This is a genomic window from Methanosarcina vacuolata Z-761, from assembly GCF_000969905.1.
In the GTDB taxonomy this organism is placed as follows: Archaea; Halobacteriota; Methanosarcinia; order Methanosarcinales; family Methanosarcinaceae; genus Methanosarcina; species Methanosarcina vacuolata.
Map to the genome: position 1 here is coordinate 1,268,771 of NZ_CP009520.1, position 57,671 is coordinate 1,326,441.

Annotated in this window: 47 protein-coding genes and 4 pseudogenes (2 of these 51 running past the window's edge); 28 read left to right on the top strand and 23 right to left on the bottom strand. The window is 39.7% G+C overall.

Features of this window, described 5'->3' with window-relative positions:
* Window positions 1–1,877, bottom strand: partial view of an S-layer protein domain-containing protein gene (locus MSVAZ_RS05435; protein ID WP_048119021.1) — the 5' portion only. The gene continues 727 nt to the left of window position 1, outside the view; 1,877 of the gene's 2,604 nt are visible here — the first part of the coding sequence; its start codon is at window positions 1,875–1,877; its stop codon lies off the left edge, out of view.
* A gap of 752 nt (window positions 1,878–2,629) precedes the next feature.
* Here MSVAZ_RS05435 and cca point away from each other — a divergent pair.
* Window positions 2,630–3,994 carry a CCA tRNA nucleotidyltransferase gene (gene cca / locus MSVAZ_RS05440; RefSeq protein WP_048119023.1) on the top strand — a complete coding sequence of 455 codons (1,365 nt, stop codon included), beginning with the start codon at window positions 2,630–2,632 and terminating at the stop codon, window positions 3,992–3,994.
* Window positions 3,995–4,742: 748 nt separating this feature from the next.
* On the opposite strand, the gene MSVAZ_RS05445 is transcribed toward cca, so the two are convergent.
* Window positions 4,743–5,525: a COG4705 family protein gene (locus MSVAZ_RS05445; protein WP_048119025.1), complete on the bottom strand. Its 783-nt coding sequence runs from the start codon at window positions 5,523–5,525 to the stop codon at window positions 4,743–4,745.
* Between the two features lie 801 nt (window positions 5,526–6,326).
* Between MSVAZ_RS05445 and MSVAZ_RS05450 the strand changes: the two genes are divergently transcribed.
* The 6 genes from MSVAZ_RS05450 to MSVAZ_RS05480 all read left to right on the top strand — a co-directional run bounded on the left by MSVAZ_RS05450 (window position 6,327) and on the right by MSVAZ_RS05480 (window position 14,078).
* A complete protein-coding gene (locus tag MSVAZ_RS05450; protein ID WP_048119027.1) occupies window positions 6,327–6,596 on the top strand; it encodes a hypothetical protein in 270 nt (89 codons plus the stop codon).
* A gap of 7 nt (window positions 6,597–6,603) precedes the next feature.
* Complete coding sequence (locus tag MSVAZ_RS05455) at window positions 6,604–7,128, top strand: winged helix-turn-helix transcriptional regulator (protein ID WP_048119029.1); 525 nt, start codon at window positions 6,604–6,606, stop codon at window positions 7,126–7,128.
* A 1,026-nt stretch (window positions 7,129–8,154) separates the two neighbouring features.
* Window positions 8,155–10,200, top strand: coding sequence for an S-layer protein domain-containing protein (locus MSVAZ_RS05465; protein WP_048119035.1), 2,046 nt, complete (start codon window positions 8,155–8,157; stop codon window positions 10,198–10,200).
* Window positions 10,201–10,963: 763 nt separating this feature from the next.
* The gene (locus MSVAZ_RS05470; protein ID WP_229397167.1) at window positions 10,964–11,767 is read left to right on the top strand and encodes a phosphatase PAP2 family protein; all 804 of its coding nucleotides are present in this window, start codon (window positions 10,964–10,966) and stop codon (window positions 11,765–11,767) included.
* The gene (locus tag MSVAZ_RS05475; protein WP_048119042.1) at window positions 11,739–12,881 is read left to right on the top strand and encodes a UDP-N-acetylglucosamine--N-acetylmuramyl-(pentapeptide) pyrophosphoryl-undecaprenol N-acetylglucosamine transferase; all 1,143 of its coding nucleotides are present in this window, start codon (window positions 11,739–11,741) and stop codon (window positions 12,879–12,881) included. The genes MSVAZ_RS05470 and MSVAZ_RS05475 overlap by 29 nt, the downstream gene beginning before the upstream one ends.
* 150 nt (window positions 12,882–13,031) lie before the next feature.
* Window positions 13,032–14,078: a lysylphosphatidylglycerol synthase transmembrane domain-containing protein gene (locus tag MSVAZ_RS05480; protein ID WP_048119045.1), complete on the top strand. Its 1,047-nt coding sequence runs from the start codon at window positions 13,032–13,034 to the stop codon at window positions 14,076–14,078.
* 357 nt (window positions 14,079–14,435) lie between these two features.
* Here the strand turns inward: MSVAZ_RS05480 and MSVAZ_RS05485 are convergent, their stop codons facing one another.
* The 11 genes and pseudogenes from MSVAZ_RS05485 to tsaA form a co-directional block, all read right to left on the bottom strand.
* Complete coding sequence (locus MSVAZ_RS05485) at window positions 14,436–15,734, bottom strand: right-handed parallel beta-helix repeat-containing protein (RefSeq protein WP_052727892.1); 1,299 nt, start codon at window positions 15,732–15,734, stop codon at window positions 14,436–14,438.
* Between the two features lie 411 nt (window positions 15,735–16,145).
* Window positions 16,146–16,286 (bottom strand): annotated as a pseudogene (locus MSVAZ_RS21085) (IS110 family transposase); the annotation flags it as partial.
* Between the two features lie 119 nt (window positions 16,287–16,405).
* Window positions 16,406–16,756, bottom strand: coding sequence for a cupin domain-containing protein (locus MSVAZ_RS05495; RefSeq protein WP_048119052.1), 351 nt, complete (start codon window positions 16,754–16,756; stop codon window positions 16,406–16,408).
* An 11-nt stretch (window positions 16,757–16,767) separates the two neighbouring features.
* Window positions 16,768–17,514: a class I SAM-dependent methyltransferase gene (locus MSVAZ_RS19290; RefSeq protein ID WP_198146805.1), complete on the bottom strand. Its 747-nt coding sequence runs from the start codon at window positions 17,512–17,514 to the stop codon at window positions 16,768–16,770.
* 229 nt (window positions 17,515–17,743) lie between these two features.
* Entirely contained in the window at window positions 17,744–18,238 is a 495-nt protein-coding gene (locus tag MSVAZ_RS05505) for a GNAT family N-acetyltransferase (RefSeq protein ID WP_052727893.1), read from the bottom strand.
* Between the two features lie 170 nt (window positions 18,239–18,408).
* The gene (locus MSVAZ_RS05510; protein WP_048119055.1) at window positions 18,409–19,134 is read right to left on the bottom strand and encodes a class I SAM-dependent methyltransferase; all 726 of its coding nucleotides are present in this window, start codon (window positions 19,132–19,134) and stop codon (window positions 18,409–18,411) included.
* A gap of 288 nt (window positions 19,135–19,422) precedes the next feature.
* Window positions 19,423–20,202 carry a PhzF family phenazine biosynthesis protein gene (locus MSVAZ_RS05515; RefSeq protein ID WP_048119059.1) on the bottom strand — a complete coding sequence of 260 codons (780 nt, stop codon included), beginning with the start codon at window positions 20,200–20,202 and terminating at the stop codon, window positions 19,423–19,425.
* Window positions 20,203–20,328: 126 nt separating this feature from the next.
* A complete protein-coding gene (locus MSVAZ_RS05520; protein ID WP_048119061.1) occupies window positions 20,329–21,009 on the bottom strand; it encodes a pyruvate kinase alpha/beta domain-containing protein in 681 nt (226 codons plus the stop codon).
* 233 nt (window positions 21,010–21,242) lie between these two features.
* Entirely contained in the window at window positions 21,243–21,764 is a 522-nt protein-coding gene (locus MSVAZ_RS05525; RefSeq protein WP_232316225.1) for an SAM-dependent methyltransferase, read from the bottom strand.
* A 361-nt stretch (window positions 21,765–22,125) separates the two neighbouring features.
* Window positions 22,126–22,665 carry a GyrI-like domain-containing protein gene (locus tag MSVAZ_RS05530; protein ID WP_048119065.1) on the bottom strand — a complete coding sequence of 180 codons (540 nt, stop codon included), beginning with the start codon at window positions 22,663–22,665 and terminating at the stop codon, window positions 22,126–22,128.
* Between the two features lie 88 nt (window positions 22,666–22,753).
* Window positions 22,754–23,719, bottom strand: coding sequence for a tRNA (N6-threonylcarbamoyladenosine(37)-N6)-methyltransferase TrmO (tsaA, locus tag MSVAZ_RS18735; RefSeq protein ID WP_052727894.1), 966 nt, complete (start codon window positions 23,717–23,719; stop codon window positions 22,754–22,756).
* Window positions 23,720–24,021: 302 nt separating this feature from the next.
* Between tsaA and MSVAZ_RS05545 the strand changes: the two genes are divergently transcribed.
* A complete protein-coding gene (locus MSVAZ_RS05545) occupies window positions 24,022–24,405 on the top strand; it encodes an ArsR/SmtB family transcription factor (RefSeq protein ID WP_048119068.1) in 384 nt (127 codons plus the stop codon).
* A gap of 240 nt (window positions 24,406–24,645) precedes the next feature.
* Window positions 24,646–25,841: pseudogene (locus MSVAZ_RS05550) on the top strand (IS1634 family transposase); the annotation flags it as partial.
* Between the two features lie 254 nt (window positions 25,842–26,095).
* Here MSVAZ_RS05550 and MSVAZ_RS05555 read toward each other — a convergent pair.
* From MSVAZ_RS05555 to MSVAZ_RS05565, 3 genes are all read right to left on the bottom strand, one after another.
* A complete protein-coding gene (locus tag MSVAZ_RS05555; RefSeq protein ID WP_048119071.1) occupies window positions 26,096–26,350 on the bottom strand; it encodes a PRC-barrel domain-containing protein in 255 nt (84 codons plus the stop codon).
* A gap of 209 nt (window positions 26,351–26,559) precedes the next feature.
* On the bottom strand, window positions 26,560–28,887 hold the full coding sequence (locus MSVAZ_RS05560; RefSeq protein ID WP_048119073.1) for a CDC48 family AAA ATPase: 2,328 nt from the start codon (window positions 28,885–28,887) through the stop codon (window positions 26,560–26,562).
* Window positions 28,862–29,104, bottom strand: coding sequence for a hypothetical protein (locus MSVAZ_RS05565; protein WP_048119075.1), 243 nt, complete (start codon window positions 29,102–29,104; stop codon window positions 28,862–28,864). The genes MSVAZ_RS05560 and MSVAZ_RS05565 overlap by 26 nt, the downstream gene beginning before the upstream one ends.
* Before the next feature lie 505 nt (window positions 29,105–29,609).
* Here MSVAZ_RS05565 and MSVAZ_RS05570 point away from each other — a divergent pair.
* Window positions 29,610–30,377 carry an NAD+ synthase gene (locus tag MSVAZ_RS05570; RefSeq protein ID WP_048123733.1) on the top strand — a complete coding sequence of 256 codons (768 nt, stop codon included), beginning with the start codon at window positions 29,610–29,612 and terminating at the stop codon, window positions 30,375–30,377.
* Between the two features lie 218 nt (window positions 30,378–30,595).
* Here the strand turns inward: MSVAZ_RS05570 and MSVAZ_RS05575 are convergent, their stop codons facing one another.
* Window positions 30,596–31,882 (bottom strand): tRNA(Ile)(2)-agmatinylcytidine synthase, encoded by a 1,287-nt coding sequence (locus MSVAZ_RS05575; RefSeq protein ID WP_048119077.1) that lies wholly within the window; start codon window positions 31,880–31,882, stop codon window positions 30,596–30,598.
* Between the two features lie 150 nt (window positions 31,883–32,032).
* Between MSVAZ_RS05575 and MSVAZ_RS05580 the strand changes: the two genes are divergently transcribed.
* The 7 genes from MSVAZ_RS05580 (at window position 32,033) to MSVAZ_RS05610 (ending at window position 42,520) form a co-directional block, all read left to right on the top strand.
* Window positions 32,033–33,016, top strand: a complete 984-nt coding sequence (locus MSVAZ_RS05580) for a transcriptional regulator (protein ID WP_048119079.1) — start codon at window positions 32,033–32,035, stop codon at window positions 33,014–33,016.
* A 200-nt stretch (window positions 33,017–33,216) separates the two neighbouring features.
* The gene (purN, locus tag MSVAZ_RS05585; protein WP_048119081.1) at window positions 33,217–33,825 is read left to right on the top strand and encodes a phosphoribosylglycinamide formyltransferase; all 609 of its coding nucleotides are present in this window, start codon (window positions 33,217–33,219) and stop codon (window positions 33,823–33,825) included.
* A gap of 411 nt (window positions 33,826–34,236) precedes the next feature.
* The gene (glyA, locus tag MSVAZ_RS05590; protein ID WP_048119084.1) at window positions 34,237–35,475 is read left to right on the top strand and encodes a bifunctional serine hydroxymethyltransferase/L-allo-threonine aldolase; all 1,239 of its coding nucleotides are present in this window, start codon (window positions 34,237–34,239) and stop codon (window positions 35,473–35,475) included.
* A gap of 24 nt (window positions 35,476–35,499) precedes the next feature.
* A complete protein-coding gene (locus MSVAZ_RS05595) occupies window positions 35,500–36,363 on the top strand; it encodes a bifunctional methylenetetrahydrofolate dehydrogenase/methenyltetrahydrofolate cyclohydrolase (protein WP_048119085.1) in 864 nt (287 codons plus the stop codon).
* Window positions 36,364–36,790: 427 nt separating this feature from the next.
* Window positions 36,791–37,429, top strand: coding sequence for a MarC family protein (locus tag MSVAZ_RS05600; protein WP_048119088.1), 639 nt, complete (start codon window positions 36,791–36,793; stop codon window positions 37,427–37,429).
* A 346-nt stretch (window positions 37,430–37,775) separates the two neighbouring features.
* Window positions 37,776–40,532 (top strand): type II/IV secretion system ATPase subunit, encoded by a 2,757-nt coding sequence (locus MSVAZ_RS05605; RefSeq protein WP_048119090.1) that lies wholly within the window; start codon window positions 37,776–37,778, stop codon window positions 40,530–40,532.
* Window positions 40,533–40,579: 47 nt separating this feature from the next.
* Window positions 40,580–42,520 carry a hypothetical protein gene (locus tag MSVAZ_RS05610; RefSeq protein ID WP_048119093.1) on the top strand — a complete coding sequence of 647 codons (1,941 nt, stop codon included), beginning with the start codon at window positions 40,580–40,582 and terminating at the stop codon, window positions 42,518–42,520.
* Between the two features lie 149 nt (window positions 42,521–42,669).
* On the opposite strand, the gene MSVAZ_RS05615 is transcribed toward MSVAZ_RS05610, so the two are convergent.
* Entirely contained in the window at window positions 42,670–43,296 is a 627-nt protein-coding gene (locus MSVAZ_RS05615) for a cytidylate kinase-like family protein (protein WP_048119095.1), read from the bottom strand.
* A gap of 343 nt (window positions 43,297–43,639) precedes the next feature.
* On the opposite strand from MSVAZ_RS05615, the gene MSVAZ_RS05620 reads away from it, so the two are divergent.
* Window positions 43,640–44,566 (top strand): DUF2971 domain-containing protein, encoded by a 927-nt coding sequence (locus MSVAZ_RS05620; protein ID WP_048119097.1) that lies wholly within the window; start codon window positions 43,640–43,642, stop codon window positions 44,564–44,566.
* A gap of 511 nt (window positions 44,567–45,077) precedes the next feature.
* Here MSVAZ_RS05620 and MSVAZ_RS05625 read toward each other — a convergent pair.
* From MSVAZ_RS05625 to MSVAZ_RS21500, 4 genes and pseudogenes are all read right to left on the bottom strand, one after another.
* Window positions 45,078–45,734, bottom strand: coding sequence for a hypothetical protein (locus MSVAZ_RS05625; RefSeq protein ID WP_048119099.1), 657 nt, complete (start codon window positions 45,732–45,734; stop codon window positions 45,078–45,080).
* Between the two features lie 79 nt (window positions 45,735–45,813).
* Window positions 45,814–46,289: pseudogene (locus tag MSVAZ_RS21925) on the bottom strand (IS701 family transposase); the annotation flags it as partial.
* A 112-nt stretch (window positions 46,290–46,401) separates the two neighbouring features.
* Window positions 46,402–46,590: pseudogene (gene nadA / locus MSVAZ_RS19295) on the bottom strand (quinolinate synthase NadA); the annotation flags it as partial.
* 141 nt (window positions 46,591–46,731) lie between these two features.
* Complete coding sequence (locus tag MSVAZ_RS21500) at window positions 46,732–46,863, bottom strand: hypothetical protein (protein WP_255351967.1); 132 nt, start codon at window positions 46,861–46,863, stop codon at window positions 46,732–46,734.
* 275 nt (window positions 46,864–47,138) lie between these two features.
* Here MSVAZ_RS21500 and MSVAZ_RS05630 point away from each other — a divergent pair, with 275 nt between their 5' ends.
* The 5 genes from MSVAZ_RS05630 (at window position 47,139) to MSVAZ_RS05650 (ending at window position 51,910) form a co-directional block, all read left to right on the top strand.
* Window positions 47,139–47,519 (top strand): transcriptional regulator, encoded by a 381-nt coding sequence (locus MSVAZ_RS05630; protein WP_048119100.1) that lies wholly within the window; start codon window positions 47,139–47,141, stop codon window positions 47,517–47,519.
* A 512-nt stretch (window positions 47,520–48,031) separates the two neighbouring features.
* Window positions 48,032–48,958, top strand: coding sequence for a cysteine synthase A (gene cysK / locus MSVAZ_RS05635; protein ID WP_048119102.1), 927 nt, complete (start codon window positions 48,032–48,034; stop codon window positions 48,956–48,958).
* 145 nt (window positions 48,959–49,103) lie between these two features.
* Window positions 49,104–50,048 carry a serine O-acetyltransferase gene (cysE, locus tag MSVAZ_RS05640; RefSeq protein ID WP_048119104.1) on the top strand — a complete coding sequence of 315 codons (945 nt, stop codon included), beginning with the start codon at window positions 49,104–49,106 and terminating at the stop codon, window positions 50,046–50,048.
* A gap of 260 nt (window positions 50,049–50,308) precedes the next feature.
* Entirely contained in the window at window positions 50,309–50,725 is a 417-nt protein-coding gene (locus tag MSVAZ_RS05645; RefSeq protein WP_232316226.1) for an SET domain-containing protein, read from the top strand.
* Window positions 50,726–51,103: 378 nt separating this feature from the next.
* The gene (locus tag MSVAZ_RS05650; RefSeq protein WP_048119110.1) at window positions 51,104–51,910 is read left to right on the top strand and encodes a hypothetical protein; all 807 of its coding nucleotides are present in this window, start codon (window positions 51,104–51,106) and stop codon (window positions 51,908–51,910) included.
* A gap of 157 nt (window positions 51,911–52,067) precedes the next feature.
* Here MSVAZ_RS05650 and MSVAZ_RS05655 read toward each other — a convergent pair whose 3' ends face one another.
* Window positions 52,068–52,526 (bottom strand): pyridoxamine 5'-phosphate oxidase family protein, encoded by a 459-nt coding sequence (locus MSVAZ_RS05655; protein WP_048119112.1) that lies wholly within the window; start codon window positions 52,524–52,526, stop codon window positions 52,068–52,070.
* Window positions 52,527–52,776: 250 nt separating this feature from the next.
* Here MSVAZ_RS05655 and MSVAZ_RS05660 point away from each other — a divergent pair, with 250 nt between their 5' ends.
* The 5 genes from MSVAZ_RS05660 to MSVAZ_RS05680 form a co-directional block, all read left to right on the top strand.
* Complete coding sequence (locus tag MSVAZ_RS05660) at window positions 52,777–53,265, top strand: MarR family winged helix-turn-helix transcriptional regulator (protein ID WP_048119114.1); 489 nt, start codon at window positions 52,777–52,779, stop codon at window positions 53,263–53,265.
* A gap of 28 nt (window positions 53,266–53,293) precedes the next feature.
* Entirely contained in the window at window positions 53,294–54,700 is a 1,407-nt protein-coding gene (locus MSVAZ_RS05665) for an MATE family efflux transporter (protein ID WP_048123734.1), read from the top strand.
* A 473-nt stretch (window positions 54,701–55,173) separates the two neighbouring features.
* On the top strand, window positions 55,174–56,133 hold the full coding sequence (locus tag MSVAZ_RS05670; protein ID WP_048119117.1) for an ABC transporter ATP-binding protein: 960 nt from the start codon (window positions 55,174–55,176) through the stop codon (window positions 56,131–56,133).
* A gap of 9 nt (window positions 56,134–56,142) precedes the next feature.
* Window positions 56,143–57,480, top strand: a complete 1,338-nt coding sequence (locus tag MSVAZ_RS05675; protein WP_048119119.1) for a COG1361 S-layer family protein — start codon at window positions 56,143–56,145, stop codon at window positions 57,478–57,480.
* A 143-nt stretch (window positions 57,481–57,623) separates the two neighbouring features.
* Window positions 57,624–57,671 carry the 5' portion of a hypothetical protein gene (locus MSVAZ_RS05680; protein ID WP_048119121.1) on the top strand. Its footprint extends 204 nt past the window's final position, so 48 of the gene's 252 nt are visible here — the first part of the coding sequence; its start codon is at window positions 57,624–57,626; its stop codon lies beyond the right edge, outside the window.

A 57,671-nucleotide genomic window follows, 5' to 3' on the forward strand; every position in this document is an offset into this window, starting at 1 on the left:
GTGCCTATGCTTTTGTTTCCAACAGACACTTCAGCACCAACGACTGAAACATTTCTCGCAGTTACCAGGATTTCAGTCTGCTTACCAACTACAAGTGCGTCGGGCATTTCGATATCCAGTTGATCTCCTGCTGCAGTCTCGGTTTCGACAAAGGGATAAAAGCGCAGGACTGAAGAATCGGCAACCTTGAATTTGACATTGCCCATCAGGTCTACAACCTCATCCTTTGAAAGGGAGATTGAATCCTCGTTTTTCATTGTGATGCCTGAGTCGGAAATCGAAGTTATTTTCATTTCACCGAAAGAATCTCCCCCAGAGATTTCCAGGTAATCATCCGAAATCTGGTAAATTCCCTCCACAAACACGGCATCTGTTTCTGTGGAACGGAAGACCGTACTTACATGGACCGCAATCATCGGAACATTTTCAGCCCCTCCTATATCGGTTTCATAAATATAGTCCCCACCCTGGGAAACTATTCCAGAGTCAAGGAGTTTTCCATTTTTGTAAAGCTCGAAGAGTACGTTTTTCCCATTAACATCGACCTCGGTTGCCTTAAGGGAGTAGCCGTTCTCCAGGGCTAAAGAAGAACCAGTGAACAGGGATTTTTTGTCATTGTCATCAATCAAAACTTTTGCAAGGACACTGTCAGAAAGTACACTTATGCCCTTCGAATTTCCAAGAGTGTTTTCAGGATATCCTGCAAAATATTTCTCTGCCATAAATCCGACAACTTCATAACTTCCCCAGCCCTCATGTTCAAATTTGACATTTTCAGGCTTTGTAGAATAGACGAGGGCTTCATCATCAATTGTCCTGCCATCAAGCTTTTCAATGACAAGGCTTTCAGTGGAAATATTTTCGTCGATGTTATAATAGAAACCTTCGAAGTTAAAAGGCGTCCAGACCATGGTATCAAACTTATCATCGTGTACCGTTCCCCTTAATTCGTAGGTTCCGGGTTCGGATGTTTCAACTATTGGAGCAAAACGAAGTTCATTGGCATCAGCCACAACAAAACTCAGTTTACCCATGATGTCAATAGTGTCGCCCTTGCTAAGCGAGATAGCGTCGCTGTTGCTCATTTTTATGCCTGAACTTGAGGTGGAACTTACCTCCATTTCCCCAAAATCATCACCATTCTGAACTTTCACGTACTGGTCCGATATCTGGAAAATTCCGTTCACGAAAACCGCATTTGTCTCTCTGCCGCTAAATATCTGGGAAAAATGGACTGCAATTATGGGCACATCTTCGGTATCCCCGAGGTCGGCTTTGTATACATAGTCGCTATTAGAGGACAGGAAAGCTTCGTCAACTATATTGCCGTCCTTTTCAAGCTGTACCCAGACGCTATTTCCATTAATATCAACCTCAACCATATTCAGGGAGTATCCTTCGTCAAGAACAAGAGAAGAGCCCGTGTACAGGGATTTCCTATCATCGGAGTCTATCAGGACTTTTGAAAGCTGCCCGTCCGAGATAACGCTAATCTCTTTATCTGCAAAACTTGAGTTTGCGGTGTACCCTGCAAAGTAGCGCTCTGCCATAAACCCTATAACATCATAAGAACCCCAATTTCCATATTCAAAATCGGTCTTTATGGGTACTGTTTCATACTGCAGATTTTTCTTTCCAATTGTCCGGCTGCCCTTACTGAGTTGGACTGTCAGATTCTCGGAACCTTCTCCAGTATCCAGGTCATAATAAAAGCCCGAGTAAGTCTGAGGAGTCCATGTGTAGGTAAGGCTCTCATTTGCCTTTTCATCCCAGATACGGTTGCCTGTTGCATCTGAAGCCTGGGCAGCTGCACTTAGGCACAAAAGCCCAAATGCCAGAAATAAACATAAAATCTTGATGTAGCTTTTAATCCCCATATTAAACCTCCTCTATGCTGTATTAACCGGGAGCGTAACTTTCAGACATCCGAAATAATAAATCGGAAAAAGTTTCCTGAACATCCGGAATACACCCTGAACAGAATACCCCCATCTATCTGAGTTATATCAACTATATTTAACTATATGTATTTTCTAATATCACAGGCATCAAATAAAAAATTTTTGGGCATAATCTAAAGTATTTTTCAAAAATCGGAAATAAAAATATTGAATATAGCAAAATAAGGAATTGAATACCTTGAAATCCGTAAAGCTATTTTTTATTGATTTTACACCAGAATAAATGTCAGGCAGCGCCTTTCAGGAAGACAATTAGGTACATTCCGAAAATATCTTTTACAACTGGTTTTACTCAGAGCCAGTTTTTATTCCGAACCGTATTTATTCAGAACCAATTTTTATTCTGAACCATATTTATTCAGAACCATATTTATTCAGAAGTGACTTTTCATTAGAACCATATTTATTCAAAAGTGACTTTTCATTAGAACCAGATTTATCTAGAAGCGACTAGTTAATTATATTTAAATAAAAATATGAAAGTACATCCAGAAACTCCTTTTCCTCGAGAGTCGACTTGCTATACGCAAATTATAAGTTTAAAGAAGCGATTTCTGACACTTATAAGCAGAAATCAGCGTAATAGGATTTATTAAGATCCATTATAAGATTCATTAAGACTCATTCTGCAAAGTAAGACCGAGTAAATATATGGAGCCGTCTCTGGCATGGAAATGTGTACAGGTATTCCCGAAGAATTAAAATTTGCAGTCCTTGAAAGAATAAAACCCACTGAACCTGAAAGAGAAAAACTTTTTACGATACAGGAAGAGCTCGCCTCGAAGGTAAAAATGGCAGCAGAAAAACTTGGCGTATCAGGCGTGCTTGTAAAAATGGTGGGCTCTGCTGCTCGAGGCACCTGGCTTTCAGGCACTCATGATATTGATGTTTTTATAAGCTTTCCTGAAGAAACTTCCAGAAAGGAACTGGAAACTCTGGGTATGGCAGTTGCAAGAGAGGTGGCAAGACACGCCGAGCATGCCGAAGATCGCCATGCTGAGCATCCCTACCTTAATATTACATACAAAGGCTTTGATGTAGACCTTGTCCCCTGCTTCAGGGTTGCCTCGGCTTCCCAAATCAAATCTGCAGTTGACAGAACGCCTTTTCATAATGATTTTGTCAAACCCCGCATAAAAGGACATGAAGACGAAGTCCTGCTGTTGAAGCAGTTTATGCGTGGGGGCGGAGTCTATGGCTCGGAACTCAAGACCCAGGGCTTTTCAGGCTATCTGACCGAACTTCTGGTAATCCATTACGGCTCTTTCAAAGACACCGTCTGTGCAGCCTGTTCCTGGAAGCCAGGCGAAAAAATTGATATAATGCAACATGGGGAAATCAAGCACGAAGAACCTCTTGTAGTGGTCGACCCGACCGATCCCAGGAGGAACGTGGCAGCAGCCCTTTCTCTAGACAAATTCTGCATGTTTATAGACCATTGCAGGGAATTCCTGAAAAGCCCAGAGCTCAGTTTCTTTTTTTCACCCTCTCTCCTACCTCTTGAGGACCGTGAAATCCTGGAAAAGCTTGAAAACCGAAAAAGCTCACAGCTTGCAGTCGTTTTCAAAACTCCAGACGTTGTAGAGGATGTCCTCTTTCCGCAGCTCTATAAAATGGAACAGGCAGTTAGCGCCCTTCTAAAAGAATATGATTTTGCAGTGATAAAAACCGGCGTCTGGTCAGGCAAAACCGAGACCGCAGTTGTTCTGGAACTTATCTCAAGTACCCTCCCCAACGTGAAAAAGCACGTCGGTCCCCCTGTCTGGGTAAAAGTACACGCTGAGAAGTTCAAGGAAAAATATCAAGCAGCAGACGATGTTTTTGGAGGCTATATCGAAAACGGGAAATACGTCTTTGAAATCCGGCGCAAGTACCCAACGGCAAGAGAACTTCTCGAAGACCGGCTTATGAGCTGCTCCCTTGGAAAACAGGTGCATCAAAGCGTAAATGAGGGTTTTGAAATTCTTGAGAATGCCGAGATTTGTAGATTAAAAGATTCAAACTTTAGAATTTTTTTGAGTGGTTGGATGTAAAAAAATTGTCATAGAGTTTGCTTTACCATGCTTTTTTTGGATTGCATTTGCTCTGAATATACGTAATAATCCCCTGAAGCAGTGAAACAAAAATTATTCCAAGTATTGTAAAGCTGAAGTTATCCTTTACAACTGGCAAGTTCCCGAAAAAGTATCCTCCTAATAAGAATGACATTACCCATGCGATTCTACCGATGATATTGTAGCTAATGAATTTCTGTAGCTAATGAATTTCTGTAGCTAATGAATTTCTGTAGCTAATGAATTTCTGTAGCTAATGAATTTCTGTAGCTAATGAATTTCTGTAGCTAATGAATTTCTGTAGCTAATGAATTTCTGTAGCTAATGAATTTCTGTAGCTAATGAATGTCGAATAAGGCATCGTTTCAATCCCTGCTACAAACCGTATATTTTCACGACTTTCTACTCTATCTCTTAATAAATGACCTATTTGATAATTTATAGTGTCTTCTACAACGGCTGCAAAACATAGAACAACTAATATAGTAAATAAATTGAATGAACCACTGGCAGCCAGAGCTCCAGTTGCAAAGACAAGAGAATCACCCGTAAGAAAGGAGTTATTACCAGACCGTTCTCACAAAAGATAATCGAAAACAACAGTAAATACGTTAATAGACCGCATTCATTTGTATTGCACTTAAATGTGTGTCAAGATTCATGAATCGGCCTACAAAATAGTTTAAATTCTCCATTGGAACACTTTCACAATATATTTGTTGAGAGGTTAATCATAGCATTTTTGCAGGCTAGCTCTTCGTTCAGATAAAACGATTAAAGACAAAATACAAATAAGCAACACTGCTGATGCTGAGTAGCGGCTCAACGCCAATCCTCCGGAACTTATCGGTTTATCCAAAAAGTCACCAACTACTGCCCCGAGCGGTCGCGTAAGAATAAATGCTGCCCAGAAAAGTGCAGTGGAAGATATTTTGGTCCAGAAGTATGCCGCCGCAACAAGTAATAACAGGGTGCCAAATACTATCGCAGCGCCGGAATAGCCCAGGCCCATTGTATCAGCAGTCCAATCACCAAGAGCCGTACCTAAGGTTTGAGAGAACATGATCGTTCCCCAATAGAACATTTCTGTTTTCGGAGAATTAACGGTATCTACAGAAACAGATCCCATGGTGCGCTTCCAGATGAACAGTGATCCCAGGAGAAGCACTAAAAGCAGGGTGGACCCGCCCGCATATCCGATTCCCAAAGACCGAGTACAAAAATCAGCCAATGTCGTGCCTAATGTTGTCGTGGCGATGATGGTTATCCAATAGGTGTACGGGTTGAGCTTCTTTTCGCGGATCTGTGTGATAACAGTGGCGACAAAAAACAAAGTAAAAATCATCGTGCCAGCAAGATAACCCAGATTCATGGACATGGTAACGGTGTCCCCACCAGTCTCACCAAGCGTGGTGGCAAATATCTTGATGATCCAGAACATAAGCGTTATTTCTGGGACCTTGCGAACTATTTCGCTTGTATTGAATTTATCGGATTGAATGTTCGCCATAATATTCTCCTTGTATATTAGAATTCACTACTTTGGAGAAATAATTATAAATATATTGATTCTGGTACAGTATTCGAATATCCGTACAGTACTCGAAGTATCAGAAAATCAAATTGCGTGCGGCCACCCCACCCTAAACAGGCTGTCCGATGATCAATTTCAGAACAAAAATATGTGAAAAAAAGGTAAATAAAGTCTTTAAATCAAAAAAGAATGAATTTGAGTATTACTTTCAGTAATTGTCGGATAGCCCGTAAAGGACGGGGTATTCGTGACTCTCTGCACTCCCGATGTGATAAACTTGCTATCAATAAAACTTCATTTGAAGTTTTTATTTTCTTGTAAGCATTATTAGTAACATAGCATAGATTTCAAATACTTCATTGTGGTATGATAAACCATTTTGGCTAGATATGACTTTCCGCAGATGGCTTAAAAAGAATAACATTCTTTCTGTTATCATTTTTGAGAAGTTATTATAAAATTTACAATAATTATCCCAACCTGAGACCAGGAAAAATGGATGCTGGAAGTTTTCAATAAGATAGAAGGTCAAAAACTTTGGAAAATTTCCAAAATATATGTTTGAGTAACTAGAGTGGTTTTCAGAAAAACGATAGCAGAAAAAGTTATGGTAATAGATGGTATATCTATGAAAGGTTAACTATATATCAAATATTAATAAAATTCCCCCAAAATCATTTACAAACTTATTTTTTATGGAGTGTATATCAAAAAAGTCTCAAAAGTTGACTTTTCAATCTTTGATCTATGTAATATTGACGGAGGCAACTGAAGTCTATGATGACTGAACCCGATCAAATAATCCAACTTGTATCAAGTTTATTAGCGTTAATTCTTTTTGTTATCTCCCATCTTGCATATCGTCGAGAACGTAGAAAGAAACTTTTTATTTTATCTTTAGCATTTTTTTTCTATTCCGTAATGAACTTCCTGGACGCAGCAGATATTTTTTTCCCTCAAGCAGGTGAATACCCCGAAATTTGGGGAAGTTTACTAAATTTCGTAGTGCTTGCATTGTTTTTTCTTTCCATGATAACAAAAGAGTAAGGTAAAAATGGAATTCGAACTAGAGACTAGAAGAAGAATTTACGAACAAATTAAAAAATCTCCTGGTATTCACTTCCGGGAACTTGAGCGGAGGCTGCAGATGGTAGTTGGCAACCTGCAGTACCACCTTCAGTATATGGAAAAGAAAAATCTGATAAGGGCTTCGAATGATGGAGATTATGTACGTTATTTCGTAAAAGACAGGAGCTTAAGCGAAACCGAGAGAAAAATAATGTCTTTCTTAAGAAGATCCGGTTGCAGACACATCCTTATTCAGCTTCTCAATAATCCGGATATGAATAACAAAGAACTCTCTCAGGCCGTTGGTCTCTCTCCTTCAACTATTTCCTGGAACCTGAACAAACTTGTAGAAGCCGGAATAATTGAAAGAGAAAAAACCGGCAGGATAAGTAAATTCACAGTCATTGACCCTCTCGCGATTGCAGAACTCCTTATATGCTACAAAGAAAGTTTTCTCGATACTCTGGTTGATGGTTTTATTGAAATGTGGGAATTCAAAAACTCTAAATAATTTGATTGTTCGTCGTTTGATTGATATTATTCCAGTATACTCGAAATACAGCTTCTAGCTATTCTTTCTGTTAAACGTGATACTTTTTTAAGAAACTTATAATCTGACATTTAAACTGAATCGTGAGCCATGTTGCAGGTAACGTAAGGAAAGCGTCAATAAGGTATTGCTGGGTGATCAAAGTTTTGAGTTAGTCTCGTTATCTGGGCTCTACTTCACTGTTTTTAAACTCTATTGAGACCTCCTGATCAGTTAATGAGATATCGTGGTCAGTTAATGAGACCTCCTGATCAGTTAATGAGACCTCCTGATCAGTTAATGAGACCTCCTGGTTAGCTAACGTGGATGGATCTATACACCAGATTCAAAATACGTTTCCAGAGAATATTGAATTACAAACTCAAATTTCATAAAGAAGTCAGCTGAAATTTAAGTTCTTAAAAATCAGCCGGATCAAAAAGGACAGAAACTCTTACGTTTACTGAACAAAAGTTGAAAATATTTATGGTGGCGGGAAACATGGAAGAAACTTGGAAAACCCGCCACATTCTCCTATGGAAGAAGGTTCCGCCACATTCTTCTAGGGAGGAAGGTTTGAAATATTTTGTAGTGTTGATCCCGATTATTCACCACAATAACCTTCAGTTTTCAGTCTTCATTAGACATAATAACGATTCTGGTACATTATTCGAAGATTAGTACAATTGTCGAACATTAGTACAATCTTCGAATAATCAAATTTTTATGTAGTCGACGAGTTCAATCTCAAAATTGCGTAGGAGCATATCGAAAATATGCCATGTTTCCAGATAATGCATAAATTCCGGACCAAAAAAGATTTATAAGACTCGATTTTATAAAACGCTGTAAACCAATTTTCGGGATGAGGAGAAACGAAACAATCTTCGACAATAGACGTGATATGTAGCTCTAATTGGTGAAGAGTGGTAAACCCCCTTAAATTATTGATCCCGATAATTCTTCTTACATATAATAGATCTTAACAAATATGGAGGAAACAACAAAATGAAGAGATTTGTAGCCAGTGCACTGGCAGCTCTCATGCTTCTGACTGTATTTGCATCCGCCGCAATGGCTGATGATAATACAACCTCAGCAGCGAGTACAGTTGAGATCCGCGGCCCTGTGTACAATGGCTCAAGTTTAACCGATATCCTTGCAAATAATGCATATGGTAACGGTACAATTACAATGGATGCTAACAAATTTGCAGCATTCTATTACGACATTGACAACAACGTGACAACCGAGTCTCTTACCATTAAGAACGTTGCTGGCACTTCTGGCAGGACTATCGGAGATAACGGTTTAGTATACAAGACAACAATCGGAAACGCCGAATACGAGAATAAAGATGTCGACTGGGGCAACTACAGTGTGATTGGCTTCTTTGCAGACAAATATATCCCACTGAAGTCCAACGCTGCTGACAAGCTTGCCAAACTCGTACTCGACAGTGACGACAAGTATACTCTCAAGACCGGAGACTCCCTTGACCTCGGTGACGGGTACTCTCTCCAGGCCAAGCAGGTCGATGTTGACGGAAATAAAGTCTGGCTTGAATTCGACAAAGACGGAGCATACGTCGATGACGAGATAGTCTCAACTGACTCTGGCGATCATACCTGGACTTGCAAAGTTGACGACGTTCAGGGCGAAGACGATGTTCCTGTCCTGAAGGTACATGTCAACCAGGTCTTCCAGGGCGCAGTCGACAGCATTGCACAGATTGATGCTATCTGGCTCATTGACTACGCAAACGCAATAAAGATCAACTCTGACGATGAATTCGGCAAACTCAACGATGTTTCCATCAACGGCCCAACCATTACCATCAGCAATGATGATACGTTCAGCCTGACTAAAGACTCTGATCAGGAAATCGGGCAAGGGTTATACTTCAAGGTTGCTGACTCCAATGATCTCAGGTTCTATGCCTACAAGCAGCAAACAACTTCTGGAACCTATGATGTAAGAGGAACCGTTGTTTCCGGCACACAGTCTTACACCTGGACTTCAGACAACTTTGCTGGATTCTTCTACGACCTGAAGAAGAACGTTGGAACCGAAACTCTGAGTGTTTCTGGCGTTAACGGAAGAACTATTCCTAAAAACGGCCTCAACTACAGCACCACTGTAAGCAAGGTTGATTATAATGCCGATGATGTATTCAACGGAACGTACCCAGTTCTCGGCTTCTTTGCGCAGAAGTATGTCCCACTGAAATCCACCGACGCCAGCAAGCTTGCCAAACTCGTTCTTGACAGTGACGACAAGTACACTCTCAAGACCGGCGAAACACTCGACCTCGGCGATGGGTACTCTCTCCAGGCCAAGCAGGTAGATGTTGACGGAAACAAAGTCTGGCTCGAGCTCGACAAAGACGGAGAATACGTCGATGACGAGATTGTCTCAACTGACTCCGGTGATCATATCTGGACTTGTGAAGTTGACGACGTTCAGGGAGAAGACAATGTTCCTGTCTTGAAGGTACATGTCAACCAGGTATTCCAGGGCGCAGTCGACAGCATTGCACAGATCGATGGCCTCTGGCTCATTGACTACGCAAACGCAATAAAGATCAACACTGACGACGAATTCGGCAAACTCAACGATGTTTCCATCAACGGTCCAACCATTACCATCAGCAATGATGATACATTCAGTCTGACTAAAGACTCTAACCAGGAAATCGGAGAGGGAATGTACTTCAAGGTCGCCGACTCCAATGTACTCAGATACTACCCATATGTTGAGGAGACCATTGGTAACGGAACGGCTACAACCACTCTGGGTAACACAACCAGCATCGATAACACAACAGTTACCGATAACATGAGTGTTACTTCAACTCCAGTTGTGAACAGCACTGAAGAAACTCAAGATGTAAACGCGAGCACTCCTACAAACATGGAGACTCCAACAACTCCAGATACATCAGCTGCTGCAAACAACACCACTGAAACACAGAACAAATCTCCTGGCTTTGGGGTTATCCCAGCAGTCTTCGGACTTCTGTTAGTCTTCTACATCGTCAGGAAGAACAGGTAAATTCTCTGAGTGAAGGATTTTCTTAATCCTTCTTTTTTTTAATTTTTTTACTAAAATCCCAATTAATTGTTGTGTATCTAAATTCCGCATTTTTAGGCGATAAATGTCTCCTGATATCGGTATCTGCGCTTAAATTTAAGCATATACCCATGCCGCAAAATTCTAAAATCGTGATCAATTAACCTCACAGAGTTTCATTACTCACATGTGCGCTTAATATTTGGGAACCAGGATTGTATCCTGAAATAATTTCGCAGATTTAAAACGTTTGAAAGTCCAATACACGATACAACAGTAGGCGCCGCAAAAGGTTAAACACTGGTAAATTCTATTCCATTCTGGTACTGTGGAATGATCGTGTAAAAGAAACAGGTTCGAAGTTGAAGTAAAATAGTGGGTCGCCTGCATACAATATACAACTGTAATAAAGAAACTAAAAAACAAAATCGTTTTGGGATAAAACGGGAATTGACAGAGAAGTGAATAAATTACTCATAAAAATAAATCGTACTGGCCAACATGACAGAGAAGTGAATAAATTACTCATAGAAATAAGCCGTACTGGCCAACAAATACAATCATATTAAAAAAGATGAAAGTGTAGCTTTTTTCTCCACAATTAATATATAGTTGTTTTATTCTATGTAAAAAACCTAATGAACCGAATAACAGTGAGAGATATTTCATAATTATCTGTTTTTAGATTAATGTATTCAAACATTGAGGCGCACATTAAATGACATTCTTAAATCACTTAGACTTTATGATAATGCTGTCTCTTATATTTTCAGTACCTGCAGGCTATTATATTTTTGTGCCGGAACCTCTTCGGCCCAAATATTATTATAGAAACCTTGGGTCGTCTGGAATTTCAGATATTCTACCTTATGTAGCTTCGGCGACACTCATCTTTATACTTATGGATTCACAAAGAGAAATTTCAAACTTCCTGGGTCTCAGTCCCTCTCTTAATTATGATAGATATATGTTGATGCTGGAAGGTACTAAAGTGAGTATTTTCCAGAGCCTGGCCAATCCAACACTGACATACTTTTGCGGAGCAGTTTATCTGGTCGGATTTCCGTTCCTTCTAATCTTTACATTTATATTATTCCTGTTTAGCCAGGATGATGAGACTCTTAAAGAATATGTAATTTCTTTCACGCTTATATATTTGATAGCTTACGTTTTTTACATATTTTTCCCAGTAGATGTGACAGGGCATGTGTTGCCAGGAATGGTTCCTTTGCTATATCAATTGAATCCGGCCATCCTGGGGATAGTAACTATCTGTAGTCCCGGTCTTAACAATTGCTTCCCAAGCCTGCATGCTGCACTCTCGGTAATGGCAACGATGTTTATACTTTTCAAGACCGATCTCAGGCGTTACAAGGTTTTTGCGGTAGTAACAACCATTTTCATCCTTTTTTCAATACTGTATCTTGGCATACACTGGATCACGGATATGATTGGCGGAATTCTACTCGCTTTTATTTCTTATTTCTTAGCTATTCGAGTTTTTAAAAAGAGGTTCAAGGATGAAAGTACTCATTTTTATATGCGGTGAAGGGTTAGGTCATACCAGCCGCTGTATCGCATTGGGCCGGGAGTTGTTAGCTGCAGGCCATGAAGTTTACTTAGGAGCATATGGTTATTCAAAGGAGTTTATCGAGAGAAAAGGATACAAGGCCGTTGAAATACCCCCGGAAATAAAACTTGTAGGTGAGTCCGGTTCTCTGAACCTGAAAAGATCAATTATATCCACCCTGAAAAACGGGAGTGTTTTTGCCATTTTCAAGGTCCTGAGCTTATTAAAAGAAAAGAAACCTGATATTGTGGTTTCAGATAGTTATTTTACAGGAGTAGTTGCCTCTAAAGTCAGCGGAATTCCTGTTTACCTCATAGTTAATCAGTCAAACATGGAAACTTTCTTTAAAAATGGGGGCATTGCCCTAAGAACTCTGGGCGGAATAATTAAACAGTTTTATAGCTACATTTTCAGAAGAGTTGACAGGATAGTAATTCCGGATTTCCCAATGCCTTATACCGTATGCCGGCTAAATCTTGCTTTTGAAGAAAAGGTTTCCAAAAATCTGTTTTTCAGTGGCCCTCTGATCCTTGAAAAATTTAGCGATGTGAAAGCTGAAGTCTTGCAAAAACCCCATGTATTATCTTTAATCGGGGGATTTGGATATCGAGAGCCCATATTCAGAAAGGTTATCGAAGTTGCAAAACTTGACAAAAGCATAAATTACACTCTCCTTTCGGGACCGAGCCTGAATCCTGATGTTTTCTCAAACCTTCCAGAAAATGTTACAATTAAGCGTTTTATTAATGATCAGTTCCCTTATCTCAAGGCTTCTGATCTTGTGATTGCCCCGGGAGGACATAGCACTATAATGGAAGCTCTTACTTTCGGGGTTCCAGTACTTTCGTTTCCGGATATGAACCATAGTGAGCAGGAAAGTAATGCTGCTGTGATTGGCCTTGAAGGTTATGGCAAATGTTTGGATTACAGCGCATCTCCAGAAGAGATCCTTCGGTCGATAAAAGAGCTTTTAAAAGATGAAAAGATCCACCAGAAGGTTGAAATTATGAAACAACTATCTAAAGAACTCGATCCTACTGCAACGTTCAAAGAACTCCTTGAATCAAACAGTAAGATAAGTCAAAAAGTATAATTAGGGTGTTGTAGTGGACTATTGCAGTTGAATAATAGACTATTGCAGTTGAATAATAGACTATTGCAGTTGAATAATGGACTGTTGCAGTTGAATAGTGGACTATTGCAGTTGAATAATTCTGAATAAGGTCTAATGGATTGTGTTTTCATGAAAAATCACACAAAGTGGATAACAAGCTCAATTTTGATCAGTATAATTTCAATAGTGTTTGTTCTCATCTTTACTCTTGATAAGACAACAATTGAAGTTGTCAGGGAGATCAAGCCCGGATATGTAATAGCTGCGCTTGTTATCCACCTGTTTTCTTTTTTTATCTGGGGACTGCGCATAAAATCAATGGCATCTGCACTGGGGCATGAAATAGATCTTAAAACTTCTATAGAAATGGTAATTTCCGGTACTTTTGTTGCAGCGCTTACGCCTTCTTCAATAGGTGGAGAACCTTTGAGAATTCATCTCCTGAAACAGAGAAATATGCCGGTTGGACAGGCTACTGCAGTTATTCTGGGAGAACGTGTACTGGACGCTCTATTGATCCTGTTAGCTGTGCCTTTTTCGCTGTATTTTCTCCGTGGTGTACTGTCAGATCCCAGAACGGATACTGTGATTATACTAGGAGAAGTCCTTTCAATAATTGTCTTTGCCCTCATGATATATGCAACCATGAAACCTCGCTTTATTAAGCTCGTAATAAATTGCCTTATGAAATGGATTGGACGTTTTAGTGGTAAGAAAATAGGAGACAAACTGCAGAAATTATCAGGATCGATTGACAGGGAAATTGACGAATTTCATTCAAGCATAAATGTCTTTCTAACAGAAGGGCGTAAAGGCCTGTATTATGGGCTGATATTCACAGTCATATACTGGATAGTGGAGTTTTCCTCGCTCCCGGTAACTCTTATGGGCCTTAATCAGGCTCCTTCAGTCCTCATTTCTTTCGCAGTACAGGTTCTGCTCATGATTATCATAGTCATGCCTTTGACCCCAGGTGCAAGTGGTGTGGCAGAACTTGCTGCAATTTCCCTCTTTTCAATCTTTGTGCCAGCAAGTATTCTTGGAATTACAGTGGCAGCATGGAGAGCTTTTACATTTTATACGAATATTATTGCCGGAGGATTTGTGAGTTTTAAGTTGCTTAAAGACACGGATCTGGTGAAAAAGTACTTAAACCAATCCCAAAGTGAAACTTAATGTTTTATCCCAAAATTGTTTCGCGGTTTTAATTTCTTTTATTGCAGTTATATATCGAGCCGATCCCAAAACTCAAAATTGCTTCTCTGAATATTGTATTCTGGATTATCAATAGAGCTTATGATTCTGAAAAATAATCCTGAAACACTTACTGATGTGGAAATAATATTGGTTTTGGGACGAGCTCATCTTGTACAAATGACTCACCATTTTATTCAACTTCGAATTTGGTTCATTTTACATGATCATTCTATAGTATCAAAATGGAATTGGAATTAACTCAAGTTTAATTTTTTGAGTCGCCTGCTGTTGTATTGTATATTAACTTTCAAGTAGTCTTGAATCTGCGAAATCATTTCAGGATACAACGAAGAATTTACAATACAATATACTATATATTATTGCCATTAGTCGTAACCTGATGGTTGTAGTAAGTGGAATAGAGCCTAATTCCATTGGTTTTACAGCCTTGCATGTCCACGTTGAGCCCGTCCAGGTCCAGCCTGAAGAAGTCTGATGAGTTTCAGGATCTCTAAAATCGGCATTAGAACTACTTGTTTGATACACATCCCCGTTTTCATTATTGTAAAAAGAATTGTTAGTTACAGAAAGGTTTGCTCCTGCAAGATCAGCAATCGCATATCCTGTTCCCGTCTGAGAAATTGCAGCATGTTGAATTGTATTTGTAAAAACATTATCTTTTATTACTGTACCTTGCCCTCCATCTTGATTTCTAAAGGCGTTATTTTTCACCCCATCAAAAACATTGTCATAAATCTGAGTGCCCTTGAACCCATCATTGACTATGCCTCCTGTAGATGGAATATTATAACTCTGTCCTGTTTCATAGAATAAATTGTGATGGATCAGAATCTCTTGAGTGTTTGAGACTCCTGCATCATAGGCAACTAACCAGACACCTTTTCCCCATGTTCTATTAAGGACATTATTATAGATCTCCACGTTACCTACAGTGCCGTTGGAATCTTCTATCTGGATGCCAGGATCACCCCCGCCAGCATCCAATTGTGCATCTATAACATTATCATGGAATCTGACATTTGCAGAGTTCCAGATCCTGAGACCACTGTTTGTTCTTGTAGTTATTCGATTATTGAAGCATTCAATATACTGGCTCTCAATTCCAAAGAAGCCTTCATGTCCGAGTCTGTAAACAAGATTATTATAAAATTCAATATTTTTACTTCTTTTAATTCTCAGGCCATCTCCCAGACCATCGTGAAAAGTGCAGTTATAAACCTGTACATTATCACAATCGATCATATAGATGCAGTTATAATACCCTGCACCATGCGGAGTTTCGGAATTTCCGTTACTGTTCGCATTAATTTCTAAATTTTGAATTGTGATATTTTGAACACCATTTCCTGAGATTAATGGTTTCCATGCAGGCCATCCGGCGTTGTCTGGAATTGTGATTACAGTTCCGGGTTCACCTTCTAAAATAGTGTTAGATTGAAGAATTATTGAGTCTGTCAAAACATAAGTTCCAGCAGGAAGGTGAATTATACCTCCCTGCTGAAGCTCCTGGTTAATATCATTTTGGTTTGCTGCTCCAGCTATTCCAGGTGACAGTAACATAAATAGGATGGTAAATGAAATGATAGATAGAATAATAGCGGAAAATATTTTCATTTTTTAGGTCCTTAAGATATGCTGTGAGATGAGTAGACAAACCAACGATGTAATCCAACAACGAATTATCAACGAATTATCAACGAATTATAGTAGTGTTTAAGCAATTTAGTTATGGATCATTATAATTAAGAACGGGACTACAGATGAAGTATTGGCTATGTATTGATGTATCATAACTAAGTTGCCATGATAGTAGCTGCAAATTCTTGTAAATTCTTTAAACGATTCCATTATGTTGATTGACAATTCCATTATGTTGATTGATAATTCCATTATGTTGATTGACAAATTCATTATGATATTGATTAACAAAAAACTTGTCCCTAAACTCAAAATAGCGTCTCTTAATTTCCAAATTCCAAATGATCAATCATTGGTTGTGCATGTTATTCGAAGAATATCATGTGCGTTTTGGGAAAGACTTGCTATAATCTGGTCAACGCTCTTACCTGAAGAGATTCCTGATAAGATCATTAACCATTCTTGCCAATTATATCTTTCAGCATAAAGATTAAACATTTCAGGAGCGAGTATAGCATGAGCTTTATTACAACGGGAGCGCAGAGGGTCACGAATATAAGAGACAATAAAGACTTTTTTTGCTAATAGACTGTCTTGCAGCACTATAATGAACGCAGCTATCAAGAACCCTGAGTTTTACAAATTCCTTATTCTTCAGCTCCCATAATCCGTTTCCCCCCAAACGCATGAATAGTTCTCGTTCCTGCAATACATTTTCCCCATTGTTCTGTCCCCTTAGGAATGAATAACTCATCCCCGGGATTAAGAACAAACTCCTCACCATTCAATATTGCCGTATACTGGCCGCTAACACAAACCATGTACTCATCAAATTCATGTGCATGTTTCTTAGAAACCCTGGCCGAATAGCAGGTCCAGAATGCCATCTGGCTGCCGTCTGAACCTTCGTAAAAATAGCCGTCGATGTCCTCAGTATTTTGCTCTTTACTGCTGATATGGTTACTTTTACTTTTCATAAAGTCTGGAAAATCTTGCATATCTGGAACCTTCAGTCCTTAAATGGCTTTTTAAACCACAAAAATGTCTCTCCATGGTTATACTCAAGTTCAACCTGTTTATTATAGTCATTTCTTAAATCGGCAAGGCCGCGTTCATAGTCACTGTCATTGATTAAATGGAACATAGAATATCCTTTATTTTCTACTAATATTAAAAAATTATGAGAGATTGCCTGCTTGTGATTTACATCTGTAATCTCTTTCTTCAAAAATACAAAACCATTGTTAATGGCACTTTCTATTATTTCAGGAATATCCGGGTATCTCTTTTTTTCCACTTCTACGGTTGTTGGGAAGTATTTTACCCAGAACCTTGATTCTATTTGTTTATGGGATTCGGTAACAATACAGAGAGAGCCGCTCTGTTTAAGTACTCTATTCAACTCTTTAAACATTATTCTAATTTCCGGTACATGATGTATTACATCAGTCATATATATAAAATCGAAAAAGTTGTCCCTAAATGGTATTTTTTCATGGTTGCCTTTTTCGAAAATGACATCCGTATTTTTGTCAATGGCTTTTTGTCTCATCTCGTCAGCAGGTTCAACACCATACACATTAGCATTTGTTATCCGCTTCAGAGCACAGGTGAAGTTGCCAGTTCCACAACCAAAATCAAGTATGTTCGTTCCTTCAGAAAAAGACAGATTTTCCAAAAATCGGTTTACTGTGTCTATGTTCTCTTTTCTTGTTAAATCGTATTTTTTTGCCAGTTCATTATAATCAATTCCCACAAATCATCCCTTCCAGTAGTAAATGAGACGACCCCAAAATTCAAAATTATTTTCTTTTGATCTTGCGGTTTGAATGGTCAATTAAGAATGGTCAATTAAGAATGGTCAACTAAGAATGGTCAATTAAGAATGGTCAATTAATACAGCATAGATATGGAAGTCTTAAATCACGTCTAATTTACACTTTCTTGAATATTCATAGAACTATAACTAACACAGCCAATGATGATTATTTCATATGTTTCTCCAGGATATAAGTTCCGTTATATTTGTCTCTGGGATTTTTAATTTTTACAACCTTAAATCCACATTTATTTACGTAAAAATTATGGTTTCTTCTGGAAAAACCTGGCGTATCTGTGTACCATTTTACAGTATCAGGATATTTCGATTCGATGAATTTCCAAATTATCAACCCTAATCCTTTATCCTGGAATTCAGGATCAAGAAAAATATTCCCTAAGAAGTTTACATTATTTTCCTTTATCCAGACTATTACAGCGCCTATTGGTTTGCCTTCTTTAGAAACCTTATATGCTTGAGACGCGGGGTTCAGAGCATATTCGCGTAGAAAATCTCCGTTATCATAGCCATCAGGGCCTCCAGTTGGTTGATTTAAATGCCTTTGAGTATCCTCATCAAATGCTCTTTTCATTATGGGTGTAAGGATATCAACATCCTCTTCCGTAAACCTTTCAAATTGAAGACCACCATATACTTCCACTCAATTTCCCTTCTTGTAAATAAATAAAATTCACATTTTTTTTCACTGATTTCATTATAATCTATAATGCTTGGCCCTTCTTAAATTACTATTAAGGGGCACGTATTTGGTTTGCTGTGCCGATATATCTTACACCTCGGACGTCATTATACGAATTCGGATGTGTTTTCTTAAACCGTTTTTGCCATAATTACTACAAATGAGGGAATTCTACAATGATACTCTTTTTCCGGGCACAATTCTATTAATTCTCTTGGAGGAACCGGTTCTCTAAGTGAACTCACGTACATTCCTGCTTTTTCAATTGCTTCTATGTACCTTGATAACGGTCTATGATAATGCAATGTTTTGCCCCAGAAATTTAATTCTTCGACCCTTTCCTCTAAATAATTTCCAATTTTTTTGTATGTTTTTATGTTATTTTCGTTTTCCTCCCAGTCACTTAAAAAGAAGCATGGATGTGTTATTGAGAAAATAAAAGTCCCAGGTTTTTTTAGTACCCTGTCTACTTCAAAAACAAGTGATTCAATCTCAGGAATATCCATTAGCAACATATTTGCCACAACAATGTCAAACGATTTATCTTCAAAAGTTAACTTCCTGGTCAAATCCATATTATAATATTGAAGATTATCATGGACATGCTTGTGTTTTGCTATATCTAACATAGCTTCAGAACTATCTACAGCTGTAACTAACGCTCCTTTTTGTGCAAGTTCTAACGAAAAAAAACCGTCACCACATCCTGCATCGAGAATGCGTTTTCCTTTTACGTTTCCTAATAATTCATTTACGGCAGCCAGGTATATCTGAGAATTAAAATTTCTTCCCCGATTGTTTTTCTCACTATAAGTTTCAGCAACAATATCCCAGTGGTTTATACTATTCGCTCTCATTAATCAGCAGACTCCTTTCAACTACGATTCATCTTGCTAAACCAAAAATATTCATATTCCGGGTCTATTTTGTATGATGGCTCAGGATTCAAGGTGCTCTGCCCAAACATTAAGACTGAGGTGGGGTTTTTTTGCTTGTAAGATTTAGTCCTTGGAGGGCGGTAATATCTACCTTATATAAGGAATATGGCATTGCATACTTAGTTCCGCTCAAAACTTTGTCCATGCTGAACTTGCTATCAGTGCCCTGAACAGGAGTTTATTGTTATGCTCAGCAGCCTTTTCTATTTAAATCAGTAATTCTCCTTCCAGCACTGTTACTGCTTTTCCCGAAATTAAAACCCTGTCATCGGCAACTTTTACTCTCAGGATGCCCCCGCGTTCAGACGCCTGATATGCAACGAACTCATTTTTATTCAGCTTTTTTTGCCAGTAGGGTCCCAAACAGCAGTGAACCGATCCTGTAACTGGATCTTCCGATACACCTACTTTTGGCGCGAAAAATCTTGACACAAAGTCATACGCCCTGGATCTGCTTGTGACAATTACTCCCCTTGTGGGGACTTTCAAAAGTTTCATGAAATCTGGTTTCATAGTTTTGACTATCTCTTCGGATTCGACTTCTACCAGATAATCAAACTCGCTTTTCCCTACGTAGATTGTTTGAGTCCCAAGCGCTTCCAATAAATCTTTTGGGGATTCTGTTTTTTCTTCAGTTAATGCTGGAAAATTCAGTTCAATCCAGTCCTCATTCATCCTTGCTGTTAATAGACCGCTTTTTGTGCTGAACTTTGCCTCCAGATCTTTCTTTAAATACCCTTTTTCCCACAGAATATGAGCACTTGCCAGTGTTGCGTGCCCGCATAATTCGACTTCCGCATTTGGGGTAAACCACCTTAGATTATACCCCTCACCTTCTTTAAAAAGAAATGCAGTATCTGACAGATTCATCTCACGAGCTATGTTCTGCATTAATTTCTCGTCCAGCTTCTTATTTAGAACACATACGCCTGCTGGATTTCCCGAAAACGTTTTTTCCGTAAATGCATCAACCTGATAAATCTTCATTATGAATCCTCTCTTGAAATGATGGCTTCTGGAATGGCGACACGTCTCACTATTGATAGGATATAGCGATAAATGCGCTGACATCGGATGTCACATGATTTGGAGTCAGCTATGGACGCTGATCCCTTATCTCAAATACTCAATATTTATATCCGGTTGTAAAGCAATTCCTGGCTTTGCCAGTAACTCAACAAACCTGAATCCTTTTGAAGGGTGAAACATGTTTGCCGAGGCACAACTTCTCATTATCCAGGCGGTATCAAGCCCTCTCTCAGTACCTGCACATGCTAGCACAAGCTCTCCTTCAGGAACAACTCCAGCATCAGTTGACATCAATACACTTTCCAAGCAGACTAAAGTCCCCGGGGAAATTAGCTCAAGGGTTTTTGCTATAACATCGAGGGATGTGACCTGGCGAAGATGTAATCTCATAGAAAAACTAGGTCCGAAAAAAGGAATTGTTCCCTGAACTATTTTTACATTAAGTTGATCCAGTATAACTCTGTTTTTTTCGGTAATGCTCATAGGAACACGGTGTAATCCCTCTTGTACCCAATTATTTTTTATATCCTTCAGCTCAGGAATGTCACTAAAAACATCTTTTTCCATTTGATCTATTTCCCAATACATACCCTGAGGACAGGTAACACAAATTATGGTCTTATTGGTAATATTTTGGGCAATTTTTACAGCGCTCTCTCCAGTTATGGAAGCAACAACAATATCTTTAACAAAATTTGATTTTTCTCCAACAAGGTTAACAATTTCATCTGTGTTAACTGGACCAGGCCTTTCAAAAACTCGCATACATTTCCCTTTCTCTTATTCGTGTGTATTTATTAGTTGCCAGGAAGGCAACAATTAATGATTATATGCCTGAGCCAAAAGATCAGGCGAGAGTTCTTCAAAATATTTTAAATTCACAATTTAGTAGCCACGATTGCAACCAGATTAGAATAATTTCCATCTTCGGCTTCCATCATTCCAATATCCCTGCGAGCATAGTCGTTGTCGCACGAAAGCCAGTCCTGCCGTGCCTCTTAAAAACATTGTAACTCTTTGCACTCATGGATACTTGCTGAATCACAGTTTTTCCAGAGGTTATACCACCAGTCGCAAGAATGGAGACTGTTCATATCATCAAACCAGTACGGCTGTAACTCCACTGATACTCCGTTTGTGAACTCTTCTTTCAACCTCGGAACTTCGACTCCTATTTGTCCTTCTTTTTTTACAAGCGGAGCAAGATACTTTGTCAAATAGTCTTCTTCAACTCCGAAATAGTTATAGGCATCAACACATATCGCAAGGTCAAAAAACTCATTCGCAAATGGTAAATCGTGAGCTTCAGCATGGATTGGAATTATCTTGTCTTCCAGTCCCATTGACTTGATTCTTTCATAATTTTCGGTTGCACTGATCCAGAGTTCAGTTGCGAAAACTGTGACATCATACTCTTTTGCCAGGAAGATTGAAGTTAGTCCTTTTCCGCAGCCAAGATCAAGTACTCGCATTCCTTTTTCAAGGTTTAAAGATTCTGACAATTCCTCAATGATTTTCATCAAGTTTGGGCTCATCATGTTTTCTTTAAGAAAATCAGCATCATATTTGACTCTTTTTAAGCACTATTTGATCACCTTTCATTTGTTTACTTATTCCATACTTTATCTACATTTTACACAGTTAACTGTAAAATTGTGAATTTAGTAACTGTCACAAAATAGATTATACAGATTAATTATAAAGTTAATTTTTCAATTGATGATAAAGATCTTGAAAAATCAAGACATTCAATCGAAACCTGTACATAATTTGTTCTGTGACTACTCCTTAGACTAAAACGAAAATTACAAGCTTTTTTTACAAAGAAACATTAAAAGATAAATATAAAAATAATGAAGAACTAGCAAGAATATTGAAAAATTAGTCATTTTTTAATTTTAGTGGAATATAATACTCAACTTCTGAGTTTTCGTTATCCAGTCCAAAGTAACGGTTTTTATGATAAGCTAATATCAAATAGGGATAAGCTTCTTCGTATTCAGAACTAGGCAGCCACTTTTTCCAGATGAATTCTCCTCCTCTGAACATTTCTCTTCCCTTGAAGGTAAATACTGCGTATTTAGTGGAGGGAAAAATCTTGCAAAACATCTCTAGGGGCATTTCACCGGTTTCTTTAACTTCAAGGCCTACGTATACGTAGAATTTTCCAGTTTCATCATAGTCATCTGGTTGAATATGTGCCTCATAAGTGACTTCGCTTACCGCATTTTTCTCAAGCTTTTCATCATATTTTTCATAAAGGTTATAAAAACGCTTCCAGAGCAATCCGATTTCATTTTCTACGTTCCATTCTTCTTTTGAATGAAATGGATTACCATAATAAACACATCCCATTAATTTCAAGGGGTTTTCATCAATGATTTCTATTTTCAGGGGTTTTGGAAAGTTATTGGTAGCCATATGGGTTCTTCCAAAAAAAGAAATAAAAAATGTACTTCTCGAGAGTACACTTTAATTTAACCCCCTATTAACTACTTGCTTTTTATCCTTATTGGCCATATGCCCACTCTGGCCAGAGAAAAGAAAGCCATCTGGGGACTTCTGGTTTTTCTACTCTGTCAAATGAGGGGAAATAAGCTTTTAAATCTATAATAGGAGTTCCATCACAAGCATCAAGATTGGATACATGTACTATCCCTTCTTTTTCGTTAACATCTTCTATTCTGCAGGTTGTTATTGATATGGGGTTTGGACGGTATTCTGCACGAGTTGCAAATATTCCGGTCAGCCTATCCAGAGAATATGGAGGATAGACCTGAAGCACATTTCGATATTCAATATTGTCAATCATATTTGCCCACCAGAGCACGATTACGTGACTGAAATTATTTAATTCTTTTAAGCCGGGAATGTATTTGTCAATAATTTTCAGGGATGTCTTCACGCCATCTTTCCTTACATATCCAATTGGCGAAATCTTAATGGGATTTTCTTGTTTTATGAGCTCTTCAGGTTGTCCTCTTAAATTTAAATCACCGCTTGAACCTCTATAAGTTTCTAAATTTATAATAGGAAATACAACCTCTGTCAGGAGCTCGTTATCAGGCACTTCCCTCGGAGTGTTAATGTAAGCCTCTCGTGGAGCTCCTATCATCTCATAACCGTTTTCAATAATGTGCTGCATCATCTCAGCGTACACTGAACCTATTTCTGCATAGGGACCTTTGTGGATAGCTGATAAAATTTTGTGTTTTGGCATAATTTTTATTTTTACTCTCTCATCGCCGTTTGTATCTCCCTGAAAGGGTATACCAATCTCGTATTGCATTTTTTCTGGCGGCACTTCTGTTGGGCTGGTATAATATACCGCAAAAGGAGGTTGAGTAATTTTGAGTCTTTTTTGTTTGATCCATCCTGCTAATTCTCCTATTATTTCTCCCATCTCCTCTACCAGACCTTCATGAGAAATGCTAGCTACCTGATGTTCTTCCACGATTTTTAATTTAATTTCCATGTTAAATTCTCCTTTAACTTTTTACTTACGCAATTGAACTGAAACCCAGTGAGATAAAAACTGAAAACTGTTTAAAATATGTATCAATTTGTTGTTTATTGTGTTTGAGTTGTATTTGAGTTGTATTTGATGCGTAAGCAGCATAATTGACTGTAGATATAAATTGGATTTCATATTATTAAAAATTCACTCTTTAATGGAATATTATTCCATATTTTTATGAACAAGTATTTTGAGAATGAGATATTTCGAGATAGTAATTGTAGAAAAGATATTTATTTAATTAAAAAAACAACTTAGTTATGGATAAAAAAAGCGATTTAGAGCTATCTCAAGAGTTTTTAATGAATTCATCAGAGGATATCGTTTCTATTTTAAAAACAATTTCTCATATTAACCGATTCAGGATTCTAATCCTTCTTTTAAACGGGCCTTTGACATTTCAGACGTTGCTTGAAAAGATAGATCTCAAAAAATCGGCGCTAGCCAATCATTTAACTGAATTAAAAGATAGCAATCTTGTGGAAAAAACACACCACGGCACTTATGAAATAAGTGAAAATGGGAAAAATTACATCAAATCAATTGAAAAAATTTATAAAGAGAGTAAAGTTATTGAAAAAAAAGTATGGGAAGCAAAACAAAGAGAACAGCTTTCGAAATCCTTTTTGGAACGTAAACAGTAATTCAAGAAAATAAAACTTGGTAAAATTGGTTTATAATAAGTTTTATAAGTTTTTTGAATCCTACTTTCCGCACTATTTTTTCACGCATAATATTTTTCGTATTCTTCTCCCATCAATCTCAGTACTTTAATTGTTTCCTCATCTAGATTTAATACTGACTTTCCGCAAATGCCCATTCAATTTTCATAATTTTCCTTGCTATTGTTTTTTCTGAAAATTGCCCTACGTATTCAAGCATGTGTTTTTGGGGATTATGATAACAAGGAAACTGAGTATATTGATATTACTTTTGGAATACCAAAAAACGGAAGATGGGATCTCAAACAATTTGTTTTGAGTTTGATTGTTAATCAGCATGGAATACCACTTTTCATGAACACCCATTCAGGGAATTCTTCAGACAAAAGCACAATTCTGGAAGCAATCAATTCTCTCAAATCAGCTTTAAGCCCGGAAAGCAAAGTGTACTATGTAGCTGATAGTTCTTTTTACACTGACAATAATATCAAGAACATAGGAAAATCATTCTGGATCAGTCGTGTTCCTGCAACAATTAATGAGGAAAAGGAACTGCTAACTGCAAATCTAAACCTGAAAACGTTGAAAAGCGACGAGAGATACTCATTTTATCAAACCTTTGTGGAATATGGTGGAGTTAAACAAAAGTGGGTTTTGTTACTCTCTCATAAAATGAAAGAAAAAAAGAGGTAACTCTCAGAAATAAGCTTGAAAAAGAGCTTGATAAAGCCGAAAAGTCGCTTAAAAAGTTGGCAGGAGATGACTTTTTCTGTGAAGAAGATGCATTAAAAGCAGCAGAAAAATGGATTGCAGATTTCCCTTCAGTTCTTTTTGAAAAAGTAGATTTGAAAACCATTAAAAAACGTGAAGCAGGTAAAAGAGGAAGCCCTCTGAAAAATGAAAAATTAAAGACATATTATAAGATTGATGGAATTATAAAGGTTAATGATGCTTTTGTTTTGAATGAAATGGAAAAAATGGGACTTTTCATTCTTGCAAGTAATGATATCCGTCTTTCTCCTGAAGAGATGCTGAAGTATTACAAAGGACAGGATAAAGTAGAAAAAGGATTCAGATTTTTGAAAAGTGATACCTTTAGCATATCGAAGGTGTATCTCAAGAATAAATCAAGAATTGAAGCGTTGACAATGATAATGGTTCTCTGCTTAATGATTTATGCAATTGCAGAATGGAAATTAAGGACAAAGTTAGAAGAAGAAAATGAAACGGTTCCAGATCAAAAAGGGAAACCAACAAAAAGACCAACAATGAGATGGATATTTTTCAAGTTTCAGGGAATTACAGAACTTATAACGCAGAAAAAAGGGAAAAAAAAGTCAGAAATACTGAATATGGAAGAGATTCACTGGAAAATATTGAGTCTAATGGGAGAGAAATATGAAAATATATATCTCTAGTTGCGTTAACCTGCCGAATCTAGTGTCTTGGCAATTTAATTGTTGATCATAATAGTGGTAGTTTCTCGTCAGCATATAACGATTTTGAGCTCATTAGATTACTAATAACTAAATTTTCATGACACTAGGTTTTATAGAAAGCAAGTTTCAATGAAAACAGGCGGAACTAAAAGAAGAGTTCCTCTGTTAAAAGAAAAATAAGAAAACAAATTTAATGTCCTAAAGGAAAGGAATTTTTGTCCCTTTCCTCCTATTTAGTTTATTTTTGCTTTCATCTTATCTATTATTATATAGTCTTTAATGGCACTTACGGAATCGAAAGGAATGAGGATAAAATTATCTGCTTTCCTGTACCTGGAAGGATCTAAATTGACATTTGGGGCAACCACCATGTCAATAATATTTCCCCCTTTAATCTCGACTACAACGTTACTCAACGTTCCTATTTCTGTTCCGTCGGTAGCCATTACCTGCTTGTTAAAGAGGTTCTTTGCAAATTCCTTAGACATTTTTATCGTATCTCCGTTGGCAGTATGTTATCGGTTTGGGTAAAATTGGCTTTCCACTTCGAATATTTTATTCCATTTGAAACCAGGATCTTTAAAACTTTTTCCTTTTAAAACTAATCTTCTAAAGAGTTACTGGATTAAATTCTTACCTTTAATTCTTACTTTTAATTCTTACCAGTAACCCTTACATGAAATTCTAGTCTGTAACTTTACCTGTAACCGACATAGCCAGCTGTTTCTGTGAGTCTCTGGCCTCCCTTGAACTGCGCCTCGATCTTTTCGTAGAACTGAGCAATATTCTCCGTAATTGTGGGTTTTACCTTCTTCAGAGCTTCTTTGAAGTGTCTCATTTCTACATATTCTGCATCGAAGTTCTCTCTCAGGGCAATCATTACGGCTTCCCTGCTAACTGATTCAATATCGGCGCCTACGTAACCCTCAGTTTCATCGGCAAGGGCTTCAAGGTTCACATTTTCATAAAGGGGTGTACCCTTTGTATGGATTCTGAATATCTTGAGCCTGCCTTTCCGGTCAGGAGAACCGATGTAAACCAGCCTGTCAAAGCGTCCTGGACGCAGGATTGCAGGGTCCAGAAGGTTAGGGCGGTTGGTTGCGGCAATCACTACCACATCTCTAAGGGACTCAAGCCCGTCCATCTCGGTCAGGAGCTGGTTAAGCACCCTCTCTGAAGTGTGGCTGTCCGTGGATTCCATTCCTGGCATAGAAGCAATCGAATCGATTTCATCAAAGAAAATCACACAGGGAGCGACCTGCCGGGCTTTCCTGAAGGTCTCCCTTATAGCTTTTTCCGATTCTCCAAGCCACTTTGAGAAAATCTCAGGCCCTTTGACGCTTATGAAGTTCGCATTTGACTCTTTGGCAACAGCCTTTGCTATCAGGGTCTTTCCGGTTCCTGGCGGGCCGTAAAGCAGGATTCCTCTTGGAGCTTTTATGCCCATACGAGCGAACTTTTCCGGATTTTTGATGGGCCATTCCACAGCCTCAGTAATGGACTGCTTTGCTTCATCGAGCCCTCCAACATCATTCCAGCTAACGTTGGGCATTTCCACATAAATTTCTCTAAGAGCCGAGGGTTCGGCCTCCATCAGGGCATCTTCAAAATTTTTCTTGGTTACAACGATTTTTTCCAGTCTCTCAGGCGGAATTGCTTCCTTTTCAAGATCAAGGTCAGGCAGATTTTCCCTGAGGCACCGCATGGCAGCTTCCTGTACAAGAGCCAGCAGATCTGCGCCTACAAACCCCTGGGTTCTTTCAGCCAGAGACATCAGATATTTATCTGCCTTTTCTTTCCTTTCCCTCTCCAGGGCAGCCTCATCAGCTTCGGTTTCGACTTTTTCGAGCTCCTCTGGTTCCTCATCCCTTTCTATGGGCATACCCCTGGTATGGATTTGAAGGATTTCATACCTGTCTTTAGTATCAGGCACACCGATATGGATTTCTCTGTCAAAGCGGCCTGGCCTCCTAAGTGCCGGGTCAATCGCATCCACACGGTTTGTAGCTCCTATAACCACGACCTGACCTCTCTCTACCATCCCGTCAAGCAGAGTCAGGAGCTGGGCGACCACACGCCTTTCAACTTCCCCTGTTACATTCTCTCTTTTTGGTGCAATGGAGTCAATTTCGTCAATAAAAATGACTGATGGAGCATCCTGAGTTGCTTCCTCGAAGATCTTCCTTAGCCTTTCTTCACTTTCTCCATAGAATTTCCCTACAATTTCAGGGCCGGCAATATAATGGAAACTTGCTCCAGATTCATTGGCTACGGCTTTCGCAATCAGGGTTTTTCCGGTTCCGGGCGGACCATATAGAATGACTCCTTTCGGAGGCTCAATATTAAGGTGGGCGAAAAGTTCAGGATGCTTCATGGGCATCTCTATCATTTCCCGGACACGCATGATTTCAGCCCCTAGGCCTCCTATATCTTCATAAGTAGTCACGCCCCGGGTTGCTTTTTCGTACCCCTGTACCGGTTTTTTACGAAGTTCGATAAGTGTTTCTTCCGTAACAAGGACAATTGTGTTTGAAGGTTCAGTCTCAACAGCAACCAGAGGGATTACCTGGCTTGTAGTAAGGGATTCTGTCATTGGCTGAGACATCGAGTTTATTATAGGAATTATATCTCCCCTAAAAACCGGCCTTTTGAGGATATGCCGTTTTATGATTTCATTTGCATGTTCCCCGAACTGAAGTTCAGGTCCCCCCTGTGTCATGCTTTCCGGAAGTGCCAGAACAAGTTTTTTTGCTTCCGGGGCTTCAACCTTTTTGATAGTTACCTTCTCTCCTATGGAAACACCTGCATTTTGCCGGATGAAGTTATCAATTCTTACGAGTCCCTGGTCCCAGTCCTGCCTGTCAGCTCTCCATACCTTTGCCGTGGTCTTTTTCTTACCTCTTATTTCCACGATGTCGCCTGGCGAGAGCTGAAGCTTCAGCAAAGTTGTAGGGTCAAGTCGGATAATTCCTCTTCCAAGGTCGATAGGATATGCTTTTTCAACCTTCAACTGTATTTCTTCCATAGATCATCCCGAAAATAGTTGTCTTTTTGATTAGAACTTTTACTTTAATAATTGCATAAAATTGATGGACACCGGGTTTTTCCGATTTCTCCGGACTGCATATTATGGAGCTACCCGTTTTGTATATTAGATGTCTTTTTATTTCAATGCCTTTGGTCAGGTAGATTTTCACCCCGAAGGGTTTGTAATGGATTTTATACCTTGAATTTTCTGTCAAGTCTTCCTATCCAGAGAAACCCCCTTTATAGCCTGTAACCTATCCGAATAATAATTTGTCGGTTAGAGACATATTTGATAATCAGTTATTGGTTAAAAGTGCGTTTGATGACTAATTATTGTTAAAGGCATAATTATTGTTAGAGATACATTTGATAATCAGTTATTGGTTAGAAGTGCGTTTGATAACTAATTATTGTTAGAGACACATTTGATAATCAGTTATTTATATTATATTACCTGCATATATTATTCCCTATACCTTCCATTTATTAAATAAGTTTACCATAACTCTATTTTTTCCTCTGAGGTTTTATATATCTGGAACTTCTGTGTATAAAATTGTTTAATCCTCAAAATAGTCATTTAAATCTGAATAGTCATTTAAATCTGAATAGTGATTTAAATTTGATGTATTTCGAATCTCCGACCTCAGGATCTTGAATTCTTAGGATCTTAAGGTCATTTTGAATTATATGCCTGATGAGTACCAAGGAATTGACAGCATGAACCTTGAAATCGCGCAGAACAGAATTATTGATTTTATCCGGAATGAAACCCGTAAAGCAGGTGTAGACGGAGCTGTTGTAGGCATTAGTGGGGGAATAGACTCAGCCCTTGCCGCAACGCTTACCGTAAAAGCTCTGGGGAAAGATAAAGTGCTCGGAATCCATATGCCCGAATCCGGTCTTACCACTTCTGAAGACAGCAAAGACGCAAAAACTCTTGCAGACTGGCTGGGAATTGAGTTTCAGACTATTGGCATTTCAGGAATTATCTCAGCTTTCATGGCTGCAGTCCCTGAGAGTGAATCCGCAGACCGGCTCTCCAAGGGCAACCTGAAAGCAAGGATCAGGATGTCTCTTCTCTACTTCCACGCAAACCGTATGAACCGTATGGTTATAGGAACCGGCAATAAAACCGAGATCTTGCTCGGCTACTTCACGAAATACGGAGATGGAGGCGTTGATCTCGAACCCATTGGCGGACTTTACAAAACCGAGGTATGGGAGCTTTCTCGCAGGCTAGGGGTTCCCGACTCTCTTATCACCAAAAAACCCTCAGCAGGTCTCTGGGCAGGCCAGACAGATGAAGCCGAACTGGGAATCTCTTACTTAAAAGTAGATGAGGTACTCAAAAGGCTTGAGCAGAACGAAGACCCTGAGACTATTCTGAAGACTCCAGGGATTTCTGCAGAACAGCTGAATTCAGTCATGAACCGTATAGAGAGAAGTGAGCATAAAAGAAATGCTCCTCCGGTGCCACCCAACTAAGTTACTCCTAATCCCCATCTGGTTTCCATGACCTTTTAAAAACTGCTTTCGTGCAAGCCTTTTCAAAAAAGGCTTGAGCGAAAACCCTGAGCGACGGCGTGATCGAACGGTACGCGGGTGTGGTCAAGCGGATTGATTTATAAATTGGCAGCTTTTCTGTGGTTATAATTTGTTGAAAGGGCTTTTTTAGCTCTGGCTTTTTTAGCTCTATTTTTTTCTTAGCGGGCAGGGTGACTCTCGATATCAGATTTCTGCTCCCTTACCAGGGGTTTTGCAAGATGTCGGCGGGCGCAGGGCGGGACTTCATATAATCCTGCTGTAAGGTTTCTTTTTGTTTCACACAGGATTTTTGAGGTGGCTTGAGTTCCGCATTTTTTACAGCGGAAGCCCTGGTTTTGGCCTGATGATTTCATATGTTTTCCGCAGGTTGGACATACCGGGTTTTCTTCCCTGTAAAGGGGAGCAAGCTTTTTTATCTCTATTTTTTCGATGTTGAGAGTTCTGGAATTTACACTTCCAGATACTACAATTCTATCTCCAGGCCTGAGTTTCCTTATAAGCAGCCGGAAGTTCTTTGTGGGTTCGAAGGCTGCGCAGTCAATTTCGTTTTCTTCCTTGTCCTGGATGGGAAAAATAACGTGTCCTCCGTGAATAGTTTTTGGAGCTGTCGAGACTGTACCTTCGAGCGTGTAAGAGTGCATATCCCTTATTTCTGCAATGCTTTCTGCGGAAATCAGGTGCATATCAGTACCCTGATTTGTTCTGTATATGGCAAAACGTTCAACAGGCTCAGCCTTGATCAGGGATGCAGCTTTTGTAACTATGGTCGGATTTTTCCCTCTGATGCCGAAGAGTACGGGATCTGCCGAGTGAGGAACACAGACAACAAGTCTATTTTTAAGGTCTACAGTGTCCCAGGTATCAGGATAAGTCTTCCTGTCAGCCTCAAAGAAACTTCCCTTTTCGATCTCGCGTGGGGTTCCCCATTTTCCCTTTTGCCTGTATGCCAGGTACTCGAAAGTATGATCCCATTCTTCGAGGTTAAGCATAGCCCCGCATGCCGCAAGGGCTCCTATCAGTCCTCTTCCGTTTTTGAAGCCCTTTGAAGGAACTCCGGATTCCGAGATAAGGCTTTTTGCCTCTTCTATTTCAATCACGTCCTTTACGGCTTTCTCCAGAAAATTCCTGAGGACGGGCTTGAGCTTTCCGTAAGCTTTTTCCGGGATAAAAACCGCGCCGGGATTAGTTTTTTCGCATTCCATACGTGCAAATTCTTCTATTCTGGACACAACATGAGCAATTACTTTTTCAGGGCAGTCGGTCTTAAGTTTCAGCGCTACTGCAGCATTTCCTCTTGTTTTATAGGGAATAGTCGGATTCAGGCGTATAAGGAGTGGACGGGTCTCTACAGTTCCGTAGGCCTGAAGTTCTTCCAGCAGCAGAGCCCCAAGATACGTTGTGCACATTCCTTCGTTTGAGTCGGTATCATCAATTCCGATAATCATTTTTTCGGGTCCAGTTTTTGCCTTTTAATTTTCCAGATGCGCTTGGGACAATAACAGTTTTCGTTACTCTCCGACGTATTTTTGCACTGTGAGGATTGTCAAAAGTAAAGAAAAGTATATATAGATGTTCAAACAGAGATTGATACTGGAATGACAAAAGAGGTTCTCATACATCAAATTATCGATGTATTTTCACATGCAGGTTTTGCACTTTCCGATCGCTGCAATATTCGTCCGAGGAGCTTTGACGTTGCCGCACGGAAAGATGAAACACTATTACTTTGCAAGGTTTTATTTAACATTGACGGCCTGAATGAAGAAACTGCCAGGGAGATGAAGTACCTTGCCGAATACCTTGGAGGCTCTGCTATTGTCGTGGGCGCAAAGACCAGAGACCAGATGCTTGAAGATAGCGTTGTGTACATGCGTTATGATATTCTTGCCCTGAACGTACAGACTCTTTATGACTACTTTATTGAAAATGTTCCTCCTCTCGTTTCAGCAGCTCCGGGTGGGCTGTATGTCTCCATAGAAGGAGATATCCTAAAAAAAGCCAGGATGGGTCAGTCAATGTCTCTTGGGACACTTGCTTCCATGGTAGGGGTTTCGAGGAGAACTATCAGCAAATATGAAGAAGAAGGCATGGATGCGTCAATAGATGTCGTACTCCAGCTAGAGGATATCTTTGGGGTTGAGCTTGCAAGGCCCATAAATATTCTGAAATCCTGCGGGAGCAGGAAGCCCCGGAAGAAAGCAGAATCCAGGACCGAAACCCAGGAAAAACCCTATACGCTTTTACCGGAAGATTTGATCCTTAACACAATTTCCATGCTTGGCTATGACGTCCTTCATACTGCCCAGGCTCCTTTCAAGGCCATTTCACGGGACGAATCCTCAGTTATCCTTACAGGAGTCAGTGAATTCAATACGACCGTGGTCAAAAGGGCTCATTTAATGAGCAGTATTTCCTGCGTCACTGAGACCCAATCCGTATTCATCATCAACGGGCACTCAAAAATAAAATCCGTAGAAAACACGGTTATGATCGAGAAAAAAGAACTTGACAAAATAAGCGATTCTCAGGAACTCCTTACCTTTATAGAGGAACGTAGAGAAACTCACGAAGAAAAGTAAAAGCCAAATTCTCGCCGCCCGCGTCCCATACTTTTTCAAAAAACTGTTTGCCCGCAACCCTTTTCAAAAAAGGCTTGACCGAAAACCCCGAACAACTTTTGAATTTGAGCACCTTATCCCCGAACCCTATCGGCGTGATCAACCGGCGCAACGGTTGTTCCAAAACCCTAATATAGCACTGTTTCAATCTAAAAGCTTCGATGACTGTAAAAATTGCAGTGCTGGTTTCTGGAAGGGGTTCGAATCTCCAGGCGGTTATGGACAGCATTGATAAGGGTTACATAAAGAATGCTACTATTAATGTGGTTATTTCCAATAAGGCAAATGCTTACGCGCTCGAACGTGCAAGAAATCACGGAATAAACGCAGTTTTCCTTGATCCGGGCGAGTATGGCCGGGATGAATATGATAAGGCTATCCTGAATGTCTTAAGCCAGTATGATACGGATCTTCTTTTGCTTGCAGGCTACTTCCGGATTTTAGGAAATGAGATAATTAAGGCCTACAGGAACAGGATTATGAACATCCATCCTTCTCTTCTTCCAGCCTTCAAAGGGCTTCACGCCCAGAAGCAGGCTTTCGAATACGGGGTAAAAGTTGCAGGTTGTACAGTGCATTTTGTTGACGAAGGGCTTGACTCAGGGCCAATAATCCTCCAGAAGTGCGTGCCTGTGCTTACCGGGGATACAGAAGAAACCCTTACTGCCAGAATTCTGGAGCAGGAACATGTTATTTACCCTGAAGCAATCAGGCTTTTTACCGAGGGTAAACTTAAAATTGAGGGTAGAAACGTAGTAACCGGTACTTGAGCAAATGCTTAAGATCATATAAAACCGGAACAGATTTTACCGATTAATAACTTCTTTAATCCCTGATAGTTATAAATATTCCAACCTTATAGGTATTCCACGAAACCATATAGACCATAAGGGCTTTTCAGGTTTCGAAATCTCCTATCTTCAAGATATTCAGGAGCTTTTTGCCGAAAGTTTTGAAACTTCAGAACGAAAAACCCATCAGGAAGGTTATAGAGTCTGTTTAATTACACTCCCAATTATTCGGCGGTTTTATCGCTGAACGCCGGCCTCTTGAGTAAGTATCCAATCTGGAAGGTAGCTCCTGTATACACGCACATGTTAGCATTAATCAACCCATCAATCCAAGCCACAAAAACTCTTGATTTTGAAAGATTTTAAAGGAATAGGTTACAGGTGACAGTAATGTCTTATATTGAAAAAATTGATCCAGAATTGTTCGAGGCTATAAAGAAAGAAGCTGAGCGCCAGGAATATAAACTGAACCTTATCGCATCTGAAAATTATGCGAGTAAAGCCGTTATGGAAGCTCAGGGATCTATTCTGACCAATAAATATGCCGAAGGATATTCCGGCAAACGGTACTATGGCGGCTGCGATTTCGTGGACATTGCCGAGGACCTCGCAATTGCCAGGGCAAAGAAAATCTTTAATGCAAATTACGTAAACGTCCAGCCTCACTCAGGTTCTGGAGCTAATATGGCTGTCTATTTCTCGGTTTTGCATCCCGGAGACACCATCATGTCCATGGATCTCTCTCACGGCGGACATCTTTCTCACGGCAGTCCTGTGAGTTTTTCCGGAAAGCTCTTTAATATTGTGCCTTACGGAGTCAGTAAAAAGACTGAGATGCTGGACTATTCCGAACTTCTGAAAAAAGCAAAGGAAAACAAACCGCAAATGATTGTTTGCGGGGCTTCAGCCTATCCTCGTGAAATCGATTTCAAGCAATTCCGCGAAATTGCTGACGAGGTCGGAGCCTATCTGCTTGCAGATATCGCTCACATTGCAGGGCTTGTAGTTGCAGGTGTGCACCAGAGTCCTGTACCTTATGCGGACTTCGTTACCAGCACAACTCACAAAACCCTCCGGGGTCCAAGAGGCGGAATTATTATTTCCAGGACAGAAGAACTTTCGACCGGAATTAACAAAGCGGTTTTCCCCGGCCTTCAGGGTGGACCTCTCATGCACATTATAGCTGGAAAAGCAGTAGCATTTAAAGAGGCAATGAGTGAGAAGTTCAAACAGGATCAGATTCAGACCGTAAAGAACGCAAAAACCCTCTGTAAATGCCTGAAAGAGAAGGGTTTTGATATGGTCTCTGGCGACACGGATAATCATCTTATGCTTGTCAATCTCAATAATATGAATATAACAGGTAAGGATGCAGAAGCCGCCCTGAGCAAATCCGGGATTATTGCAAACAAAAACACGGTGCCCTTTGAGACCCGCAGTCCCTTTATCACAAGCGGTGTAAGGCTTGGAACCCCTGCCTGTACCACAAGGGGTATGAAGGAAACGGAAATGGAATTAATTGCCGATTATATTGAGACCGCAATCACAAACTCAGAAAACGAGAAGATCCTGTCGGAAACAAGTGATAAGGTCAGAGAACTCTGTTCAAGGTTCCCGGTTTATTGTTAATCGAAGAAGTGGGATGTTTTACCAATGTTAGATGAAGGGTATGAATCACGAATCATAGATGGGAAAGTTCTTGCAAAGCAAATTGAAGCTGAAGTGGCATCTGGAGTTGAAGCTCTTGTAAGTGGCCGGGGAGTTACGCCTGGACTTGCTACCGTCCTTGTTGGCGACGACCCTGCTTCCAAAATGTATGTCCGCCTGAAGCACAGAGCCTGTGAACGTGTGGGCATTCGAGCAGAAGACCACTTTCTTCCGGCAGAAACCAGTCAGGAGGAACTTATCTCCTTGATCAATACCCTTAACAAAGATAAGAATGTTCACGGAATTCTGCTTCAACTTCCACTTCCGAGACACCTCTTCCCTCAGGAAGCAATGGAAGCCATAGCCCCTGAGAAAGATGCTGATGGCTTTCATCCCTACAACATGGGAAAGCTAATGATCGGTGATGAAGGGCTTGTTCCCTGTACTCCGCATGGAGTTATCCGGGCGCTTGAAGAGTATAATGTGCCTATCAAGGGTAAAAACGTGGTTATTGTCGGGCACAGCAATGTTGTCGGAAAACCATTGGCAGCAATGTTTCTTAACCGGAATGCAACAGTTTCGGTTTGCCATGTATTTACAGATGACCTTAACAAATACACTCTTGATGCAGATATTCTGGTGGTTGCGACTGGAGTCAAACACCTTATTAAAGCCGACATGGTAAAGGAAGGAGTAGTAATCTTTGACGTGGGTATTACCAAGGAAAAAGATGGCGTATATGGAGATGTAGACTTCGAAAATGTGGTCAAGAAGGCATCCCTCATTACTCCTGTCCCTGGAGGCGTAGGACCTCTTACAATTGCCATGCTTATGAAGCACGTACTTAGATGTGCAGAAACAAATTTTTGAAATTTCTTTAGTAAGGCCTTTTTATCGGGCCTTTTAATCTTTTATGAAATTTTTGTTTTTGTGAAATTTTTGTTTTCTGGTACGGTTTCTAGTGATATTTTTGTATTATTTTTGTATCCTTGTTCATGCGTTTTCGGTTAAGTGAAAAATCATGATAATTGTTTCAATTGAGTCAATTTCTATAGCACTTATTAAATATATTAACAGACTGTGCGCTGGGACAAGGTATCGATTTCATGTAAACAGGCCAAAATTTAAGGCCGGTTTCTAATGTAAAATCGATAGTTTTCAGGCAAGAAAATTCCTTAACCGATGACAAATGAATAACTTTTAGAGTTCCTGCTCAATAACCTGGAGATACAACCGGAAATAGTATAAAAGAAAAAATTATATAAACAAATTACATGAAAACGCGCAGGGGAAATAAGTGATAACCGAAAACTTCGGGTTTTTAATTCACGTTTTCACAATTATCTTCGTTGTTGTCAATCCTATAAGCGGAGTGGTAACTTTCATCTCTTTGACCAGTAAGGTGATGGATGAGGAAAAAAACGAAATCGCAAAAAAGTCAGTCATACTTGCGTGCGTAATTGCCCTCTTTTTTGCAATTGCAGGAAATATCATACTTAACCTGTTCAGCATTAGCGTGGATTCGCTGCGGGTTGCAGGAGGAATCCTGCTTTTCAGCATTGCTTTTGATATGATGCATGCTAAAATCTCAAAGGGGAGGATTACTGAAGAAGAGATTTCTCGCTCTCAGGAAAGAGAAGATATCTGGATATTCCCGATAAGCCTTCCACTCCTGACAGGACCCGGTACGATCAGTACAGTGATTGTCCTGATGGGAGGAACAGAAGCAATTGTGCAAAAAGTAATAATTCTTGTATCAATCATACTGACGTTCATTATCTGCTATTACATCTTCCATTTCTCAAGGGGTATTCACAAGCTTATAGGATATAATGGGATGCTGGTCTTTACAAGGCTGATGGGACTTTTGCTTGCTGCTCTTGCAGTGGATTTAACTGTTAAAGGTATAATAAATATATACCAGTTAACAACTTGAGACAGTCGGTTTTTCGGACTGTCTTAATACTCAATCTATTTTCTAAACCTTTAATCTCTCATAATTGTCCGGTTTCCTAACTTTTACAATATTATTAAAACACAGATCTCCGGGTAAGGTATTTATTGTGAATGAAAATCCAAATCATAGTTTTCCCAAATCATATTCTTCCCAAATCATAGTTTCTCCAAATCATATTCTCCCCAAATCATATTCTCCCCAAATCATAATCTCTGCTCGAGTACAACTTCGCCAATAAATTAATAGCCCTATTTTCCGATCTGTCGAAAAAACTTAATACACTTAAAGATAAATTAAGAAGTTGATAGGGAAACGGGGGTTTGATTTGAATATAAAGGCAAAACTTCAGGATGCTGTCAATGCCCTTAATTATGGCAGTCTTTCTGTACCGGATAAAAAAGACGAAGAAACCTGCTCTTACCGGATAAAGCAGACTAAAAACCGGAAAACCATCATTATCAATTGCAGGGAATGTGATTCGGGGTCTTCCCTTAACGATATACACTGCAGAAAAAATATTCTCAGCATCCTGCAAAAAGAGGTTAAAGCTGACTGTCTGGTACTCTCAAGGCTATATGAGCGAGACTACGAAGGAGAAGCCCTGTTTTTACTTTATACTCTTGCAGGTTTTGAGGAGATCGTAACAGCGTATGAAAGCGCGGAAAAAGTACCTGGAGACTGTACTTTGTCCGAAAAGAAAGCCTGCGAGCTGGAAAGAAAAGAGATAATTGCTTCTTTTGCTAAAACCGTAGAAAACGATCCCTTAAAAGCCAGGCTGGAAATGAAGCGATTTATTCAGGGAAAAATGCTGAATAAAACTTCAAACAGGGATACAAGGAAAGTTACAGGAAAAGTTACAGGAAAAGTTACAGGAAAAACCCTTAATAAAATTTCAGAAAAAATTCCAGTAAAGGGTTCGGAAACCCTTCCAATTTGCAAAGCTTGCTCCGAGCGTTTTTATCATATGCTTTATGAAATTGAAGAAAAACTATCCGGCTTTCCTGAAGTTCCTGTTATTAAAAAATCCGAAATTAGAGGGACGGTAGAAAATTCCGAAAAAGGAATTGGGAAGACGATTGAAAATACACTCGAAAAAATGGAAGGGAACCTTATAAAGGACACGTCGGGAGAAGTAACCCTGGCAGAAATCTCCAGACATTTTCCGTTTCTGGCAAGGGCAATCTGGAAGGAAAAAATGGAGAAAAGTGAATGCGCTGTAGGTGAACTTTTCGACTACGAAAGCAGCATTAAGCCCCATGTTCGACCCCCTTTTTCCAGCTCAAGAGTCTATGCAGACGCGCCTGAAAATACTGAATTCCTTGAGTGCTACGATATAGACGGCAGGGAAGGCAGGAGGCTTGAAGTTTCGATTTATCGTTACATTGACAGGCCGGAAAAACTTTACATGATCAGGCCTCCAGAGTATAATCTCAGGGAGGAAGACCTCAGGCTACTTGAAAAAGTCCGAATGCGAATGATCCGGCACAGGCCAAAAGACCTTGCCTTTACAGATCCGGTCGTAGCAAGGGAATATTTCCGGCGCATGGCAAAAAAGCTTCTGGAAGAAGAACTGCTAGCAAGCGGGAAAGTCTGCAGTCCTGACGAACTGGAAAGCTATGCCGACCTGCTTGCAAGGTATACGAACGGGCTAGGGATAGTTGAAGACCTTCTTTCTGATGCCAGGATTACAGACGTGTATATCAATGCCCCTGCCGACAAAAATCCTGTCCACGTTGTGCTGGAGGGAGAGGAGTGTGTAAGTAATGTTTTTCTTTCGCAAGACGACCTCGATTCCCTGGTCTCCAGGTTCAGGATCATCAGTGGCAGGCCATTTGGAGAAGCTATTCCTGTGCTGGAGCTTAACCTTGAGGATTTTGGGGTAAGAGTTTCGGTAATCGGAGATCCACTCAGTGCAAGCGGGCTTGCCTACGCCTTCCGAAAACATTCCCTTTCACCCTGGACCCTGCCTAAACTGATCAATACAGGTTCGGTTTCTCCATATGCAGCCGGGCTTTTAAGTTTCCTTATGGACGGGCAGGCTTCAGTCCTGGTCGCAGGAGAAGTCGGAGCCGGAAAAACCTCCCTGCTGTCTGCCATGCTGCTTGAGATTCCGCAGAAGTACAGGATTCTTACAATCGAAGATACCCATGAGCTCCCTATCGAGAAGCTTCAGGTCCTGGGCTGGAAGGTTCAGGGAATGAGTTCGCAGTCCTCGGTTTTGAAATCAGGTGCCGAGATGAGCCCTGAAACAGCACTTCGAGCAGCTCTGCGCCTTGGAAATTCCGCCCTGGTGCTTGGAGAAGTCCGAGGGGAGGAAGTAAAAGTGCTCTACGAAGCCATGCAGGTTGGAAAGGCAGGAAACTCGGTTATTGGAACCATTCACGGCTCGTCCACGGAAAACGTATACGAGAGAATCGTGCATACACTTGGGGTTCCTCCGTCCTCTTTTAAAGCAACGGATGCCGTAATTATCTGCTCAGGCATAAGGCTTGAGGGCAGCATGAAAAAGCTAAAGCGAGTGAGCCGTATTGCAGAAACCACCAGTGCAGTAATCGAAAATCCCCAGCCCTCGGATATCTTTACGGATATAATGAAGTATGATGCATCTCAGGACTGCTTGCTCGCAGGAAAAGCTCTGGAGCAGGGACAGTCCGAACTTATAGAAAAGATTGCCAGGAAATGGGGGATTTCCATAGACAGGGCCTTAAAAAGTATCGAGCTTCGGGCGAGGATAAAAGAAAAAATCGCAGTTGAAGGACTGAAGAAACCTTTCCTGCTGGAAGCCGAAGCCGTTAGCCAGGCAAACAACATGTTCTGGCTGCTTTCAAACTGTATGACGAAAAGTAGGTCGTTCGGGGATGAATACGCAAGTAATCCTGTAAATAATCCCGTGGGAAATTTTGCAAATAATTCTGCAGATAACCTTGTGAATAATTCTGTAAATAACTCTCTAAATAACAATACAAACAATCTTGCAGATAATCTGGAGTCCGACTGCAGGGATGATCTGGATATGCTTTACAGGCAGTGGGAGATCTGGTTTGAGAATTTTGCCAGAAAAGGTCAGGGTATAGGAAAATAATTGTCAGAGAGAAGTTGTTAGAGAGAAAAGTTGTCAGAGGGAGAAATATGGAAGAGGAGAGCAACTGGTATGTGCAAGCCTGTAAAATCACAGCAAGGCAATGGATATGGGTTGTCCCTGACCCTTCAGCCTTCCGAAGGCGCTGTGAAAAGAGTGTAAGCCGGGAGTACAGGGATGCCCTCAGGTTTACTGGTTATGACCTTGAAGCCTTTGAAACTGTGCTCTTTTCTTATGTGGGAACCTTTGCAACTTTAATCCTGCTGGCAATGGTAGACCTTTTCTTGATTATGTCAAGAAGTTTTGATGTCAGAGTGCTTACTATAATGGGAATTCTTACTTTTATCATTCCCCTGCTTGCACTCTTTTACCTTAGCGAGTATGTGAAGCTCAGGGCAGGGTTTATGAAAATCTCGTCTCTTGGAGACATTCCTGAGATCCTGAGTTATATAGTCATGTCTATGAAACTTGTTCCTAACCTGGAACACGCCGTGCTTTTTGCAGCCAGGAATTCCGAGAGGCCGCTTGCAAAGGACCTTAGAAAATTGGCCTGGGACCTGAACCTCAGGATTTACAGCAGCATGGATGACGCTCTTCTTTCTTTTGCCGACCTGTGGGGAAGGAATAGTGAATACTTCAAGCGTTCCCTTCACCTTATAAAGAGTTCAACTGCCGAACCTGACGAAGCTCAGAGGGTTATAACCCTGAACCGTTCCCTGGACATAAGTCTCGAAGGCACGGAAAGCCTTATGGACGCCTTTGCAGCAAAGCTGAAGACACCAAGTTATATTCTCTACTCGATTTTCATCCTGATCCCGCTTGCCCTTGTAGCTCTCCTGCCTGCGGTTACAGTTGTAGGGATGAAACCTGAAATAATGGACCTAATCTTTCTCTACGACCTGATTTTTCCGGCTCTTGCTGCCCTATACTCCGAGTATATTCTTATGCAGAGGCCGGTTGCTTTTACTCTCAGGCAAATTCCGGATTCCCACCCTGACCTTGTAGATATCAAGCAAAAGAAACGCTTTGCTTTTACGCTCTCAGTCCTGGTATTCTGCCTTATAGCGCCTTTAGGATATCTCCTGCTGAGGTTAGGAAACCCGGGAGGAATAGTAGCAACCGCGCCCCTTGAAGGATATTTTTCACCTACACTCCCGTTAATTCTGGGCGGAACAGTCGGGATTTCTGTTTACCTTTATTTCTCGGCTGTTCCTTATAAGAAAATAAGAGATCGGATAAAAAAGATGGAACAAGAATTTTCAGATTCCCTTTTTGTGCTCGGGAGGAGAATCTCGGAAGGAAAGGCCCCGGAAGAAGCTTTTGCTCACACTGCCAGGACTATGGAAGGCTCAAAAATCGGGGAAGCTTTTCAGGAAATTTCAATGAACCTGCTCAGTATGCGGACAAATCTCAAAGCCGCAATTTTTGATGAAGATTTCGGAGCCTTCAGGCACGTATATTCAGAAAGAATCCGGAACACAATGCTCCTTTTTACGGAAAGTGTCCACAAAAACCATGAAGCTGCAGGCGCCTCGATTATAAAGCTTGCAGACCATCTCAAAGAGCTCGGGACAGTCGAAGAACGAATCCGGCGCTCCCTTTACGACGTCACTTCAACCATGCGCTCTACAGCTGTGATTTTTGCTCCACTTATTGCAGGAATTACCCTTGCCCTGTCTGAGGTTATTACGAAAATCCTTAGCCAGGTAGCCGAAAGAGTAAACCGAATTCCTGCCGATATGTCAGGAATGCCAGTAGAAATCGGGCAGGCTGCTTTTTCCCAGTCAATTCCTCCTGACCATTTCCTGCTTGCAATAGGGGTTTACATTGTCCTGATCAGCTCTATCCTTACTCATTTTGCAGGTTCGGTGGAATATGGAGGAGACAGGACGCAGTTGAAATACGACCTGGCCTGTATGCTCCCAATTTCAATTGCAATATTTGCGGTGTCTACCGCGACCTCAAGGATTATCTTCCGTGGGTTGGTGTGAGTAAAGGAAAAGCCAGAAAATAATAAAAAGTCTCTTTTTTGAGACACAAAAAACAGGATTTGTATCGTCCAGGATTTGTATCGTCCAGGATTTGTATCGTCTAAGACTGGTATAATTAGGACTGGTATAATTAGGACTGGTATAGTCTATTACACTAATTCAAGGTATTGCAAAATAAACTGCACGCAATTATCTACTCCTATTTTACTTGTATCTATTGAAAGATTATACTGCCTTGCATCAGTCCATTCCTTTCCTGTAAGCATATGGTGATAACGAGCCCTTTCGCTATCGCTTTTAGTAATCATTTTACTGGCCTCTTCTTGCGAGACATTGTATAACTTTTCAATACGCTTTTTACGGAAATCAATGTCCGCATGTAAAAATATGCTGGTATGATTAGGGTAGGCATGTAAGATATGAGAGCCACATCTTCCTATAATTACCGCTGAACGTTCATTAACGACGTTTTTCATGATTTCTGCTTCAGTTTTAAAAAGCTCTCGATCTGTTGGAGTAAAAATAGGCGGTGGTATATACACAGAAGAGCTAATATATCCGCCTGATTGTAAAAACGATTCCCAAAAAGACAGTTTTCTTTCATCAAGGGATTCCAATTCATCTTCTAATACTGAAAGTTTTTTAGCAGCCAGTCTAATGATTTCGCGATCCAAATAATAAATATCCAATTTTTTAGCGAGTTCCTGCCCGATGTACGCTCCCCCACTCCCTAGCTGGCGGCTAATTGTAATTACAATTTGTGAATTCTTTTTAATTTTTTATACCTCCTTGATGACTCAGTTCCAAAACTTTCTTTTGATGAAAATTGGTACTTCCATATTAATTAGTTGATATTTTAAAGGACCTATAATTTAACAATTCTGTTTATGTCCATTTACCCTTAGAGCCTGTCTTAAAATTCAAATCAATTATACAATTGGATTATAGATGGTTCTAATATCAGAATCCTACACCGTTAATTGTCTGAAAATATAGTATAGATTGACCTTCTGGTATGTATATGAAATAATACATACCAGAATTAGGAATACAACAGAATAACAGACAATTCTATTGATAAACCTTAAGTAATTAATTTTCAATATTTTTACGATTAAAATGGTTTACAACAAATTATTCTATAAGTATAGAAGTCTTAAAGAAGGGAATAATAGTTCCACAATTATCAATCTAGCCAATAACCAATTATATTTTGATTATCCAAGTAATTTTAATGATCCGTTCGATTCTAGGATTTACTGCTTTTATGAAGGAACAAAGGAAGAGATCTACGAAAAAACTGGGATTAATATTGATGAGATTAATAAAGAAATGTATGAAGAACATAATGGGATAATTAAAATCGATTATAGGAAATTATTTATTGAAGATGGGAAAAAAAATCTTCATGGCGATGTACTTTATGTACTTTACCCAAAGATTTGTTGTTTTAGTGAAGTATGTGATGATATCCTGATGTGGAGTCATTATGCAGATTACCATAAAGGTATTTGCCTATGTTTCAAGTCTGTAAAGGTGAATAATGAATATTGTTTACCAATTGGTACTCCAAATAGTCAGTTTGCCAACATTTATTTTCAAAGAGTAGGTTACCATAAAAATGTACCAGAGCCAATAAATTTGTTTGATGAAGATATGAAAATTAAAATGCATGAAGTTTTATTAGACAAACTATTATTTTGGAATTATGAACAAGAGTTCAGAATTATCTTAGATCCAGACTCTGATAAAAGACTACTTTCTGAAGAGATGTTTGAAAAGGGAATTATAAAATATCAAAAAGAGAGCTTACAAGGGATTATTTTTGGCATGAAAATAAAATATGAAAATGCAGAACTTGTTTATAATACAGTTAAAGAGAATTATCTAGATAAAGGATATGTGGTAAAATTCTATGAAGCAAAAGAAGTTCGTTATAAATACGAAGTAAAAGTTGACGAAATAAAGAATATTAATACATATCTTCTTGAACTTAAACATTCTGATGAATTACATTCGCTTACATTGCGTGATTATATCTATTAATGTGGCCTTATTTTCTGAAAATTTATGACCTTATTCTAAGTTGAGGTTTCAATTGCCTACTTGTAGAATCAAATTGAATTTTAAGACATGCTCTTAGTAATTAATGAATTCACTTTTACAAAAATTATCAAATAAAGTACCTGTTCGATCATTGAACACTCTACCACATTCAAGGCAGATATATTTGCCAACTCTCTTGTTCTTGATTTGATACGTATCGCTGCCAATGATGTCTCCTTTTCCAGTGATATAATAAAATTTACAATTTTGATCAGGACAAGACACATCGTTGAGTTTTTTAGTCCTTGTTTTCCCATTGAATAATTATAGTAATTTCAATAGACAATACAAACTAAATAAAATTGCAGCAGCTATTTTTTACAAAGCCAGAAACTCAATATCAAGCCAATTTCAAAATATTTTCATCAAAACACACATGAAATTCTTAGGATAACAGGCACAAAGAAATGAAAGTACTTGAAAGAATTTTCACCAAAAAAGGAAAGGGGCTTTAATTACCCCCAAAAAAATTAAAAGTTATATTCGACAAATTTGCATTCTTAAAATCAAACCAGTACTGTTCTATAGTGCCGATAATACCTTGATTATTCACAGTATTGGTAGATCCATTTACAATGTTTTGTGCTCCTGAGTCATTCTTCTCGACAGGCTGCGTACTTTCCGAATCTGGCGGTACAGGGTCGGTTGTCTGTTCAGATGTGTTCCCAAAGTAACTTTTCACAATGTTATAACTGGTAACCCCTGTAATTCCACAGTCAAACTTCCTGGTAGATCCCCAGTCTCTATACGACATGGTTTTATTCTTGTTATTAAAGGCTATTACTTCCTTCCTTTGGGGTCCGAACCAGCCATAATATGCCTCATATCCTTTTTTATTATTGGCTGCTGGATAGAAGACATTGATATAAATAGGAGCATGTTTTGTGAAATTAAGTTCTCTGATATCACAGTTCCAACTATATTCTTCTGAAACATATTGACCGATTTCGCAGGCTAGTTGGTAGGAATTATTTTGGTTGCTGAGGTTGTAATCGAACATTGTCTGGGTGACTTGCTCTTTTGTGGGAGTTACATAATTTCCCGTAGCCGAAGCCAATGGAATTGTGAGCATAGCAACAAAAAGAATACTTAGCAGTTTCAGTTTCATAATCAGTTCTCCCTAATTTCATAAAAGTTATGCAGTTGGCTCCTAGCATATCATTTTTCTCAATTTTTAACTATATTTTTTAATTTGCAATGTTTATAAGATTCTTTAAATATGCTGTCACTGCCACTCTTCTAATTTTCATATTATTTTCAAACCAGAATATTCCACTTTTGATTCTTTGTAATTCTATTATGAGGAAAGCTCTTAATGAGAACATTATATGTGCTCTTTGTAACTCTTCCTTTCATGCCTGGCATTTTTCCACACCACAAAACTGCTTTATCCCCCTATGATATTCCTAAATTTTCCATGACTTTTTTTGCCAGGTTTTCACGTTTTGATTCATCCATCTCCTGTACATCTGTAACCCAGTGTTTCTTGTCTCCGCTTTTGGAACCATCCGAAACACTTTTACGAATCCATATGCTTTGAGGTGAACCACACGTCCTTTTGGTGGAATATCTACTGTTTCAAGTGGTACATTTCCTTCGTTTTCAGGGCTCTTATCAAAGGGTTACTTTTTAACCTTGCAAGGAAATGCCATTTTTCTTCTTTATATATTCAGTGCAGCTAAAAACGTTAGAAGCCGCAATGAAAATATTAATGTAGTCAATGCCATTAACATTTAGGTGGGTTTATGTCCATAACTCCGTACGTTTTTAGAGAATCACAAAAATAGAATAAGATTTTTAATAATATGAGGCTTTCGGTATTTCAACGGCATGAGCCCTATAAAGGATACAAAGGTTTCCAGATTTTTGTCCGGAATAAATATCATCTCTCGGTTTCCAATTGAATTTGCCACAGTTGTCGAGTTTGCCGATGTGCAGCAGATACCTGTCTCGTCTTTTACGGCCGCCGAACTGTTTTCCTTTTGGCTTTAAGCTTTTTTATTTCTTCAATGATTAACTGATTTTCCAATCTCGTTTTGACAGATAGTCTCACTTTGATCTTATTTTGCTCAATCTCATTTTGCTCAAACTTATTTTGCTCAATCTCATTTTAACCAGATAGAATAAGGGTTTCCTAAATTCTCGGTCAGGTAGTGAAGCATCTCTTCGACAACTTCTCTTCTTACAGGTGTTGTAGCAGAGTTGTCCATGTAAATGGTCTTGTTTTCAATGGTCACACCCGCACCTTCTCAACTGTGAATATTTATAACAAGTGTGACGGTCTAAGTTTTATTGTAAAATCTTGCAGAAAAACTTAGAGATACATGCAGGAGAAATCTCAGAACTTTTGGAAATTTTACAAATTGTTATAAGTCAAGCCATTTTTTTGTAAGTTTTACTTCTTCAAGGACAGGCAGAGGATCTTATTATTATTTTTGTTACTGAAAATAATATATATGTACATAAAATATATTCTCTTTTAAGTGTAAAATCTCAAAAAGTGATGGTAATTATGGAAACTCCGTGTCAGAAGATTGTGTGGGATCTGGTCCCTGCAATAAGGGCCAGTCTCGCAATCGAACTTGTAAAAAAAGGACAGTCACAGGCAGCGTCTGCAAAGTTGCTGGGGATTGCCCCGTCGGCAGTTTCCCAGTACATTTCGGGAAAAAGAGGCTACAGGATTGAGTTTCAGGGCGAGACGAAAGAATTGATCGAAAAGCTTGCTCAGGACCTTATCGATAACAAAGTCAGCGATTTTGTAGCAAGAATCTGTGAGATCTGTGTAAGTGCCAGAGAAATTGAAAATAAGTGTAATAGTGGATGTGTCAAGGAAGAGCAAGCCATTTATATAACAGAAGACAAAGCGGGCGATAATGAAAAATCTGAAGCATAAAGCAGGATTTTATCAATATATCTACTGCTTTCAGAGCTCTATTATTGTTTTTAGTCCTTCTACTGTTTTTTCAGTTTCTTAATTTTTTCAGTTTCTTAATTTTTTCAGTTTTTTCATTTCTTTCCAGTTTTTGAGTATTTTTTATATTCGGCTGCCGGATTCTTTTTTGTTCTTAAATACGGTTTTTCAGTATGGGAACTTCTCGATAACTATATTAAACATAAAATTAATTTCACAATTGTGAATTTACTATGAATTGTCTGTATGTTGACGTATCTTGCTGTATATTGCAGCAGGACTGACCACTCAAAATACCATCCAGGCTGATTGAAAAATCATCCGATAAACTGTAATGAGGCCTGAAAAGGTTTGAGTGTAAAAACATACGTTATTGGCAGCTTACAATACAACCGAGTTAATATCATCTAATTAATATATTCTTATTAATATAATCTATACAAATTAAAATACATGAAACCTGAAAAAAGTAAGTTGCAGGAGACGGTAAAAGTATGGGGCAAATATATTCCGACATAACCTGGACAATTGGTAATACTCCTCTTGTCAGGTTAAGCCGCATAACAGAAGGTCTACATGCGGATGTTTTAGTTAAAGTCGAATCCTTTAATCCTATGGGAAGTGTGAAGGACAGAATAGGGCTGGCGATGATTGAAAAAGCCGAACTTGAAGGGAAAATCAAAAAAGGTACCACTGTTATTGAAGCAACCAGCGGCAACACCGGTATCGGACTCGCCTGCGTCTGCGCTGCCCGTGGATATAAGCTCATACTGGTTATGCCTGAAACAATGACAGTAGAAAGAAGAAAACTGCTGAAAGCCCTGGGAGCAGAGCTGGTTCTAACCCCCGGAACGGAAGGAATGACAGGAGCAGTTAATAAAGCCGAACAGATGTCTGCTGACGATCCTTCACTTTACTTCATAGCCCAGCAATTCCAGAATCCTGCAAATCCAGCAATTCACAGACGGACAACAGCTGAAGAAATCTGGAAAGATACTGATGGTAAAGCGGATGTTGTTGTAGCAGGCGTGGGAACAGGTGGAACTATCACAGGCATTGCCAGCGTAATAAAAAAACGGAAACCGTCTTTTAAGGCGATTGCAGTCGAACCTGCCGAATCTCCTGTGCTCAGCGGGGGAAGCCCTGGACCACATAAAATCCAGGGTATCGGTGCAGGTTTTATTCCTGATGTACTCCGGCTTGATCTTGTTGATGAAGTGATCAAGGTAACCGGAGACAACGCCGCTGCCACGTCCCGGCGTCTGGCAAAGGAAGAGGGCATCCTTGCAGGCATATCTTCAGGCGCTGCTACCTATGCTGCACTGCAGGTCGCAGCCAGGGACGACATGAGCGGGAAGACGATTGTTGTTATCTTGCCGGATACGGGAGAACGTTATTTGAGCACTGACCTCTTTGACTGATTGTCAGCAACTTTTGACCAATTTATCAGCAACAGTTTGACTGATTTCTCGGCAACAGTTTGACTGATTTCTCGGCAACAGTTTGACTGATTTGTCTGAGGCTGGCCGACCGATTGATTTGACAATTAATACCGGAAGATTTCGAATGGGAATCAGGGAAGATATCAGGACTGTTTTTAAGAAAGACCCTGCAGCAAGGTCTACTCTTGAGGTAATCTGCTGCTATCCGGGCCTGCACGCTGTCTGGATACATCGGGTATCTCATTTTTTCTGGGAGAGACATTTTTATTTTCTGGCCCGTCTGCTCTCTCACATTTCCAGGATGTTAACAGGTATTGAAATCCATCCCGGGGCAAAGCTTGGAAGGCGAGTTTTCATAGACCACGGGTCCGGGGTTGTGATTGGAGAAACGGCTGAGGTAGGTGATGACGTTTTGATATATATGGGAGTTGTGTTAGGCGGGACAGCTCTGGAAAAGGTAAAGCGTCATCCAACTATTGAAAGTGATGTAGTTATCGGTTCAGGAGCATCTGTACTTGGCCCAATTACTGTTGGAAGGGGCGCTAAAATAGGCGCCGGCTCGGTTGTGATCCGGCCAGTTCCAGCCGGAGCTACTGTTGTGGGAGTCCCTGCAAGGATTGCAGAAACACATCCTTCGGTTTCTGCAGGTCAACTTGACCATGATAAGCTGCCTGATCCCGGACTTATTGTAATAAGCCAGATACTTGACCGGCTGAGCAGGCTAGAAGACAAGTTCCAGGCGCATGAAGAGTTAGTTTCCGGACATGGAAAAACTCCACAAGGAGCAGCGCTTAAGGATGAACAAATTTATTCCCTGCTAAAAGACGTGGTCGACCCTGGGGTGGGGATGGATATCGTCAAAATGGGACTGGTAAAGGAAGTAATAGTCGACGGACCAAATGTAGACGTAAACCTTGTATTGACAACAAGCGCCTGCCCTATGATCGAGTATTTTAAGGAACAGATCCGGAGAAAAGTCCTGAGTGCGGAAGGGGTAGAAAAGGTTAATGTCAATATCCTTGATGAGCCCTGGAGCTGGGACCGAACCCAAAAAAAGGTCGTTCATTAAAAGCAAAGGTCCGCTAAGAACTTTTTAACTCACCTCTGTATTTTTTTGTTTTCAAGGCCAGGACTTGGAGGAAAGCTCATCAGGTAATCCAGAGGATAGACCTGGACTCATGCCTGGATTGAAACAAAGTGATTTATGCTCTCTATTCTCGAAAACCAAAAAGGACTCTGTTCCTATATTTTAAAGAATTTTGAAGGGAAACCTATAAATTACATCTTTCTATACATAATAATACAGTTTGCCGGTAATTTTTAAATTTTATGGGATACGGTCATATGTTATCGATAAGTGTTAAAGACTCACCTGGAAAAGGTAGAGGTGTGTTTGCACAGCGGAATTTTAAAAAAGGAGAGGTAATAGAAACCTGTCCTGTCATAGTTTTACCTGCTGAAGAGATAGACTCACTTGAGCTTACCCAGCTCTATAATTATTATTTCGCCTGGGGTCCTGACTCAAAAGATGCAGCTATCGCGCTGGGCTATGGTTCTCTTTATAATCACTCATACAACCCGAATGCAAGGTATTACAAAGACTTCGATAACAGCCTTTTAAAATATGTTTGTATAAGAGATATTCAGGAAGACGAAGAAATAACAATAAACTATAACTGCGACCCTGAAGACAAAAACCCTGTCTGGTTTGATCTTGCAGGCCAGGAAGATCTTGGAATTTTATGAAAAGGATTATTGGATGTAGCCATTTACTGTTCCTGAAAAATAATGTATTTCACTCTTTCAAACTTCTTTCAGCTTTTTTTATTTTGTATGTGACTGGCGCGAAGTTTATATTTTCTTCAACCACTTTATTATAAAAAGCTAACCTATAGGCTAACCTGTAAGCTGACCTATAAGCTAACTTATAAGTTGACCTGTAAGCTGACCTATAAGCTAACTTATAAGTTGACCTGTAAGCTGACCTATAAGCTAACTTATAAGCTGACCTGTAAGCTGACTTATAAGCTGATCTGTAAGCTGACCTGTAAGCTAACTGTGAAATTCAATCCCAGGTCAATTCAAAGCCAAAACTTCTCCTGAAGTTATAAAAAGGAGTCCAAAATGGAAAATACATTTCTTACTGTTTTTCGGGTAAGCCTGTTTGACACCTTCTATGTCACAGGCTCTCTGATTCTTGTCGGGATGATACTCGGCCTTCTTGAGAACCGGGCTAACTTTTACGTCCAGAGAGCTTTTGGCAGGAAAGGAATTCTGGTTACAGCCTGGATAGGCACTCCGATTCACGAACTTGGCCACCTGCTGATGTGCTATGTATTCAGGCACAAAATAACTAAACTCAAGCTGTTTTCCCACAAGGAAAAGGACGGAACCCTTGGATACGTCAACCACAGCTGGAACCCGAAAAGCCTCTACCAGAATATAGGAAACTTTTTCATAGGCATGGGCCCGATCTTCAGCGGGACCATAGCTCTTATCATCGGCATGAAACTGCTGCTGCCGGATTCTTTTACAAGGGTTGCCGATTATCTTACCCTTGTGCCCGCTCAGCCGGACCAGTATATTTTGACAAAAATCTTCGCCCTTACCGCAGGTCTCTTTCAAAGCATATTCTCGTTAGAAAACCTGTTTTCTCTCAACTTCTGGATTTATTTTGCCCTGGCAATCGCAATCTCTTCACATATGGCCCTGAGCAAAGAAGACCTTAAAGGAGCAGGCAGGGGTTTTGTAACCATACTCTTTTTCATTTTGCTGATAAATCTGGTTGCTCTCTTTTTCAATGCTGACTTTTCCGGCCTTTTTGCTGAAATACTGGCTCTAAACGTATATCTTGTAGCCTTTTCAATGATTTCGATTGTTTTTTCTTTAATCAGGCTGGTTTTAAGTGCTTTTGCGTATCATCTGGTATAAATATTTCATAAATGTATTAACTTGCTCATATAAATATTAAAAAATTTCAAATCCGAAAATATAGAAGCAGAAAATAAAAAGCAGAAAAATAGAAGCAGAAAAATAGAAGCAGAAATTGAAGAACCGATTGATTTTTACAGAAATCTTGCTGTTTCAGTTAAAATCCATGCTGCTTTCCTGTCATCTCTTCAATCTCAATCTTAATTATACACAGCCTGTTAACTTTCCATTCTTCAAACTCAAAAGGCCCTTTTTTTCCGTAATGCTCGGAAAGGATAGTAAGCCCCTCTACTTTTTCATCATAGTCTTCAACAAACCGTGCCTGTCCGTTCCCTACAACACTCCTGTAACGGACATTATATTTGCAGATGTCTTCACTGGTGATGATTTCAGCTTCGGCATCGGCTTCGAAAGCGATTCTGGGGTTCCTGTTAAGGATATCGATCTTCTTTCCTTCGCGGGAACAGTGTAGATAAATTTTGTTATCTTTGTATCCAAAAGCCATTGGGATAATGTAAGGTTTGTCTGAGTCCGAGAGGGCTATACGAAGGAATTTTGCCTTTGAGAGAATCTCTTCTATCTGCTGATGATCCTGTATCAGGTCTTTACTTCCCATTTTTTCACCTTAAAGAAATTCATTTGCTATAGAAAACCTGTAAATAAATATTTATTCTTGGGATAAAAGTTACTTCCCGTCTGAGTATATATACTAACACCAGTTATTTTGCATTTAATTTTAGTTTCATTCGGAACTATTATATACCTCACAAGCCTATAGAGGTCGGATCAGTTTCATTTGTAACGATTTTCACAATGGTGTATTAATAAACAAACCATCCAGCTCATAAAATGTGAAGGATAAAATTATGGAAGACCCAGGAGACAGAAACTTAAGAGAAACAGACCCAAGAGAAATATTAGGCCCTATTGCCTACATTTATCGGAGCCATCTGGCTTACATGGTAAAGGAACTCGAAGCTTACAGGGTCGGAAGCGGACAGTTTGAGTTTTTACTGTTTTTGTATCACAAAGATGGAGTATCCCAGGAAACTCTTGCAAAGGAACTGAAAGTTAGCAAAGCAACAAGTGCCAGAGCAGTCCAGAATCTGGAAAAAGAAGGTTACGTTTACAGGGAAAGAGACGAAAGTGACCTTCGAGCTTACAGGGTTTACCTGACTGAAAAAGGAAAAGAAATGAGAAATATAATTTTTAAAAAGTTGATGGCTTTTACAGAGATCCTCTTTTCGGATTTTACCTTTGAAGAAAAAGAAATCTTCAGGCTGCTCATTCATAAAGCTGCTATTAAACTTTTTGAGCCTGGATTCGAGCCTCCATCTGACAGGTCAGATGATTGAGGTGAAAAACGGTGGAGATAAAAAAAATATGGATGAAAAAAGTGAGTTTCTCGGCAAAGATAACATAAAGAAGCTCCTGTTTAAGCTCTCAGCCCCCATTGTCATCGGAATGCTGGTCCAGGCTATTTATAACGTAGTGGACACCTTTTTCGTGGGAATGGCCTATGGGGCAGATGACGTCCAGGCCATAGGCGGACTTTCGATAGCCTTTCCAATCCAGATGATGGTGATGGCTTTTGGAATTGTGCTTGGGACAGGAGGTTCTTCCATAATTTCACGTGCTCTTGGAGCCCGAGAAAATGAAAAAGCCGAAAGAGTACTTGGAAATGTTTTTTCCCTGAGTTTAATATTAAGTGTGCTTATAGCCATCCCAGGTCTTTATTATCTTGATCCGATCTTGAAGGTTTTCGGAGCAACTGCTGGTGTCATGCCCTATGCCAGAGAATATCTTAAATATATAATACTGGGAGGAACTGTCTTTGTCTTTGGAGTGGCTGTTCAGAATATTGTCCGGTCTGAAGGAAACGCCCGTTTTGCAATGAATGCTATGCTTGTAGGAGGCGGCCTCAATATCTTCCTTGACCCGCTTTTTATGCTTGGTTTTGGAATGGGTGTAAAAGGAGCTGCAATTGCAACTGTAATATCACAGGCAATAGCTTCGATCTGGCTTCTGCTGTACTACCTCAAAGGAAAAGGGGCAGTTCATTTCAGATCAGAAACCTTGAAACCCGATTTGGAAATTGATAAGGAAATTGGGGCTATTGGTATTGGGTCTTTTGTAATGCAATGCTCGAACAGTGTCATGATGATCTTTGTGTTCAATGCACTTGCAACTTATGGAGGAGATAGCGCAATTGCCGTTTTTGGTGTAATAATAAAGGTCAACTCCTTCATTTTCATGTCTCTTCTGGGTATGGGCTTTGGCCTGCAACCGGTTGTCGGGTTCAATTACGGAGCAAAAAAATATGAAAGGATAGCCGAAGCTGTGAAATTATCGCTCGCAGCGACAACAACTATTGGAATTTTTGGCCTTCTGATCATTTTACTCTTAAAAGAACAAATTCTCGGCTTATTCAGTGCAGACCCGCAATATCTGGAGATCGGAAAAAAAGCTATGACTATCATGCTTCTGGGGATGCCTCTGGTAGGCATGAATGTGATCACATCAATCCTGTTCCAGGCCCTGGGAAAAGCAAAACCTGCGTTCCTTCTTTCCATTAGTCGGCAGCTTCTCTTTCTGATCCCTCTTGTTACCCTCCTTCCCCGGTTCTATCAACTGAATGGAGTCTGGGCAGCTTTCCCGGCAGCGGACTTTCTGGCATTTCTGCTTTCCGGGTTCCTGCTTCTCAGGGTCTATAAAATTTTCAAGGAAAATAAAGAGTTTTCAAAAACAGCATCAGGATCAGAAATTACAGATAAAATGTCTAATCTATAACAGTTCACTAGGACTATACGCACTTGAGAAACAGAATCAATTACAGCAGAGACTGTGGATTAAGGTTCTGTTTTAAACAGTTAACGGTTTGCTGCGGTTGATTTTTCAGTTCAACTGCGTAAGCCCTAATCTATAACAGTTCAAAAAAGAGTTTTCGTTTCATATCAAAAAAGTCTTCATGCCTGGTCACAAAAGTCTTCATGTCCGGTAACAAAAGTCTTCATGTCCGGTAACAAAAGTCTTCATGTTCGGTAACAAAAGTCTTCATGTCCGGTAACAAAAGTCTTCATGTTCGGTAACAAAAGTCTTCATGTCCGGTAACAAAAAGAGTCTTCAGTTATGGTCATAAGAAAGGGTCTTCAGATCATCATAAAATAATTTATGGAATAACGTATATTATAAAAAAAGAAAATCCAATTCAGGTTCTTTGAAAAAATTCAGTTCAGAGGCAACTAACTTTTTAGGGGATATGTATGACGCTTACTGAAATAATAGATTCTTTCAAATCAAAACTGAATGTCTCAAAACTTGTTGATTCGCTAGAAAGAAAGGCAAGTTTCTATGAAGAATCCGAGAATGGTGCTGATGAGAATGGCTCAGTTGGGGATTTAAAATACAATCCATACTTTAATTCCGGAAACAGTGATGCTAATAATTCCAATGGGGGAAAGATCTCTCAAAACAAAGATGAGCCTCTTATCAAACTAATCAATGTGTGGAAAATTTATCAGATGGGGGAGGTTGAGTTTGCAGCCCTTAAAGGAATAAATCTTGAAATTTACGAAGGTGAATTTCTGATCATTCTTGGGCCCAGTGGAAGTGGAAAAAGTACGATGATGAATCTGCTGGGCTGTCTGGACATGCCATCAAAAGGCACAGTTTGCCTGAATTCTAAAGATATCTCAGAACTTGATGAATCCGAACTCGCCATTATCCGAGGAAAAATGATTGGCTTCATATTCCAGAGTTTCAATCTTCTTCCAACCCTCAATACTGAAGAAAACGTGCTTTTACCTATGGAATTTCAGGAAGAGGATAGAAAAATAGCCCGAGAAAAAGCCTCATATCTGCTTGACATTGTCGGACTCTCAAATAAGAAAGGAAACCTCCCTTCCCAGCTTTCAGGCGGACAGAGGCAGAGAGTTGCAATAGCTCGTTCCCTGGCTGTAAACCCGCCTATAATTCTGGCAGATGAGCCTACAGGAAACCTGGACAGCAAAACTGGTGATTATATTCTGGATTTTCTGGATGGGCTTCACCAAAGAGACGGTAAGACGATTATTATTGTTACTCATGACGTCGAACTTTTAAGATATGCAACAAGGGTTGTGTACATAAGAGACGGTGAGATTGAAAAAATCGAGACCCGTCCTAAAAACGAACCAGATATGAAAAACGAACGAGGTACGAAAAATGAAGAAAATCGGAGTTGAGGAATTAAAATGAAAAAGTTCTCTTTGCTAAAAATTATACTGTTGTTTTCAGTATTCATATGCCTCGGATCTGGAACAGCACTTGCTTCTAATGGTGATATAAAATCTGCATATTTGGAGGTAAACCTGACAAATCAAAACCCTGATGCTGCCCGTCCGGGAGAACCTGTTGAACTCACTGTTAGCGTGCAAAACGCAGGAAACGCTGACCTGAAAGATATTGCTGTCACGGTTAACCCTGAATATCCTTTCAGTAAGGTTTCCGGAGAAGACCTCACAAAAAAGGTCTCTTACCTGAATGCACGGCAGGATGATGACGATGCAGCAGTCCTTAAGTTCAAGCTTATGACAGATGCCAATGCTTCAGAAGGCACATATGATATCGATATTACTACTACTGCTAAAGAAAGTGGCTCCTCGTCAAACACGATTACCACTACAAAAACCATTCATCTCGAGGTAAGGGGCAAGGAATACGCTCAGATTGTTACCATAAATAAGGCAAGTATTGACATTGCAAAAGAAGAGCCTCTGGAATTCATAATAACAAATACCGGAAATTCACCTTTGAAAAACATGGTGGTTTCCTGGAAAGACCCAAAAGGGGTAATTTTGCCAGTATATTCGGATAACACAAAGTACATCAAATATCTGGCTGCAGGAGACTCTGTAACAGTTGCTTACTCGGTAATGGCAGATGTAAATGCAGACCCTGGACTCTATACTCTGGACGTAAACCTCAGTTTTGAAGACTATAATTCAAATGAAAAAAGTATACAGACTACAGCAGGGCTTTTCGTTGGTGGAGAAACCGACTTTGATGTTTCTTTTTCGGAAAGTGACCAGGGAGAAATTTCTCTTTCAGTTGCAAATGTAGGAAACAACATGGCGTATTCCGTTAAAGTCTCGATCCCTGACCAGGATGGGTACCGGATTTCAGGAAGTTCCTCAACAATTGTAGGAAACCTTGAGAAAGGAGACTATACAATTGCATCTTTTAACATTGCAAGTACACAGCAGGATGCTATGAATGCGGAATCCTCATCCGACAATATAAAGTCCAGCGATGAAGGCGAAAATGTAACTTCTACTTCCATGGATTCTAATCCTCTGAAAGTCCAGATTGAATATACGGATGCAAAAGGAGAACGAATAAAGGTTGATAAAGAAGTAAAGCTCGAAATGGATTCCGGGAACATGACTGCGCAGGGATCAGGAGGGTCAGGCAATAAGAGTAGTGGATTTGGGTCATACTTATCCTATATTGTGATAATAGCTCTTGCAGGAGGAGCATTCGTATACAGGAAGAAAATCAAGGAAAAACTGCAGGGCAGAAAAAATAAGTAATCCGGAAAAAAACCCCTGAGACTCCTAAAGTCTGAATAAGCAGCATCACAGAAGATATCATCATTAACAAATACAGGACATGGGATTAGAAACACATGGGATTAGAAACACATGGGATTAGAAACACATGGGATTAGAAACACATGGGATTAGAAACACAAGCCTTCTCAAAAAGGGTTGATCGAAAACCC

Coding starts and splice junctions, on each gene's coding strand:
- cca (WP_048119023.1), top strand. CDS start 2,630: ATGGAAATGTGTACAGGTATTCCCGAAGAATTAAAATTTGCAGTCCTT.
- MSVAZ_RS05445 (WP_048119025.1), bottom strand. CDS start 5,525: ATGGCGAACATTCAATCCGATAAATTCAATACAAGCGAAATAGTTCGC.
- MSVAZ_RS05450 (WP_048119027.1), top strand. CDS start 6,327: ATGATGACTGAACCCGATCAAATAATCCAACTTGTATCAAGTTTATTA.
- MSVAZ_RS05455 (WP_048119029.1), top strand. CDS start 6,604: ATGGAATTCGAACTAGAGACTAGAAGAAGAATTTACGAACAAATTAAA.
- MSVAZ_RS05465 (WP_048119035.1), top strand. CDS start 8,155: ATGAAGAGATTTGTAGCCAGTGCACTGGCAGCTCTCATGCTTCTGACT.
- MSVAZ_RS05470 (WP_229397167.1), top strand. CDS start 10,964: ATGATAATGCTGTCTCTTATATTTTCAGTACCTGCAGGCTATTATATT.
- MSVAZ_RS05475 (WP_048119042.1), top strand. CDS start 11,739: ATGAAAGTACTCATTTTTATATGCGGTGAAGGGTTAGGTCATACCAGC.
- MSVAZ_RS05480 (WP_048119045.1), top strand. CDS start 13,032: ATGAAAAATCACACAAAGTGGATAACAAGCTCAATTTTGATCAGTATA.
- MSVAZ_RS05485 (WP_052727892.1), bottom strand. CDS start 15,734: ATGAAAATATTTTCCGCTATTATTCTATCTATCATTTCATTTACCATC.
- MSVAZ_RS05495 (WP_048119052.1), bottom strand. CDS start 16,756: ATGCAAGATTTTCCAGACTTTATGAAAAGTAAAAGTAACCATATCAGC.
- MSVAZ_RS05510 (WP_048119055.1), bottom strand. CDS start 19,134: ATGAGAGCGAATAGTATAAACCACTGGGATATTGTTGCTGAAACTTAT.
- MSVAZ_RS05515 (WP_048119059.1), bottom strand. CDS start 20,202: ATGAAGATTTATCAGGTTGATGCATTTACGGAAAAAACGTTTTCGGGA.
- MSVAZ_RS05520 (WP_048119061.1), bottom strand. CDS start 21,009: ATGCGAGTTTTTGAAAGGCCTGGTCCAGTTAACACAGATGAAATTGTT.
- MSVAZ_RS05525 (WP_232316225.1), bottom strand. CDS start 21,764: ATGAAAATCATTGAGGAATTGTCAGAATCTTTAAACCTTGAAAAAGGA.
- MSVAZ_RS05530 (WP_048119065.1), bottom strand. CDS start 22,665: ATGGCTACCAATAACTTTCCAAAACCCCTGAAAATAGAAATCATTGAT.
- tsaA (WP_052727894.1), bottom strand. CDS start 23,719: ATGGAAATTAAATTAAAAATCGTGGAAGAACATCAGGTAGCTAGCATT.
- MSVAZ_RS05545 (WP_048119068.1), top strand. CDS start 24,022: ATGGATAAAAAAAGCGATTTAGAGCTATCTCAAGAGTTTTTAATGAAT.
- MSVAZ_RS05555 (WP_048119071.1), bottom strand. CDS start 26,350: ATGTCTAAGGAATTTGCAAAGAACCTCTTTAACAAGCAGGTAATGGCT.
- MSVAZ_RS05560 (WP_048119073.1), bottom strand. CDS start 28,887: ATGGAAGAAATACAGTTGAAGGTTGAAAAAGCATATCCTATCGACCTT.
- MSVAZ_RS05570 (WP_048123733.1), top strand. CDS start 29,610: ATGAACCTTGAAATCGCGCAGAACAGAATTATTGATTTTATCCGGAAT.
- MSVAZ_RS05575 (WP_048119077.1), bottom strand. CDS start 31,882: ATGATTATCGGAATTGATGATACCGACTCAAACGAAGGAATGTGCACA.
- MSVAZ_RS05580 (WP_048119079.1), top strand. CDS start 32,033: ATGACAAAAGAGGTTCTCATACATCAAATTATCGATGTATTTTCACAT.
- purN (WP_048119081.1), top strand. CDS start 33,217: ATGACTGTAAAAATTGCAGTGCTGGTTTCTGGAAGGGGTTCGAATCTC.
- glyA (WP_048119084.1), top strand. CDS start 34,237: ATGTCTTATATTGAAAAAATTGATCCAGAATTGTTCGAGGCTATAAAG.
- MSVAZ_RS05595 (WP_048119085.1), top strand. CDS start 35,500: ATGTTAGATGAAGGGTATGAATCACGAATCATAGATGGGAAAGTTCTT.
- MSVAZ_RS05610 (WP_048119093.1), top strand. CDS start 40,580: ATGGAAGAGGAGAGCAACTGGTATGTGCAAGCCTGTAAAATCACAGCA.
- MSVAZ_RS05620 (WP_048119097.1), top strand. CDS start 43,640: ATGGTTTACAACAAATTATTCTATAAGTATAGAAGTCTTAAAGAAGGG.
- MSVAZ_RS05625 (WP_048119099.1), bottom strand. CDS start 45,734: ATGAAACTGAAACTGCTAAGTATTCTTTTTGTTGCTATGCTCACAATT.
- MSVAZ_RS05630 (WP_048119100.1), top strand. CDS start 47,139: ATGGAAACTCCGTGTCAGAAGATTGTGTGGGATCTGGTCCCTGCAATA.
- cysK (WP_048119102.1), top strand. CDS start 48,032: ATGGGGCAAATATATTCCGACATAACCTGGACAATTGGTAATACTCCT.
- cysE (WP_048119104.1), top strand. CDS start 49,104: ATGGGAATCAGGGAAGATATCAGGACTGTTTTTAAGAAAGACCCTGCA.
- MSVAZ_RS05645 (WP_232316226.1), top strand. CDS start 50,309: ATGGGATACGGTCATATGTTATCGATAAGTGTTAAAGACTCACCTGGA.
- MSVAZ_RS05650 (WP_048119110.1), top strand. CDS start 51,104: ATGGAAAATACATTTCTTACTGTTTTTCGGGTAAGCCTGTTTGACACC.
- MSVAZ_RS05655 (WP_048119112.1), bottom strand. CDS start 52,526: ATGGGAAGTAAAGACCTGATACAGGATCATCAGCAGATAGAAGAGATT.
- MSVAZ_RS05660 (WP_048119114.1), top strand. CDS start 52,777: ATGGAAGACCCAGGAGACAGAAACTTAAGAGAAACAGACCCAAGAGAA.
- MSVAZ_RS05665 (WP_048123734.1), top strand. CDS start 53,294: ATGGATGAAAAAAGTGAGTTTCTCGGCAAAGATAACATAAAGAAGCTC.
- MSVAZ_RS05670 (WP_048119117.1), top strand. CDS start 55,174: ATGACGCTTACTGAAATAATAGATTCTTTCAAATCAAAACTGAATGTC.
- MSVAZ_RS05675 (WP_048119119.1), top strand. CDS start 56,143: ATGAAAAAGTTCTCTTTGCTAAAAATTATACTGTTGTTTTCAGTATTC.